We start from the raw sequence: 57,671 nt of genomic DNA on the forward strand, positions 1-57,671 counted from the left end.
GCCGTTGTTGGACAAGGTGTCCTGGCAGATCGCCCGTGGTGAGCGGGTGTGCATCATCGGCCGCAATGGCACTGGCAAGTCCAGCATGATGAAGCTCGTCAAGGGCGACCAGAAGCCCGATGACGGCTCCGTTTGGCGCGCACCCGGCCTCAAGATTGGCGAATTGCCGCAAGAATTGCCGGTAGCCGACGAGCGGACCGTGTTCGACGTGGTGGCCGAAGGCCTGGACGGCGTCGGCGAACTGCTCGCGCAGTATCACCACCTCAGCCAGAACATCGTCACCGACGCCGATCTGGACAAACTGATGCACGTCCAGCACGACCTCGAAGCCCGTGACGGCTGGCGTTTGCAGCAATTGGTCGACAGCACGTTGAGCCGTCTGCAGTTGCCGGCCGACAAGACCCTCGCCGAATTGTCCGGCGGCTGGCGTCGTCGCGTCCTGCTGGCTCAGGCTCTGGTTTCCGAACCCGATCTGCTGCTGCTCGACGAACCGACCAACCACCTGGATATCGGTGCAATTGCCTGGCTCGAAGAAGCGCTGAAGGATTTCCAGGGCGCCGTGCTGTTCATCACGCACGACCGTTCATTCCTGCAGAACCTCGCTACCCGCATTCTCGAACTGGATCGCGGTGGCCTGATCGACTGGAACGGCGACTACGCCAGCTTCCTCGTGCACAAGGAAGCCTCGCTGGCCGCTGAAGACACCGCCAACGCGCTGTTCGACAAAAAACTGGCCCAGGAAGAGGTCTGGATCCGCCAGGGCATCAAGGCTCGCCGCACCCGCAACGAAGGCCGCGTACGCGCCCTCAAAGCCCTGCGCAACGAGCGTAGCGAGCGTCGTGAGCGCACCGGCAAGGCCAACATCCAGCTGGATACCGCCGACAAGTCCGGCAAGCAGGTGATGGTCCTCGAGAACGTCAGCTTCGCTCACCCGGGCGGCCCGTTCCTGATCAAGGATTTCTCGATGGTCCTGCAGCGCGGCGACCGTATCGGTCTGCTGGGCGCCAACGGTACCGGCAAAACCACGCTGCTGAAGCTGATGCTCAGCGGTCTGCAACCCACCAGCGGCACCGTGGAAGAGGGGACGCGCATCGACGTGGCCTACTTCGACCAGTTGCGTCATCAGCTGGACCTGGAAAAGACCGTAATTGACAACGTTGCGGAAGGTCGCGACTTTATCGATATCGATGGTCAGAGCCGCCACGTGCTGAGCTACCTCGGCGATTTCCTGTTCAGCCCGCAGCGTGCCCGCACGCCGGTGAAGGCGCTGTCCGGTGGTGAGCGTGCCCGTCTGCTGCTGGCGAAACTGTTCAGCAAACCGGCGAACCTGCTGGTCCTCGATGAACCGACCAACGACCTCGACGTCGAAACCCTCGAGTTGCTGGAAGAAGTTTTGCTGACCTTCAACGGCACCGTGCTGATGGTCAGTCACGACCGGGCATTCCTCGACAACGTGGTCACCAGCACCCTGGTCTTCGAAGGTGAAGGCAAGGTTCGCGAATACGTCGGTGGTTATCAGGACTGGCTGCGTCAGGGCGGCTCGCCGCGCCTGCTGGGCGTGACCGAGAGCAAGTCCGGCAAAGCCGACCTGACCTCCGCTGTCGTGACGGCCGAAGCTGCGCCAGTTGCTGCTGCAGTCGAAGCGCCGGTGGCGAAGAAGAAGCTCAGCTACAAGTTGCAGCGTGAGCTGGAAATGTTGCCGGGCCAGATCGAAGCCATGGAGCAGCAGATCGCTACCGTCGAGGCGCAAATGGCCGATGCCGGTTTTTATCAGCGTCCTGCGGCCGAGACCGCTGCCGTGATTGCTCAGTTGGAGCAGTTGCAGGCTGAGCACGACATAATGGTCGAGCGTTGGGCCGAGCTGGATGCCTGATTGATCCTGCTATAAAAAAGCCCGGCGTTCAGTGATGAGCGCCGGGCTTTTCGTAAGCGCTGTGGTTTAGCTTTTGATCAGGCGCACCGCGAGCACATCACAGGGCGCACCGTGCAGCACGTCATTGGCAGTCGAGCCCAGCAGCAATGCCAGGCCGTGTCGGCCATGACTGCCCACCACGATCAGGTCGCAGGTCTGTTCCTTGGCCAGGTGATGGATCTCCTGGCGTGGCTGGCCGTAGGTCAGGTGGCTGTATTCCTTGGAGAGTTCCGGATACTTCACGATGAGTCGGTCAAGGCGTTCCTTGGCCTGATCGAACTGCTGTTGTTGCAGTTGTGACAGGTCCATGGGCACGTCGCCGCCAAAGGCCATGGCCATTGGTTCGACAATGTGCACGAGGGACAATTTCGCCCCGTTGCTCACTGACAGTTCGCGAGCTCGGTGGATTACAGGATCGCACTCTTCGGTTAGATCTACAGCGACCAGAATGTGGTTGTAGGGCATGAGGTGCTCCTCCTGAGGGTTGCAATATTGGTAAGTATGGCTGGTTTCAAGCGCATTGTTTCCACAGTGACCCAATGCGCTCATCAAGAATCGGGAGTACAGATATGACGGTCTGGATAGTGGTGTCAATCTTGTTGGTGGTTCTGAGTCCGCTGGCATGGTTGCGTCCGTCGCGTCACCAGAGCGGGCGCATGGCCCTGCGCATGGAGGCGCGACGCATCGGATTGGCGATGCAGCTGGCGCCTCAGGACTGGCCGCACTGGCTGAGCAAGGAGCCGCCGAGCCCTTGCGCCCAATACCATCGACCGCGGCGTGGCAATCGGCCGGCGTGCTGGAGTTACTGGCAAAAAGCGCCGGGTGTCTGGGTCAATCAGTGGCAGGAGGTCTGCGAGGAGCCTGCGTTGCTGATTCATTTCGAAAAATTGCCAGATAACGTTTACAAGGTCGAAGCAGACAAGCAGATGATCACGTTGTATTGGGGTGAGAAGGGCGAAGCGACGGTTTTGCAGGATATTGATGCGGTGCTGAAGGCGCTGGCATAAATCACGGAAATTTCGCGCCGCAATGGCGCGAAACGTCCGGCAGACAGGCAATAAAAAGCCCGACATCATCATCGGGCTGGAGTTGGCCAGGCAGGCCGGTAATTCTGTGTGGCACTGATCTTACGCTGGGCATTCGCCAAAAGCGTTCATGTTTTTTCCACAAGGTCCCGCCAGCGTAGCCTGTTAAACAAAGGCTGCTGCGAATTAGGGCGACTTTTCTAACTATTGATCCTATGAATGGCTTCACATGCAGACGCGTGTTGCAGGGCTTCGCGGTACGGAAATGACCGGAAAGTCGCGTTTCAACCCATATTTTGGGCGATTGACAATTGTCGGAAATTCCGTGAAGGTGACGTACCCAAATCAAACGGGCGTATGAATTGAGCGTTTGTATTACAGACCGCTCCTACAGAATCCCGACTATCGCGTTGGCGGGTGTGCCGGGTGAATGGGCGTAGCATGGACGTTAAACGTCCCTGCCGAACCATTCACTTGCGTCCGACGTGTACTGTTCAGCTTCCATATCGTGGAGATCAGTTGATGATTTACGAAGGTAAAGCCATCACGGTTAAGGCTCTTGAAAGTGGCATCGTCGAATTGAAATTCGACCTCAAGGGTGAGTCCGTCAACAAGTTCAACCGTCTAACCCTGAACGAACTGCGTCAGGCCGTAGACACCATCAAGGCAGATGCTTCGATCAAGGGTGTGATCGTCAGCAGTGGCAAGGACGTGTTCATCGTCGGCGCCGACATCACCGAATTTGTCGAGAACTTCAAGCTGCCTGATGCAGAGCTTGTTGCTGGCAATCTGGAAGCCAACAAGATTTTCAGCGATTTCGAAGACCTCAACGTCCCGACTGTCGCCGCGATCAACGGCATCGCCCTGGGCGGCGGTCTGGAAATGTGCCTGGCGGCGGATTACCGCGTCATGTCCACCAAGGCCAAGATCGGCCTGCCGGAAGTCAAGCTGGGCATCTACCCGGGCTTCGGCGGTACCGTGCGCCTGCCGCGCATCATCGGTGCCGATAACGCCATCGAATGGATTGCCGCCGGCAAGGAAAACCGCCCTGAAGACGCGCTGAAAGTCGGCGCAGTCGACGCAGTGGTTGCCCCTGAGAAACTGCAGGAAGCTGCTCTGGAGCTGATCAAACGCGCCATTTCCGGCGAGTTCGACTACAAGGCCAAGCGTCAGCCGAAGCTCGAAAAGCTCAAGCTCAACGCCATTGAACAGATGATGTCGTTCGAAACCGCCAAGGGTTTCGTGGCCGGTCAGGCGGGCCCGAACTACCCGGCACCGGTCGAAGCGATCAAGACTATCCAGAAAGCCGCTAACTTCGGTCGCGACAAGGCTCTGGAAGTCGAAGCCAATGGTTTCGTCAAACTGGCCAAGACCTCTGCCGCGCAGAGCTTGATCGGGCTGTTCCTGAACGATCAGGAACTGAAGAAAAAGGCCAAGGCCTACGACGAAATCGCCAAGGAAGTGAAGCAGGCTGCCGTATTGGGCGCAGGCATCATGGGCGGCGGTATCGCTTATCAGTCGGCCTCCAAAGGTACGCCGATCCTGATGAAAGACATCAACGAGCACGGCATCGAGCAAGGTCTGGCAGAAGCTGCCAAATTGCTGGTGGGCCGCGTTGATAAAGGTCGCATGACCCCGGCGAAAATGGCCGAAGTGCTCAATGGCATTCGTCCAACCCTGTCCTACGGTGATTTCGGTCACGTCGACCTGGTCGTCGAAGCCGTTGTCGAGAATCCGAAGGTCAAGCAAGCCGTTCTGGCTGAAGTCGAAAGCAAGGTCAAAGAGGACACTATCCTCGCGTCCAACACCTCGACCATTTCCATCAGCTTGCTGGCCAAAGCCCTCAAGCGTCCGGAAAACTTCGTCGGCATGCACTTCTTCAACCCGGTGCACATGATGCCGCTGGTTGAAGTGATCCGTGGCGAGAAGTCCAGCGAAGTGGCCGTTGCCACCACCGTTGCCTACGCCAAGAAAATGGGCAAGAACCCGATCGTCGTCAACGACTGCCCGGGCTTCCTGGTCAACCGTGTGCTGTTCCCGTACTTCGGCGGTTTCGCCAAGCTGGTCAGCGCCGGCGTAGATTTCGTGCGCATCGACAAGGTCATGGAAAAATTCGGCTGGCCAATGGGCCCGGCGTACCTGATGGACGTGGTCGGCATCGACACCGGTCACCACGGTCGCGACGTGATGGCTGAAGGCTTCCCGGACCGCATGAAAGACGACCGTCGTTCGGCCATCGACGTGCTCTACGAAGCCAAGCGGCTGGGTCAGAAAAACGGCAAGGGCTTCTACGCCTACGAGACTGACAAACGCGGCAAGCAGAAGAAAGTCGCCGATCCGTCGGTACTGGAAGTGCTTAAGCCAATCGTGTTCGAACAGCGTGAAGTCACCGACGAAGACATCATCAACTGGATGATGATCCCGCTGTGCCTGGAAACCGTGCGTTGCCTGGAAGACGGCATTGTCGAAACCGCTGCCGAAGCCGACATGGGCCTGGTCTACGGTATCGGTTTCCCTCCATTCCGTGGCGGTGCGCTGCGCTACATCGATTCGATGGGTGTTGCAGAGTTCGTTGCCCTGGCTGACCAGTACGCTGATTTGGGCGCGCTGTACCACCCGACCGCAAAACTGCGCGAAATGGCCAAAACCGGCCAGCGGTTCTTCGGTTAAGCGCCCCCAACTAGAGTGAGAGTGAATATATGAGCTTGAATCCTAGAGACGTCGTGATTGTCGACTTCGGTCGTACTCCGATGGGCCGCTCCAAGGGCGGCATGCACCGCAATACCCGCGCCGAAGACATGTCGGCGCACCTGATCAGCAAGTTGCTGGAACGCAACGTCAAGGTTGATCCGAGCGAAGTCGAAGACGTGATCTGGGGCTGTGTGAACCAGACCCTGGAGCAGGGCTGGAACATCGCCCGCATGGCGTCCCTGATGACTCAGATCCCGCACACCGCTGCCGGCCAGACCGTCAGCCGCCTGTGTGGTTCGTCGATGAGCGCTCTGCACACTGCTGCGCAAGCGATCATGACCGGCAACGGTGACGTGTTCGTGGTTGGCGGCGTCGAGCATATGGGTCACGTGAGCATGATGCACGGTGTCGATCCGAACCCGCACATGTCCCTGTACGCGGCGAAAGCCTCGGGCATGATGGGTTTGACCGCAGAAATGCTCGGCAAAATGCACGGCATCAGTCGCGAACAACAGGACGCTTTCGGCGTGCGCTCCCACCAGCTCGCTCACAAGGCGACACTGGAAGGCAAGTTCAAAGACGAAATCATCCCGATGCAGGGCTACGACGAGAACGGTTTCCTGAAACTGTTCGACTACGACGAAACCATTCGTCCGGAAACCACCCTGGAAAGCCTGGCGGCTCTCAAGCCTGCTTTCAACCCTAAGGGCGGCACCGTGACAGCCGGTACTTCGTCGCAAATCACCGACGGTGCTTCGTGCATGATCGTGATGTCGGCGCAGCGTGCACAGGACCTGGGCATTCAGCCTATGGCGGTGATTCGTTCGATGGCAGTGGCAGGTGTGGACCCGGCGATCATGGGCTATGGTCCAGTACCGGCCACACAAAAAGCACTGAAGCGCGCGGGTCTTGGCATTAACGATATCGACTTCTTCGAGCTCAACGAAGCTTTCGCCGCACAGGCCCTGCCAGTGCTGAAAGATTTGAAAGTACTCGACAAGATGAACGAGAAGGTTAACCTGCACGGCGGTGCGATTGCCCTGGGTCACCCATTCGGTTGCTCCGGTGCGCGTATCTCCGGCACTCTGCTGAACGTGATGAAGCAAAATGGCGGCACCTTCGGGGTAGCTACCATGTGCATTGGTCTCGGCCAAGGCATCTCCACCGTCTTCGAACGCGTTTAAGCGTTTCGTCGAAGGAAGCCGGGGCCAAGTGCCCCGGTTTTTGTTTTTCTGAATTTATTTTTGTTTTTATTTTGAAAAGATTTGAGCGAGGGCCAAACCATGCCGATACAACCTGGGCTCTACCAACATTACAAAGGTCCGCAGTACCGCGTATTCAGTGTTGCGCGGCACTCGGAAACCGAAGAAGAAGTGGTGTTCTACCAAGCCCTGTATGGCGATTACGGCTTTTGGGTGCGCCCCTTGAGCATGTTCCTGGAGTCGGTCGAGGTTGACGGCGAACAGGTGCCACGCTTTGCTTTGGTGCAAGCCGAACCGAGCATATTTCCGCAGCCATAAGGGGAGTGCGCGCAGAACCCTGCGCTTGACCTCACCTTGTAGCCACTATATATAGCGGTGCCGCGTCAGGCGCCAACCGCCTTTCACTTCTAGAATTCAGGAATTTTCTGATCCATGGGCAAATCGCTGGTCATTGTGGAATCCCCGGCTAAGGCCAAGACCATCAACAAGTATCTGGGTAACCAATACGTGGTGAAGTCGAGTATCGGCCATATCCGAGACCTGCCCACCAGCGGTTCGGCTAGCGCCAGCAAAGAGCCAGCCGCCAAGCGCGGCAAGGCCGCCGCGGGTGAAGGTCCGGTGCTCACGCCGAAAGAGAAGGCGCGCAAGCAGCTGGTCTCGCGCATGGGTGTCGATCCCGATCATGGCTGGAAAGCCAAGTACGAGATCCTCCCGGGCAAGGAAAAGGTCATCGAAGAGCTACGCCGGCTCGCCAAGGATGCTGACACCATCTATCTCGCAACCGACTTGGATCGCGAGGGGGAAGCCATTGCTTGGCACCTGCGCGAAGCCATCGGTGGTGATGACAGCCGCTACAAGCGCGTGGTGTTCAACGAAATCACCAAGAAGGCGATTCAGGAAGCCTTCTCCAAGCCGGGCGAGCTGGACATCGACCGTGTAAACGCCCAGCAGGCGCGTCGTTTCCTCGACCGCGTGGTGGGTTACATGGTTTCGCCGCTGCTGTGGGCCAAAGTCGCCCGTGGCCTGTCCGCCGGTCGCGTGCAATCGGTTGCCGTGAAGCTGGTGGTTGAGCGTGAGCGTGAAATTCGCGCGTTCAACCCGGAAGAGTACTGGGAAGTTCATGCCGACCTCGGCACCGCCAAGGGCGCGACCGTGCGTTTTGATGTGGCGCGCGAGAAAGGCGAAGCCTTCAAGCCGCTGAACGAAACCCAGGCCATGGCCGCACTGGAAAAGCTCAAGGCTTCCAGCTACAGCATCGTCAAGCGCGAAGACAAACCGACCAGCAGCAAGCCGTCGGCACCGTTCATCACTTCCACCCTGCAACAGGCCGCGAGTAACCGCCTGGGCTTCGGCGTGAAGAAAACCATGATGATGGCTCAGCGTTTGTACGAAGCCGGCTACATCACTTACATGCGTACCGACTCTACCAACCTCTCGGTTGATGCCGTGACGATGGCGCGTACTTATATTGAAGGTGAGTTCGGCAAGAAATATCTGCCGGAAAACCCGAACGTCTACAGCAGCAAGGAAGGCGCACAAGAGGCTCACGAAGCGATTCGTCCCTCCGATGCCAATACCGAGCCAAGCAAGCTGTCGGGCATGGAACGCGATGCTGAGCGGCTCTATGAGCTGATCTGGCGCCAGTTCCTCGCTTGCCAGATGCTGCCGGCCCAATACCTGTCGACCACTGTCACCGTCGGTGCCGGCGATTTCGAGCTGCGCGCCAAGGGCCGCATCCTGAAGTTCGACGGTTATACCCGCGTCATGCCGCAAATCGCCAAGCCGGGCGATGACGACGTGCTGCCGGACATGGCTCAGGGCGACGCGATGAAGCTGATCAAGCTTGATCCGACCCAGCACTTCACCAAGCCGCCGGCGCGTTACTCGGAAGCGAGCCTGGTTAAAGAAATGGAAAAACGCGGCATCGGTCGTCCTTCGACCTACGCGGCGATCATTTCGACGATCCAGGATCGTGGCTACGTTGCGCTGCACAACCGTCGTTTCTACTCGGAAAAGATGGGCGACATCGTTACCGAACGTCTGGCCGAAAGCTTCTCCAATCTCATGGACTACGGCTTTACTGCCGGCATGGAAGAGAATCTCGATGACGTGGCCCAGGGTGAGCGCGACTGGAAGAACGTACTCGATGAGTTCTATGGCGACTTCAAGAAGAAGCTCGAGGTAGCCGAAAGCGCCGAAGGCGGAATGCGCGCCAATCAGCCGGTAATGACTGATATTCCGTGTGTGTTGTGCGGTCGTCCGATGCAGATTCGTACCGCATCGACCGGCGTGTTCCTCGGCTGCTCGGGCTACAGCCTGCCGCCGAAAGAGCGCTGCAAGGCTACGGTCAACCTGGTGCCGGGCGACGAAATCGCGGCGGACGACGAAGGTGAATCGGAATCGCTGGTGTTGCGTGGCAAGCATCGCTGCCCGATCTGCAGCACGGCGATGGACGCTTACCTGCTGGATGAGAAACGCAAGCTGCACATCTGCGGTAACAACCCGGATTGCTCTGGCTACGAAATCGAAGAGGGCACCTATCGCATCAAGGGCTACGAAGGTCCGAGCCTGGAGTGCGACAAATGCGGCAGCGAGATGCAGCTCAAGACCGGCCGTTTCGGCAAGTTCTTCGGTTGCACCAATGCGACGTGCAAGAACACCCGCAAACTGCTGAAAAGCGGTGATGCAGCGCCGCCGAAGATGGATCCGGTGAAGATGCCTGAGCTGAAATGCGAAAAGGTCAACGACACCTACATCCTGCGCGACGGTGCTTCCGGCCTGTTCCTGGCGGCCAGTCAATTCCCGAAAAACCGCGAGACCCGTGCTCCGCTGGTCATGGAAATTGTGCCGCACAAGGATGAGATCGATCCGAAGTACCACTTCCTCTGCGAAGCGCCGAAGAAAGATCCGGACGGCCTGCCTGCGGTGATCCGTTATAGCCGTAAAACCAAAGAGCAGTACGTGCAGACTGAAGTCGAGGGTAAGCCGACTGGCTGGAAAGCCTACTACGACGGCGGCAAGTGGACAGTTGAAGACAAGCGCCCGGCGAAGACTGCCAAGGCTTAAAAGGCGCTGAACACAAAAGGCCGCATGACAACCCTCGGGTTTTCATGCGGCCTTTTTGTTTTGTGCTTGCGGGAAGCGGAGCTGATCCACGACACTGTCTGACCTGCGTGAAGCAATTATTCGTTGTGGAGGCTGCCGTCATGGCCCACGAACTCTATACCCGTACCAACCAGAAGATTTACTTCGCCGGCCTGTCGCTGGAAGCGCTCGCCAGAGCCGAAGAGGGGCGGGCGATGAACTCCCTGGCGCTGATCCAGGCCGGACGTGAATCGGCGTTGTTTCACCTTTACGGTGCATTGCTTGGGCTCTGCCATGAAATCGCCGGTTTCTATCGTTTGCCTCAAGCCAACGCGCCTCGGGCCGAGTTGCTGCTGACGCGCGAAGTGCTTGAAGCCATTGCGATTCCGGAAATGGCCGAGATGGTCGAGTTGGCCAATAATCCGGAAACCTGGCTGGCCAAACTGCTGGCAGCTCATGCTGCGCTGTTTCAGCCGCCTCGGGCGCCGCACAAGCCTAAGGGGGACGTGACGCAGCCGCTGATCCTGGCCGTTAACCTGGATGAAGAAGAGGCTCCGCAAGAGCTGAGCCGTGAGGAGCTGGAGAGCTGGCGTCAGAATCTCAAGGGACTGGCGATTCGGTTTCGTGAAGGCCTGAACGAGTGCTGAAGGATAGAGCGGAATAATGGATGACCCGGTGGGTTGTCCGTTCAGGTCTGAGAGCTGTCGGACCTTTCTCTTTATGATGGCATCTGGTCAAGATCCCGAGCGAAGCCTGGCCGATGCCTATATAATCCCCGCCTTTCGTGGAGAACAGACCTTTATGCCAACGTCCTTTCTAGAAATTGTCGAGTTACCAGACGGCCGTATTGAGCTGCGCAGGGCTGAGGACGAGGGTTCTCTGGTTACTTTGGATTTCTCCGAGGATGCCAAAGCGTTTCTGCAGGGCCAGCACGTGGAAGTCGCCAAGGCGATGTTGAGCGTCGGCGTTCAGATGGCCGGACGCTTGGTTGAAGGCGATTTCAATACAGACGAGGCGTCTCGGGTTCTTCATTGATCCCGCCCGTCGGTTTTTTGCTGATCTCGCTACAGCTTGGCTTCTCTATCCTTGGAGAAGCCCCGCGTTGTTCAACGCGCGCATTGTTTGTCAGTTAACCCAATCGAATATTCAGGCTTTGTGCGTCCCCGATCCGGGCGGCGCTGATCAGCTGTTGCCGTGAAGTTGTGCTCAAAGGGTTGAGCCAGCTGACCACCGTGTGGCTGCGGCCCAGGCGCAAGGCCTCGCAGGTCAGTTGCTGTGCGCTCTGAGTGCCGCGCGGTTGCAGCAGCAGGATGCGTTCGCGGTTAAGGCCGGCGTCCCGCAACCAGGCCTGGGTCAGGCTGGCGGGTGGCGCGATCAGCGTTAGCCAGCGCGCGTCCTGGTCCTGACTCAGCTCCCTGAGAATCGGCGCCAGAAGGTTCAGGCAGTTCCCGGCGGCACCACGCAGCGACAGCTCACTGAAGACTTCGGGCTCGGTGCTCCAGGGTGATTCGACCACGTCTTTCAGGATCGGCGCCAATGGCTGCACCATGAAAGCCTCGAACAACGGCAGTTGGGCTTGCTGTGATGTATGTGGGAACTGCATAAAGCCTCCTTTAGCGGCGAATGACGCCGACACTCAAGCCTTCGATCACCAGTTCCTGATCTTTCAGGTTCACTTCGATAGGGGCGAATTCAGGGTTTTCGGCGATCAACCAGACCTTGCTGCCATCGCGCTTGAAACGCTTGACGGTCACTTCGTCGCCGATCCGCGCTACTACGATCTGGCCGTTGCGTGCTTCGCGGGTGGTGTGCACTGCCAGCAGGTCACCGTCGAAAATCCCCACATCCTTCATGCTCATACCATGAACCCGAAGTAGATAGTCGGCACGAGGATGGAAGAATGACGGGTTGATGTTGCAAGACTCTTCGATGTGCTGCTGGGCGAGGATCGGAGCACCGGCAGCCACTCGGCCAATGATCGGCAAGGTGGACTCGTCGGCCTTGGCTTCAAAGCCGGGAATGCGAATGCCACGGGAAGCACCGGGCGTCATCTCGATCGCTCCCTTGCGGGCCAGCGCCTTGAGATGTTCTTCTGCCGCATTGGGTGACTTGAAGCCCAGTTCCTGAGCGATTTCCGCGCGGGTGGGAGGGTAGCCATTGTCTTCGAGGCAGCGTTTGATGAAGGCCAGAATCTCTGCTTGGCGTGGCGTCAGCTTTAGCATATTGATCGCTCTGTCTTTTTATACAGTGACTGGGATTATATACAGTGAAACGGTCTTGGCAATGCTCCTTTTTTTGCCGGCCGCCAGACGGTCGATGAGCACGCTGATTCACGCTTGCGAGTTGTATGGTTAAATAGCTGACCGGCCATTCCCAAAACGAACCGTCAGGCTTGACAAGGCCTGGGCTGAAACGTATGTTTCAAACAAGTGTTTGTCAGGCGGAGTAGCCATGGCCCAGTCGGAAACCGTTGAACGCATTCTTGATGCTGCCGAGCAATTGTTCGCGGAAAAAGGTTTTGCAGAAACCTCATTGCGCCTGATCACCAGCAAGGCCGGTGTCAATCTGGCGGCGGTGAACTATCACTTCGGTTCGAAGAAGGCGTTGATCCAGGCAGTTTTCTCGCGCTTTCTCGGGCCGTTCTGCTTAAGCCTCGATAAAGAGCTGGAGCGGCGTCAAGCCAAGCCGGAGAACAAGCCGACGCTTGAGGAGCTGCTGGAAATCCTCGTCGAGCAAGCCCTGGTGGTGCAACCACGCAGCGGCAATGATCTGTCGATATTCATGCGTTTGCTGGGCCTGGCTTTCAGTCAGAGCCAAGGGCACTTGCGGCGTTACCTGGAGGACATGTACGGCAAGGTGTTCCGCCGCTACATGATGTTGGTCAATGAAGCTGCGCCGCGTATTCCGCCTATCGAGCTGTTCTGGCGTGTGCACTTCATGCTCGGCGCCGCCGCGTTCAGCATGTCCGGTATCAAGGCCCTGCGCGCAATTGCCGAGACCGACTTCGGCGTCAACACCTCCATTGAGCAAGTAATGCGTCTGATGGTGCCGTTCCTGGCTGCTGGCATGCGCGCCGAAACCGGGGTCACCGACACAGCCATGGCCACCGCGCAGCTGCGTCCGCGCAGCAAATCAACCCCGGTTGCCGCCAAGGTTTAACCGCACACGGGTGGGCGCGGCAGCTGACATCCGCTAAGCTAGCCGCCCATGCCGACTCTCGTTCTGAACCCGCTCCCCATTTGTATAGCCGACCTGCCGGGCATTGCCCATGGCGGCGATTTCGTGCGATCCGGGTTTATCGTTATCAAGGAATCTCTATGACTGCTGGCCTGCAAGGCTCGTTGATGGTGGACGTCGCCGGTACCTGGCTGACGGCTGAAGATCGCCAATTGTTGCGCCAACCCGAAGTGGGTGGCCTGATCATTTTCGCCCGCAATATCGAACACCCGCGTCAGGTGCGCGAGTTGAGCGCCTCAATCCGCGCCATTCGTCCCGATCTGCTGTTGGCAGTCGACCAGGAGGGCGGCCGGGTTCAGCGTTTGCGTCAGGGCTTCGTGCGACTGCCGGCCATGCGCGCCATCGCTGACAACCCGAATGCCGAGTACCTCGCCGAGCAGTGCGGCTGGATCATGGCGACTGAAGTGCTGGCTGTCGGCCTCGATCTGAGTTTCGCACCAGTGCTGGACCTCGACTTCCAGCGCAGCGCCGTGGTTGGCACCCGTTCATTCGAAGGTGATCCCGAGCGTGCAGCGTTGCTGGCGGGAGCCTTCATTCGAGGCATGAACAGCGCTGGGATGGCCGCCACCGGCAAGCACTTTCCCGGTCACGGCTGGGCCGAGGCCGATTCCCACGTTGCAATCCCTGTTGATGAACGCAGTCTCGACGAAATCCGCGCCAATGACCTGGTGCCGTTCGCCCGACTGAGCAAGCAATTGGCTGCAGTCATGCCGGCCCACGTGATCTATCCGCAAGTCGATTCGCAGCCTGCCGGCTTCTCCCGCCGCTGGTTGCAGGACATCCTGCGTGGCGAACTGCAATTTGACGGCGTGATCTTCAGCGATGACCTGTCCATGGCCGGTGCCCACGTAGTCGGCGATGCTGCCAGCCGTATCGAAGCGGCGCTGACGGCCGGTTGCGACATGGGCCTGGTGTGCAACGATCGCGCGGCCGCTGAATTGGCCCTGAGCGCCGCCCAGCGCCTGAAGGTAAAGCCGTCCGAGCGCATTGCGCGGATGCGCGGCCAGTCGTACGCCAGCACTGAATACCGTCAGGATCCTCGCTGGCTGACAGCCGTGGGCGCGCTCAAAGATGCTCAACTGATCGATTGAGACCTTTCGGCTTACATGCTGAGTTTTGATACCTGCGAACTGCGATCACTTTCAGAAGTGTAAATATGATGCTGGCAATTATTGAGCAACTTCATGAACTGTCATGGGCGGAGGAGTTCAGTCATCGTGCTCTGGATAAGGCTCGCAGATACGCTGTAGAAAGCCGGGTGCAAATCTGCGAAATCGAGGACGCTCTCGTTCTCGCCATCTGCAAAGGTTCCCAAGGGAAAATTTACGAACAAGCCATTGAACTCATCGAAGACCCTAATGGTGATTTTGAGCTGGTTTGTTCTTGTTCGTGTCCGGTGGTGATCAATTGCAAGCACTGCGCAACCGTGCTTTACAACTTGCAAGAACTGCCGATGGACTCGTTCAAAAGCACTGCCTCGGTTCAACTGAATCGTGAGTTGGAGCGTTGGCTCAATGATATTCCCCACGACGTTCCAGATCGCGAGGGGGCTGCGCAGAGCGCTGGCACTTGCTGGGTATACAAACTCAAAGCAACGTCCACCACAGGCAAGTGGTTGCTGGAAATCTACAAGGCTCGTCAGCTCAAGGATGGCCGCTTGCAGGACATCAAATCGGTGTACTCGCCGTCAGATGCACTGATGCGCGAGCCCGGCTATCTGTCGGAGCTTGACTTGCGAATCGCAAGATTGCTGGTCGCCGTCCACTCCCAACATTCGTTTTACAGCGGCTATCCCCTGCAGGGCAGCAGTGGCGCCGAAGTTCTTCAATTGGCATTAAAAACCTCACGCCTGTATCTCGATTTCGAACAATTGCAGCCGCTGGTAGCTGGAAAGAGCAGGTCTGGGCAGTTTGCCTGGACCGAGCAACTCAGCGGCAGCTTCCGTCCTCAGTGGCGTAGTGAGGAAGCGTCTGAAGAAACGGTTCTGGCGCTGGAACCTTTGTACTACCTGGATCGCGAACGGCTGGAAGTTGGGCCGCTGCTTAGCGAGCTAGACGGAAAGCTGGCCTGCCATCTGTCATTGGTCCCTGACATTCCCGCACCTCAGGCCATGCAGTTCAGCCATCGGATGAGTGCTGTAACTCGAGTCGTGCCTCCACCGCATGCATTGACCGAGCGGATCGTCGATGACGTCGAACCCCAAGCCTTCCTGACGCTTGCAAGCACTAACCGTTACAGGAACTGGAAGCATGAAGTTGAACATCGCGCGGCTTTGGCGTTTACCTATAACGGGCACGTGGCGGCGGACAAAAAATCCTCAGAAGTACTGATACTGTCCGGCACCGAAACCCAGCGCATCCAACGCAAAACCGTGGCTGAAAAAGCCTTGCGCCAAGCTTTGCAAAAACAGGGCTTCAAAAAGGCCACCCGTAAAAGTGATGCGCTACCCGACAGTGCGGGCGAAATGTTCGATTTGCCGGACGACTCGGCTTGGCTGACTTTTGTGCAGTCCGTAGTCCCGGCGCTCAGAGAGGCAAATTGGCAGATCCGTATCGATGAGAGCTTTCATTTCAATGTGCAGCCCGTAGATGAATGGTATGCCGATGTCGAGGAATCTCCGGGGCGCGAGTGGTTCGATCTGCAGTTGGGTGTCGTAGTCAATGGCGAGCGCCACAGTTTGCTGCCCATCCTGCTGCAATTGTTGCGCAGACAGCCGCAGCTGCTGAACCCGACAGAGCTGGCCATGCGTGACGATGACGATCAAGTGCTGATCGATCTCAACAGTGGGCAGTTGGGTGCCAAGCCAGGTATAAAAATTGCGCTGTCCCTGGGACGAATCAAGCCATTGATGGCAACGCTCGGTGAGTTGTATTTGGGGGGAGCAGCAGCGCCTCGTTACGCTTGAGCGCTCCTGATGCGGCGCGACTGAGCGAGCTGGAGGGGTTGCCGCTGGTCTGGCAGGGCGGTGAGCGCTTGCGCAGTTTCGCCAAACGCTTGCGTGAATCGACTCAGGCGAACGTTGCTGTTCCGGAAGGCCTCAACGCCACATTGCGGCCTTATCAGCTTGAAGGTCTGAACTGGATGCAGACTCTTCGTGAGCTTGAGGTTGGCGGTATTCTTGGCGACGACATGGGCCTGGGCAAGACCCTGCAAACACTGGCTCATTTACTCGTCGAGAAGCAGGCAGGGCGACTCGATGTTCCGGCACTTGCGGTGATGCCGACCAGCCTCATTCCCAACTGGCTCGACGAAGCGGCACGCTTCACCCCGCAGCTGAAAGTCCTGGCGCTGCATGGCGCTACTCGGCAAAAGGATTTCATCAACCTTGCCGAATACGATCTGGTGCTGACCACGTATGCGTTATTGCCGCGCGATCTTGAGGTTTTGCAACCACAGGTCTGGAGCGTACTGATTCTCGATGAAGCACAGAACATCAAAAATCCGCTCAGCAAAGCTGCCCAGGCTGCCCGTGATCTGGAGGCCCGGCAGCGTTTGTGCCTGTCCGGCACGCCATTGGAAAATCACCTCGGCGAGCTATGGTCACTGTTTCACTTCCTGTTGCCCGGGTGGCTGGGCGACAGTAAAACCTTCAATCGTGACTACCGCACCCCGATCGAGAAGCACGGCAATAGCGAACGGATGCAGCACCTGACTGCCCGTATAAAGCCCTTTCTGTTGCGCCGCAAGAAAGAACAGGTCGCCACCGAGTTGCCGCCAAAAACCGAAATCGTGCATTGGATCGAACTCAGCGATGGGCAGCGGGATGTTTATGAAACCGTGCGCGTGGCGATGGACAAAAAGGTGCGTGATGAAATTGCCCGCAGCGGCGTTGCGCGTAGCCAGATCATCATCCTCGACGCTTTGCTGAAGTTGCGTCAGGTGTGCTGCGATCTGCGGCTGGTCAAAATGTCCCTGACGGCGAAAGCACTTCGTGCGGGCAGCGGCAAGTTGATCGGTTTGATGGAGATGCTGGAGGAGTTACTCAGTGAAGGACGCAAGATTTTGCTGTTTTCGCAGTTCACTTCGATGCTTGCATTGATTGAGGAGGAATTGCTGCAGCGTGGCGTCGGCTATGCGTTGTTGACTGGCGAAACGACTGATCGGCGCACGCCAGTCAAAGACTTCCAGAGCGGCAAGGTGCCGTTGTTCCTGATCAGTCTGAAAGCGGGTGGTACGGGACTTAATCTGACAGCGGCCGACACGGTGATTCACTTCGATCCGTGGTGGAACCCTGCTGTTGAAAACCAGGCCACCGATCGTGCTTACAGGATCGGTCAGGACAAACCGGTGTTCGTCTACAAGATGATTGCCAAGGGCACGGTGGAAGAGAAAATACAGGCACTGCAACAGGAGAAGGCGGCGCTGGCCGGGGCTGTGCTTGAAGGCGGCACGACCGGAGGGTGGAAGCTTGAGCAGAGTGACATTGAAGCGCTGTTTGCGCCGTTGCCTGACCCCAGGTCCTGATAGCTGATTTCTTCAGTCAATACGAGGTGACCCCATCGCGGGCAAGCCACGCTCCCACAGGGTTGAGGTTAACCCTGTGGGAGAGGCGGTGAGGCGATCGACTTGCTCGCGAAAGCGACCTACCAGGCGGCGACTATCTCAGCGCTTTTCCAGCTTGTCCGGCAGTGGCGCAAACAACGCTTCAATATCATCACTCTGCAACTTCCAGTCCCCGGTCTGGCGTCCGTCCAGCACGCCAGCTGCCAGGTCGGATTTTTCCTTCTGCAGATGCTGAATCTTCTCTTCGACCGTACCCCTGGCAATCATCTTGTAGACGAACACCGGTTTCTCCTGGCCAATGCGATACGCTCGGTCAGTGGCCTGGTTTTCCGTCGCCGGGTTCCACCATGGATCGTAGTGAATCACCGTGTCGGCTTCGGTCAGGTTCAGACCGACGCCACCCGCCTTCAGGCTGATCAGAAAAATCTGACGCTTGCCGCTCTGGAAGTCTTTGACCTGTGCGCGCCGGTCGCGGGTCTGGCCGGTCAGCAGCGCATAATCGACTCCGCGTTTTTTCAGCTCATCTTCAATCAACGACAGCATTGAAGTGAACTGCGAGAACAGCAGGATCCGCCGACCTTCATCGAACAATTCCTCAAGCATTTCCATCAGGCTGTCGAGCTTGCCCGACGTGCTCCCGCGAGTGGGCAGGGTGGCATCGTTGACCAGACGCAAATCGCAGCAAACCTGACGCAGCTTCAGCAGCGCCTCAAGAATGATGATCTGGCTGCGCGCCACGCCCTTGCGGGTGATCTCGTCGCGGACTTTCTTGTCCATCGCCAGGCGCATGGTTTCGTACACGTCGCGCTGGGCTTCGTTGAGTTCGACCCAATGGATGATTTCGGTTTTCGGCGGCAACTCGGTTGCCACTTGCTCTTTGGTTCGACGCAGCAGGAACGGTTTTATCCGACCGTTGAGGTGCTGAAGTCGTACTTCGCTGGCGCGCTTTTCGATGGGCACGCGGTAATCGCGGTTGAAGCTTTTCACGTCACCCAGCCAGCCGGGCAGCAGGAAGTGAAACAGCGACCACAGCTCACCCAGGTGGTTTTCCAGTGGTGTGCCGCTCAGACACAGACGCTGGCGGGCATTCAATTCGCGGGCAGCATGGGCGGCCTTGCTGTTGGGGTTCTTGATGTATTGCGCCTCGTCCAGAACCAGTACGTGCAAAGGTTGCGCGGCGAGACGTTCGACGTCCTTGGGCAGCAGCGCATAGGTGGTCAGGATCAGGTCGTAATCGGCCAGCGTGTCGAAATGCTTTTTGCGACTGGCACCGTACAGCGCCAGCACTTTGAGTTGCGGCGTGAAGTGCGCCGCCTCATCCAGCCAGTTGGGGATCAGGCTGGTCGGCATCACCACCATGCACGGCCGATCAAGGCGTCCGGCGTTCTTCTCACTGAGAATGTGCGCCAAGGTCTGTAGGGTTTTGCCCAGCCCCATGTCGTCCGCGAGAATCCCGCCGACTTCCAGTTGGCGCAACGACTGCATCCAGCTCAAGCCTTCCAGCTGATAGGGGCGCAAGGTCGCGTTCAGGCCTTCCGGTGCAGTCGAGGTAAAGTCCTTGATGTCCCGCAGCCGCTGGGCAAAGGTGCGAATTTGCTCGCCGCCCTCCCAAAGCAGCGGCAGGTCTTCCAGCGGATTCAGGCGCGTGGCATCGGCCTTGCTCAGGCGCAGCGTCGTTTCGCCAGGCCCTTGCAGGTAGAACTCGCCGAGGGTCGCCAGCACCGGTTTCAATCGGCCGAAGGGCAGGGCGACTTGCAATGGTCCGTGCTCGGAGTTCGGGCGATTGGGGATGTTCACCAGGATCAACTCGTCGTCGCGCCGCCGTGCAAGGCGTTCCGGGTTGAGGATCTCGGTGTGAGAACGCATCAGGTTCAGCAGTATCGGCAGCAGGCTCAGCCGTTCGCCGTTGACGATGATTCCCAGCTCCAGATCGAACCAGTCACGCTCCGGTGCCTGTTCGACGGTGGCGTACCAATCGTCCACGGCGGTCAGGTCGAAGCCGAAGTCTTCGTCGATCTGCAACTCCCAACCCTGGGTACGCAGCTTCGGCAGTTCATTGAGGGTGAAGGTCAGCCAGGCGCTGTCGTTGACCATCTCGAAAAGTTCGCCGGCACTTTCCGGCAAGGCTTTGCTTTGCCGGGTGGCGACCTTGAAGCCAAGAATTCGTAGCTGTTCCCTGTAGGTCTGTTCGACTTCCGGGTGGCGTTTAACCCGCAGCGTTTGCGTCTCCTGGCGAATCAGGATGTCGGCGTTCTTCTGTCCGGAAACGTATTCATCCAGATAGCCGAATGACAACGCCGCGCGATGCTGAATGTAACGTTGCATCTTGCCGTTACGCGGTTCGAAGGCGCTGAACTCGATGCTCGCCAGCCACAAGCGCGGCACCGGCTGCACGTTATCCACCAGTACTTGCGGGGGCTTCGGGCTACGGTTTTCCAGTACTGCTTGAAGTTTCTCGAGTAGCTCGGCGTCTTGCGCGGCGGCGGGGTAGGCCAGGGTTTCCTGCACTTTCAGTAGCACCGCTGCGCAGTGTTTGCAGTTGTTGTGGACCGGGCAGGTGCAGGTGGCGTCGATCATCAGCAACGTGGCTTTGGCTGACTCGCGCAGGCGAATGGTCTGACGGTAAACATTGCCGCCAGAGCCCTCGCAGACGGCAATGATGGTGGCGTCACCGGCCTCGATGATCCTGACGCGGTTCTCCAAAGCGTAGCGACGGCCACGCTCCAGGCTCTGTTCCTTGAATCGGCTGACCCAGGAAGGTGCCAGGGGTTTGCTCAGGGTCGCTGACATAAGGACTCAATCAGTCCGGAATTTCTTCGGGGGCTGGCCGAGGCGCAGGGGAGGTGAGCGAGGTGATCTTGATCAACAGGCCCAAGTGGCCATTGTCGAGGAAGTTCAACTGGCCGTTCTTGGTGTGGCTTTCCTGTTTCATGCGTTCGCTGGCGGTGACCATGCCGTTGGCGTCGATCTGGTTAACCCAGAAGTCGGCGTCGACGTCGGTGAAACGCCCCAGTTTCATGCTCAGCGTGCCCTCGATCGGGTACTGGCCGAACTGTTCCTTGCCCTCGCTGATCGCAACTTTGCTGGCCTCTTCGCCAAGGTTCTGTTGCCAGGCCTTGTGCAGCAACACCGTGTATTCATTACTGGCGGTGAGTTTTTCCACTTCAGCATTGAGGCTTGGTGTGCGCAGGCTGTCGGGGCTGATGGGCTGAGCTCCAGCCGCCCAGTCTTCCGGCGCGGCGCGGCTGACGATAGCGGGCACGGCGTTTTGGCGGACCAGAATCATTTCAATCTGATACAAGTCATCGGCAAATGCCGTAGGGGTGACCAGCGCTGTTAATAACATGGTCAACGAGGTCAGTGAGCGGAACAGGCGCATGCGGCGTCCTTCAAGCAGTTTTCGGAATGAGGTGCTCAAACAGCGCCTCTACAGTATTAAAGCGCTCTTCCGGGCGCTCCATCGGCACCTGGAATTTAAACATCGTGGCGCCTTCGAATTTGTAGCGTTTTGGCTGGCTCTGGATCAACTTGATCAGCGTCAGCGGGTCGACCGGTGTTTGCGCCGCGAACTCGATTCGGCCACCTTGCGGGCCGCCGTCGACTTTCTTGATGCCCAGTAGCTCGGCCTGCAATTTCAGCGCGGTAATGCGCATCAGGTTCTTGGTCGGCTCCGGCAGCAGACCGAAACGATCGATCATCTCCACCTGCAAGTCCTTGAGGCCTTCCTCGTCGGTGGCCGAGGCGATGCGTTTGTAGAGAATCAGTCGGGCGTGTACGTCTGGCAGATAGTCCTCGGGAATCAACGCCGGTACCCGCAGATTGACTTCCGGACCACCGCCGAGCGGCTGGTCGAGGTTCGGTTGTTCGCCCTTGCGGATCGACTTCACCGCGCGCTCGAGCATTTCCATGTACAGGGTGAAACCGACAGCCTGGATCTGTCCGCTCTGCCCATCGCCGAGCAATTCGCCGGCACCACGGATTTCCAGGTCGTTGGTGGCGAGCACGAAGCCCGCGCCGAGGTCCTGGGTATTGGCGATCGCTTCCAGACGTTTTTCGGCGTCAGGCGTGATTTGCTGGCGCGGCGGCGTCAGCAAATAAGCGTAAGCCTGGTGGTGACTGCGACCGACCCGGCCGCGCAACTGGTGCAGCTGCGCCAGGCCGAACTTGTCGGCGCGCTCGATGATGATGGTGTTGGCGCTCGGCACGTCAATGCCGGTCTCGATGATGGTCGAGGCGATCAGCACGTTGAAGCGCTTGTGGTAGAAGTCGCTCATTACTTGTTCGAGATCGCGTTCGCGCATCTGCCCGTGGCCGATGCCGATCCGTGCTTCCGGCACCAGTTCGGCGAGGTCGGCGGCGCATTTCTCAATGGTTTTCACATCATTGTGCAGGTAGTAGACCTGACCGCCACGCAACAGCTCACGGAGCAAGGCCTCTTTGACCGTGCTCTTGTTCTGCTCCATGACGAACGTGCGTACCGACAGGCGACGGGCCGGCGGCGTGGCGATGATCGACAGATCGCGCATGCCCGACACGGCCATGTTCAGCGTGCGCGGAATCGGCGTGGCAGTCAGGGTCAGGATATCGACTTCACTGCGCAGGGCCTTGAGCTGTTCCTTCTGGCGGACCCCAAATCGGTGCTCTTCGTCGATGATCACCAGCCCCAGGTTTTTGATTTTCACGTCATCCTGCAGCAGCTTGTGTGTGCCGATGACGATGTCGATCTTGCCTTCGGCCAGGTCCGCGACCGCCGCATTCACTTCTTTGGTCGATTTGAAGCGGCTCATCACTTCCACGCTCACCGGCCAATCGGCGAAGCGGTCGCGGAAGCTGTTGTAGTGTTGCTGGGCGAGCAGGGTGGTCGGTACCAGAATCGCCACCTGACGACCGCCGTGTACCGCGATGAACGCGGCGCGCATCGCCACTTCGGTCTTGCCGAAGCCAACGTCGCCGCAGACCAGGCGGTCCATCGGTTTCGGCGCGAGCATGTCGGCGCGCACGGCGTCGATGGTGGTTTGCTGGTCCGGGGTTTCTTCGAACGGGAAGCCGGCGCTGAAGGTCGCGTAATCGGCTTTCGGGTCGGCGAAGGCATAACCTTCGCGAGCGGCGCGGCGGGCATAGATGTCGAGCAACTCGGCGGCCACGTCGCGCACCTGTTCGGCGGCTTTGCGTTTGGCTTTCTGCCAGGTCTCGGAGCCGAGGCGGTGCAGCGGGGCCAGGGCATCGTCGCTGCCGGTGTATCGGGCGATCAGATGCAGATTGGCCACCGGCACGTACAGCTTGGCGTTTTCGGCGTATTCGAGGGTCAGGAACTCAGCGGCCTGACTGTCGATTTCCAGGATTGTCAGCCCGAGATAGCGACCGACGCCGTGATCGATATGCACCACCGGCGCGCCTTCGCGCAGCTCGGTGAGGTTTTTGATTACGGCATCATTGTTGGCGTCGGCGCGTTTCTCGCGGCGACGGCGTTGCATCACGCGCTGACCGAACAACGGGCTTTCGGCGACCAGGGCCAGCGCCGGGTCATCGAGCACCAGACCTTCGTCGAGCGGCGCGATGGTGATCGCCAGGCGTTCTTTGCTCGCGACGAAATCCGGCCAGCTGTCGACGGTTTTCGGCCGCAGCTTCAGGCGTTCGAGCAATTCCAGCAGCACTTCACGACGGCCCGCGGATTCGGCGGTAAACAGCACGCGACCGGGAAATTCGTCGAGGAAACCCGCCAGCGCCGCCAACGGTTGGGTGGCCTTGGCTTCGATGGCCAGGTTCGGCAGCTCTCGAGCGGGGAACCGCTCGCGGCCGACGCCGGTTTCCACGTCCTGTTGACTGGCAACCACGCGCGGCCAGTTTTTCAGGCGCGCGAAGCAATCTTCCACCGGCAGGAACAACTCGGCGGGCGGCAATAAAGGACGGGCCGGATCGACGCGACGCTCTTCATAGCGATTGCGCACGTCGTTCCAGAAGTTTTCCGCCGCCTGCTCGATACCCGGCAAGGAAAACACTTGCGTGTCTTGGGGCAGGTAATCGAACAGCGTGGAAGTGTCGTCGAAGAACAGCGGCAGGTAGTACTCGATACCGGCCGGTGTAATCCCGCTGCTCAAGTCCTGGAAGATCGGGCAGCGGCGGAAATCGACATCGAAACGCTCACGGAAGCGCGCCTTGAAGCGGGTGACCGCATCCTTTTGCAGCGGAAATTCTCTCGCTGGCAGGAGGCGAACCGTTTCAACCTTGTCGATGGAGCGCTGGTTTTCCGGATCGAAGGTTCGAAGGGTCTCGATTTCGTCGTCGAACAGGTCGATGCGGAAAGGCAGTTTGCTGCCCATCGGGAACAGATCGATCAACGAGCCGCGCACGGTAAATTCGCCATGCTCGTAGACGGTATCGACGTATCGATAGCCGCTGGCCTCAAGCCGGGTGCGCATCTGCTCGACATCGAGTTTCTGACCGATGTCGAGCACCAGGCTGCTGCCGAGCAGGAATTTGGTCGGCGCCAGGCGATGCAGGGCCGTGGTGATCGGTACGACCAGAACGCCATGACTCAGCTCCGGCAACCGATACAACGCGGAGATGCGCTGGGAAATAATGTCCTGGTGCGGCGAAAACAGATCGTAGGGCAGGGTTTCCCAGTCCGGGAAATGCAGCACCGGCAAATCCGGGGCGAAGAAACTCAGCTCCTGTTCCAGCCGTTCGGCACTTTGGCTGTCGGCGGTCAGCAGCAGGGTGAAGCGCTTGGCAGCGCTGGCGGCCTCGGCAATGGCGAGGCTCAGGGCGGCACCGGGCAGGTTGCCCCAGTGCTGTTTACCTGCCGCGGCAGGGAGAAGCGGTAGACGCAGAACGGGCACGGAAGGTTGAGCTCCAAGCGTTGCGACAAAGTCGGTAATTGTAGCGGTCCCGGGTGCCGCCTGTCAGTTGCAGATGTGTCTATTACGCAGGTTGGGCGAAATGTAGTGGTAAAGACAAAATCGGCCCGTTTTTTAGTAAAAAAGACCGAATATGTAGTGGCAAAACGATTGGGTGTTACGGAGGGTTACAGACAAGACAGCGATGTCTCCGAAAAAATGACTGCGTTGCAGGCCCCGGTTTTATTGGGCTTGAGCCGTGCGTCATTTTTTTGAAGTGGATTTTGTTACTGGTCGCGCGACAAGCGCGCATTGCTACGGGAGGCACTCGGCGGCATAATGTAGCCCCTTTTTTCTGCCCCTACATAGTGGAAGGTTCCCGTGACTCAGAAGCCCGACCAGTGTCTTGGTGAATGGATCGACCGTGAAGCACTCGCAGAAGCGATGATTCCGCTTATCGGTCAGCTCTACCGCAATAACAACGTGGTGAGCTCGATCTATGGCCGCAGTCTGATCAACCAGTCTGTCATCGCGATTCTCAAAGCTCACCGCTTTGCTCGCCATCGCCAGTCCGATGACAGCGAATTGTCCGTCCACGAAACATTCCCGCTGCTCAAGGCAATGAGCGAGCTCAAGCTCGGCGCTGCCTCGGTAGACCTGGGCAAGCTTGCAGTCAAATTCAAGGCTGAAGGCAATGGCCGTACTGCCGAGCAGTTCGTCCGTGAAGAACTGGCTGACGTCGTTGGTCAGCAAAATGTTTCCGCGCGCAAAGGCACCGACGTTGTTCTGTACGGCTTCGGTCGTATCGGCCGTCTGCTGGCGCGCATCCTGATCGAGAAAACCGGTGGTGGCGACGGCCTGCGTCTGCGCGCCATCGTTGTCCGCAAGGGCGCCGAAAACGATCTGATCAAACGCGCCAGCCTGCTGCGCCGCGACTCGGTACACGGTTCGTTCAATGGCACCATCACCATTGATGAAGCCAACAACACCATCACCGCCAACGGCAACCTGATCCAGGTTATCTACGCGAAAAACCCTACTGAAGTGGACTACACCCAGTACGGCATCAAAGACGCGCTGCTGGTGGACAACACCGGTGTATGGCGTGACGCCGACGGTCTGGGCCAGCACCTGGCTTGCCCGGGTATCGATCGCGTTGTTCTGACCGCGCCGGGCAAAGGCAAGCTGAAGAACATCGTTCACGGTATCAACCACGGTGAAATCACCGCTGATGACAAGATCGTTTCCGCGGCTTCCTGCACCACCAACGCCATCGTGCCGGTGCTCAAGGCTGTCAACGACAAGTTCGGCATCATCAACGGTCACGTTGAAACGGTTCACTCGTACACCAACGACCAGAACCTGATCGACAACTTCCACAAAGGCGATCGTCGTGGCCGTAGCGCCGCGTTGAACATGGTAATCACCGAGACCGGTGCTGCCACCGCTGCTGCCAAGGCACTGCCTGAGCTGGCCGGCAAGCTGACCGGTAACGCGATCCGCGTTCCGACGCCTAACGTGTCGATGGCCATTCTCAACCTGAACCTTGAGAAAGCCGCCACCCGTGAAGAAATGAACGAGTACCTGCGCTACATGGCGCTGCACTCCGACCTGCATAAGCAAATCGACTACGTCAATTCGCAGGAAGTGGTTTCCACCGACTTCGTTGGCTCGCGCCACGCAGGCGTGGTGGACGCTGAAGCAACCATCAGTCAAGACAACCGCGTTGTTCTGTACGTTTGGTACGACAACGAATTCGGTTACAGCTGCCAGGTGGTTCGCGTGATGGAAGACATGGCTGGTGTAAACCCGCCAGCATTCCCGCGCTAAGCGTTAGCTGCACATGAAAACGCCCCGACTTTGGTCGGGGCGTTTTTGTTTGTGCGGTGATCGTTCCCACGCTCCGCGTGGGAATGCAGCCCGGGACGCTCCGCGTCCCTGCCGAAGCGGACGCGGAGCGTCCATTGAGGCATTCCCACGCAGAGCGTGGGAACGATCTTGTCGACGAGAGTGATCGATCAGGCGCCGCCAACCACAGCGGCCTACGCTGTCCGCAACTCAGCTCCCACAGGTTTTGCGTTTGACTGATGGGCGCTGGCAGACCTCGCTCTCGTGTGCTCTGAAGCTCATAATGGCGGGCGCGGTTTTGAGGGGGGATGAAGATTTGTTAACTGGACGGTGGACTGGGGTTGTGATGCTGGCCGGTGTTTTGTCCGGTTGTGGCAACGGCGACAGCCTGGAACGCTTCGACGGCCCGACCATGGGCAGTCGTTATTCCATTCAATACGTAAGGCATTCCTCCACGCCCGGGCTGAAAGCGGTGCAGGCTGAAGTAGAAAATATCCTCGCTGAAGTGGATCGACAATTCTCGACCTATCGCAGCGACTCGGTTATCGAACGCTTCAACGCACTGCCGGCCGGCCGCTGTCAGGTCATGCCTGGCCCGGTGCTCGAATTGATCCGTGTGGGCGAGCAACTGTCTTCGCAAAGCGAAGGCTCCTACGACCTGACCGTGGAACCGCTGCTCAATCTCTGGGGCTTTGGCCCGCAGGGCCGTGAAGAAAAAGTCCCGACTGCCGAAGCGCTCGCCGAAGTCAGGCAGCGAGTCGGTTACCAGCACCTGCGTATCGACGGCGATCGGTTGTGCAAAGACGCCGCGGTAGAGGTCGACTTCAACAGCGTCGCCGCCGGTTACGCGGTCGATACAATTGCCGCAAAACTCGAAGCAATGGGCATCCACAACTACCTCGCCGAAGCCACTGGTGAGCTCAAGGCAGCGGGCAAAAAATTCGACGGCTCGCCGTGGCGCGTCGCCCTGGAAGAACCCCGCGACGACCAGCGAGTGGCCGAGCGCATCATCGCCGTAGACGGCTACGGCGTTTCCACTTCCGGCGATTACCGCAACTATTTCGAGCGGGACGGTCGGCGTTACTCCCACACCTTCGATGCCCGCACCGGGGCGCCGGTCCTACACACCCTGGCGTCAGTCACGGTGATTCATCCTTCAGCGTTGATGGCCGATGGCTTATCGACGCTGTTGCTGATTCTGGGGCCCGAAAGGGGTTGGGACTATGCCCAAGCGCATGACATCGGTGCATTCTTTGTGATTCGTGCCGATACAGGATTCGTCACACGAACCACGCAGGCTTTTGAACGCCTGAGTGGCGCAAAAGCCAAGTGATCAGGGCGATTCAAGCAGCAAAGACTGGCGGTGTAGTGCAGGCAAAACTAGCCTACGACGCGACCAAGGGTTAATGTGCGCGGCGTTGACGCTTATATAGACTGTGTCCGGGTTCTGCACTGGCCCCAAATTGTTCCTTCACGCCGCAGATCGGCGTGATTTAGCCGCAGGTGCCGAGGGCGCCGCGGCCTGTTCTGAGGAGTATGCATGGCTGTCTACAACTACGACGTGGTGGTGCTGGGTTCCGGCCCGGCGGGAGAAGGCGCGGCAATGAACGCCGCCAAAGCAGGGCGCAAGGTGGCGATGGTCGATAGCCGTCGCCAGGTCGGCGGCAACTGCACCCACCTGGGCACCATCCCGTCCAAGGCACTGCGTCACTCGGTCCGGCAGATCATGCAGTTCAACACCAACCCGATGTTCCGGGCCATTGGTGAGCCACGCTGGTTCTCGTTCCCGGACGTGTTGAAAAGCGCTGAAAAAGTCATCTCCAAACAAGTCGCATCGCGCACCGGCTACTACGCCCGTAACCGTGTCGACGTGTTCTTCGGCACCGGCAGCTTCGCCGACGAGCAAACCATCGAAGTGGTCTGCGCCAACGGCGTGGTCGAAAAACTGGTGGCCAAGCACATCATCATCGCCACCGGCTCGCGCCCTTATCGTCCGGCGGACATCGATTTCCATCACCCGCGTATCTACGATAGCGACACCATCCTCAGCCTCGGCCACACCCCGCGCAAACTCATTGTTTACGGCGCCGGCGTGATCGGTTGCGAGTACGCGTCGATCTTCAGCGGTCTGGGTGTATTGGTTGAACTGGTGGACAACCGCGGTCAGTTGCTGAGCTTCCTCGACTCGGAAATTTCCCAGGCCCTGAGCTATCACTTCAGCAACAACAACATCACGGTTCGCCACAACGAAGACTACGACCGCGTCGAGGGCGTGGACAACGGCGTGATCCTGCACCTCAAGTCCGGCAAGAAAATCAAGGCCGACGCCTTGCTCTGGTGCAACGGCCGTACCGGCAACACTGATCAGTTGGGTCTGGAAAACATCGGCGTGAAGGTCAATAGCCGTGGCCAGATCGAAGTAGACGAGGCCTACCGTACCTGCAAGCCGAACATCTACGGCGCCGGCGACGTGATTGGTTGGCCGAGCCTGGCCAGTGCTGCTCACGACCAGGGTCGTTCGGCCGCTGGCAGCATCGTTGACAACCAAAGCTGGCGCTTCGTCAACGACGTGCCGACCGGCATCTACACCATTCCGGAGATCAGCTCGATCGGCAAGAACGAGCAGGAGCTGACTCAGGCCAAGGTGCCATATGAAGTGGGCAAGGCGTTCTTCAAGGGCATGGCGCGTGCGCAAATTGCCGGCGAACCGCAAGGCATGCTGAAGATCCTGTTCCACCGCGATACCCTGGAAGTGCTGGGCGTTCACTGCTTCGGTTATCAGGCGTCGGAGATCGTTCACATCGGTCAGGCGATCATGAACCAGCCGGGCGAACAGAACACGCTGAAGTACTTCGTCAACACGACGTTCAACTACCCGACCATGGCCGAAGCCTATCGGGTAGCGGCGTACGATGGCCTCAACCGGCTTTTTTGAGCGGCTCCGGCCGGTGGCCTGAGCCGGCCGGGGAGACCGATTTCAGCAATTCTCGAGCGTGGCGATGGCCAAACCGGGAAAGTCTGTAATCAGGCTGTCAACGCCGAAGTCGGCGAGTCTGCGCATTAGCGCGGGCTCGTTGACTGTCCATACCGACACATGCAGCCCCTGGCGCTGCGCCTTCTGCAGGCGTTCCGGCGTACACAGGGTCCAGTTCAGCGCCAGAATCTCGCAGCCATAGCTTTGCGCGACCTTCAACGGATCGAGCCAGGCGTACTCGGCAACCAATCCGCGGGACACGTCCGGCACGAAGTCCAGCGCAGCTTTCAATACTTCCCGCGAACTCGAGGTGATCGTGACCTTGTCGAGCAAGCCGAAACGCTGAGCCATTTCGCGAATCGCCAGTACGGTTGTCGCAGCGCGGGTGCGTGAAGCGCTTTTGACTTCCAGTTGCCAGTGCTCGAAATCGCATTTCTCGAACAGTTCTTCCAGTGTTGGAATCGGGCACGGTTTGATCCAGCCCGGGCCGCCAGTGCGCGCGTCGTAGGTCACCAACTCGGCCGCTGTGTGTTCGACGACTTTGCCGCGACGGTCGGTGGTGCGCTTGAGTGTCGGGTCGTGGATGACCATCAACTCGCCGTCCATGGACAGGTGCAGGTCCAGTTCGCAACGGCGCACGCCGTGCTTGAGGCATTGCTGAAAACTGGTCAGCGTATTTTCCGGTGCTTCGCCCTTGGCGCCGCGATGGCCGTAGATGAGGGTCACGGTTCTTCCTTAAATTAAATGCCTGATTCGTTTTGTTCGCGGGCCAGGCGTCGTTCCTGGGCCTGCTTCTGCAAAATGTAGCGGGCCAGCAATTGGCGCTGGGCATCGGTCGGGTATTCGAACTCGGTGCCGACGTCGTAGCTGTCGCCTTTGCGATCGCAATGGGTGACGCGAGCCCGCAACAAGAGCCCGAGGGCTTGCGGCATCAGCACCAGTTTGATCGACAGGTGCGCGCCCTCGGCAATGGGGGTCGGATGTTGAAAGTCGATCCCGCCTTCGGAAATGATCACCGGCTGCGGTTCGCCGATCTGCCCGAGCACGGTGATGGCGATCACCTGGCTCAGCAAATCGATGCGTTTATTCTGGGATTTCAGGAACGCCGCGAGATTCCGGTCGCGCTCACTGATCTGACGCAACAGGTGCTGTGACTCGAATTCGCTCAGGTGCAGTTCGCTGAGCAAGTTGAACAGAGGGGAAGCATCCTGCAACACTTCCTGGCCTGCGGCTTCGGGAGCGGACAGGGGCCGAATTTCCAGTGCGATCGTGTCCTCGATACGGTAGTATTCGCGGCGATCTTCTTCATCTAATGTCGACATGGCGAACCCATGGTAGCGGCGGTGGTCTGAGTGTAAAGCTGGTTATCGACCCCCGCCACAAGGACGTTCCTTTTCCCTCCGAACAAGCCCCGACATGTTCAGACCTCTCTTCGTATTTATTGGCACGCGTTATACCCGTGCAAAGCGTCGCAATCATTTTGTGTCATTCATTTCCCTGACCTCGATGATCGGACTCGCCCTCGGCGTGGTCGTGATGATCGTGGTGCTGTCGGTCATGAACGGCTTCGATCATGAGATGCGCACCCGCGTGCTGGGCATGGTGCCCCACGCGACCATCGAGTCCGGTGAGCCGATCAGTGACTGGCAAAGCCTGGCCGCCAAGGTCAAGCAGAACCCGCAGGTGACGGCCGTGGCGCCGTTTACCCAGATGCAGGGGTTGCTGACCAATAACGGCAAGGTGTCCAAAGTCCTGCTCAATGCCATCGACCCTGCGCTGGAGCGACAGGTCTCGATCATTGATAACTTCATGCAGCAGGGCAAGCTCGATGACCTGGCGCCGGGCAGTTTCGGCATCGTTATCGGTGACAAGGCCGCGGCCAAGCTGGGTGCGGCGATCGGCGACAAGCTGACGTTCGTGGCGCCGGAAGTCACCGTGACCCCGGCCGGGATGTTCCCGCGCATGAAACGCTTTACCGTGGTCGGCATCTTCCATGTCGGCGCCGGTGAACTGGACGGTTACCTGGGCATCACCAATCTGCAGGATCTGGCCAAATTGCATCGCTGGAAACCGGATCAGGTCCAGGGCATCCGCCTGAAATTCGACGACCTGTTCCAGGCGCCACGCGTGGCGTGGACCATCGCCCAGCAACTTGGCGAAGACCATTTCTATGCCCGCGACTGGACGCGCACCCACGGCAATCTGTATCAGGCGATCCGCATGGAAAAAGCCATGATCGGTTTGCTGTTGCTGCTGATCGTTGCGGTCGCGGCCTTCAATATCATTTCCACGCTGGTGATGGTGGTGAACGACAAGAAGGGCGACATCGCGATTCTGCGCACCCTGGGTTCCACGCCGGGGCAGATCATGGCGATCTTCATGGTCCAGGGCACGGTCATTGGCGTGATCGGTACGCTGATCGGCGCTGTGGTCGGGATCTTCGCCGCGCTGAACGTCAGCGCCGCCATCTCGGCCCTCGAAGGGCTGATCGGGCACAAATTCCTCAACGCCGACGTGTACTTCATCGATTACCTGCCGTCGCAAGTGCAGAGCCAGGATGTGTTGATGGTCTGCGCCGCCGCGTTGGTCCTGAGTTTCCTCGCCACCCTGTATCCAGCCTGGCGTGCCGCGCGCACCCAGCCTGCGGAGGCGCTACGTTATGAGTGAGTCGGGCATGAGTGATAAAGCAATCTTGAGCTGCCGCAACCTGGGCAAATCCTACGAGGAAGGCCCTGAGTCGGTAGAGGTTCTGGCCGGTCTGCAACTGGAGCTGCATCCGGGTGAGCGCGTGGCGATTGTCGGTACGTCGGGGTCGGGCAAAAGTACCTTGCTCAACTTGCTCGGCGGCCTCGATACTCCGACCAAGGGCAGCGTCTGGCTGGCCGGTGAAGAGCTGTCGGCGCTGAACGAAAAGTCTCGTGGTTTGCTGCGCAATCGGTCACTGGGTTTCGTTTACCAGTTCCACCACTTGCTGCCTGAGTTCACCGCGCTGGAAAACGTCTGCATGCCGCTGCTGATCGGCAAGACGGCTATTCCTGAAGCGCGTCAGCGTGCGACGGCATTGCTGGAGCGGGTAGGGCTGGGCCATCGCCTGGAACACAAACCGGCCGAATTGTCCGGTGGTGAACGTCAGCGTGTGGCCATCGCCCGCGCCCTGGTGAACAAGCCAGGCCTGGTGATGCTCGACGAGCCGACCGGCAACCTCGATTCCCACACCGCCCAGGGCATTCAGGATTTGATGCTGGAACTCAGCACCTCGATGCGCACGGCGTTCCTGGTGGTGACTCACGACATGAACCTGGCTCGCCAGATGGATCGCGTCCTGCATCTGCAGGAAGGTTACCTGACGCCCATCTGATTGGCCGAAACCCGGCGTGACTGAAAAGTACGCCGGGTCTCTTATTTTTATACGGTGCCCCAGCGAATGTTCAGACCGTTATCGATCTTTATCGGCGCGCGCTATACCCGCGCCAAGCGCCGCAATCGCTTTGTTTCCTTCATCTCGATGACCTCGATGATCGGTCTCGCCCTGGGCGTGCTGGCGATGATCGTGGTGCTGTCGGTGATGAACGGCTTCCAGCGCGAAATGAGCTCGCGCATCCTCGGCATGGTGCCTCATGCGACGATCGTTGGCGTCAATCCGATCGACGATTGGCAACCCGTCGCTGCGGCGGCCATGAAGAACCCGGAAGTGACGGCCGCCGTGCCGTTCACTGAGATGGAAGGCATGCTGTCCTATAAGGGGACGATGCAGCCGATCCAGGTCAGCGGCGTTGATCCGGCGCTCGAAGGCAAGGTGTCGATCGTTGCCCAGCACATTGTCCAGGGGCGTCTCGATGCCTTGAAGCCGGGTGAGTTCGGCGTGGTGATCGGCGAGATCACGGCGCGCCGCTTCCGCTTGAACGTTGGCGACAAGATCACCCTGATCGTGCCGGAAATCAGCACTGCACCAGGTGGCATCACCCCGCGCATGCAGCGGTTGAACGTGGTCGGCGTGTTCAAGGTGGGCGCCGAGCTGGACGGTTCCATGGCGCTGATCCACGTGGCCGATGCCGCGCAGATGCAGCACTGGGCGCCGAATCAGGTACAGAGCGTGCGCCTGGCGGTAAAGGATTTGTACGCTGCGCCGAAGGTTTCCAGCGATATTGCTGGCGGGCTGGGCAGCGCTTACAAGGCTGATGACTGGACTCACACCCAGGGCAGTCTGTTCAGTGCGATGAAGATGGAAAAAACCATGATCGGTTTGCTATTGCTGATGATCGTCGCCGTGGCGGCGTTCAACATCATCGCAACCCTGATCATGGTGGTGAACGACAAGGGCGCGGACATCGCGATCCTGCGGACCATCGGCGCCACGCCCCGACAGATCATGGCGATCTTCATGGTGCAGGGCACCGTGATCGGGGTTGTCGGTACGTTGATTGGTGGCGTGCTTGGCGTGATTGCGGCGCTGAACGTCAGTGAACTGGTGGGCTGGATGGAGCGGGTCAGCGGTCAGCACATCTTCAGTTCAGACGTGTACTTCGTCAGTAACCTGCCTTCCGAACTGCAGGGTGCGGATGTGCTGTTGATCTGCTCCGCGGGGTTCATTCTGAGCTTCCTCGCCACCGTTTACCCGGCATGGCGTGCGGCGAAAGTCGAGCCGGCTACTGCGTTGCGGTATTCGTAAGCCACCCATGATCGTTCCCACGCTCTGTGTGGGAATGCCTCAGCGGACGCTCTGCGTTCGGCTTTGGATGGGACGCAGAGCGTCCCGGGCTGCATTCCCACGCAGAGCGTGGGAACGATCAGGTCCGCGGCAACTCAATCACAAACCTGGTCCACCCGTTATCCGATTCGCAATGAATCTGCCCGCCATGGGCGCGGATGATCGACTGAGTGATCGCCAGCCCCAATCCCGCATGCTCACTACTGCCTTCCTGGCGCGCCGGATCAGCCCGGTAGAACCGATCAAACACTCGCGGCAGCAACGCCCGATCAATTCCGTCGCCGCTGTTCTCGACCGTCAGTCGCAATCCCTTTGGCTGATCAACAATCCGCACCCGAACCTCGCCTTCGACCGGCGTAAACCGCAACGCATTGTCCAGCAAATTGGAGAGCGCCCGCCGCAACATGCTGCGATCACCTTCCATGCGCGCATTGCCTTCACGACTCAACCTGACTTGAGCGTCCTCCGCCAACGGTGCAAAAAACTCCAGCAACAGATCCGCTTCTTCCGCCAGCTCCAGCGGTTCACGCTTGGGCATCAACAACCCGTGGTCAGCCTTGGCCAGGTACAACATGTCGTTGACCAGTTGCGCCATCCATTGCAGTTCTTCGAGATTGCTGTGCAGTGCTTCGCGGTAATCTTCAATGGGGCGTGGGCGGGTGAGGGTGACCTGGGTGTGGGTCAACAGATTCGACAACGGTGTGCGCAATTCATGGGCGATATCGGCGGAGAAAGCCGAGAGCCGCTGAAAAGAGTCGTCGAGGCGTCCGAACATGGCGTTGAAGTTGTGGGCCATTTCCGCGAGTTCTGGCGGCATGTTTTCTTCAGGCAGGCGTGCATTGAGCGACTGCGCTGAAACGCCGCTGGCAACCGCACTCATGCGCCGCAACGGCCGCAACCCACTGCGCGCAGCCCAGGCCCCGAGCAGGGCGGTGGCCAGTGCCGACAAGCCGACTGTCAACCAGATCAGGTGTTGCATGCGCTGCAGAAAGTGCTGGTGATGAGTGATGTCCAGCAGCAAGGTCAACTGCGGTGAGTCAGGTTTATCGAGGTACAACGGCGCGTTGAGGACGCGGTAGTCGGTGCCTTCGCTGCTCACCGTGGACAAGCCCGCCTGGGTCGGTAGTTCCTGGGGTAGGTGCGTCGAACTGTCATACCAGCGCTTGCCGTCGCTGCCGGTGATCCGCAGCGACAGATCAGCCTGTCGGCTCAATTCATCGGCCAGTTTGACTTCGCTTTCACTCGACTGAATGTCATGAAGTGCCCGACGCAGACCAATCAACTTGCCGTCCAGCAACTGCTGATCGAGTTCAACGAAATGCGCTTCGCTGGCCTGGCTGAACAACACCCCGGCGAACAGCGACACCACGGCGGTGCACGCCGCAAATAGCAGCGCCAGGCGACTGCTTAACGAAAGTCGACGCATCAGGCGGGGCGCTCTTCAAGGACGTAACCCATGCCGCGTACGGTGTGAATCAACTTGTTGGGGAATTCATCGTCGATCTTCAGGCGCAAGCGACGGATCGCCACTTCGATGACGTTGGTGTCACTGTCGAAGTTCATGTCCCAGACCTGGGAAGCGATCAACGACTTGGGCAGGACTTCGCCTTGCCTGCGCAGGAGCATTTCCAGCAGGGCGAACTCCTTGGCCGTCAGGTCGATGCGCTGACCGTTGCGTTCGACCCGACGGCGGATCAGGTCAAGGCGCAAGTCCGCCAGTTGCAGGGTGGTTTCCTGAGGTGTGGCGTTGCCACGCCGCAACAGGCTGCGGACCCGGGCCAGCAGTTCGGAGAAGGCGAACGGTTTGACCAGGTAGTCGTCGGCGCCCAATTCGAGGCCATGGACCCTGTCCTCCACCGCGTCACGCGCTGTCAGAAACAGTACCGGCGTGTCGAGGCCGGCACCGCGCACCGCTTGCAGGATCTGCCAGCCATCGCGACCGGGCAGCATCACATCGAGAATCAGCAGCGCGTAATCGCCGGTCAGCGCCAGTTGCTGGCCGGTGCTGCCGTCCGCCACCAGTTCAGTGTTGAAACCGGCCTCGGTCAGGCCTTGGCGCAAGTAGTGGCCAGTTTTCGGTTGGTCTTCGACGATCAGCAGTTTCATGGGCGACTCGAGGCAAATGGAACGAACGCTTTATACCGTGGACGGCGTTAATGCAGGTCAACCTGACAAAGTTGTAATTTGCCTGTCAGGTTGCGGGCAGTCGCAGCAGTTTAGAGTTTTCCACAGGCTGAACCTTATCTTGTTGGAGTACGACTATGTTTTTGCGCAAATCACTGCTGTGCGTCGCGTGTCTGCTGGCGCTGAGCTCGCCGGCGTGGGCTGCCCCGGCGCATACCTACGACTTCGGCCATCCGGCCTCGGCGGCCAAGGCGACTCGTAGCGTTGAGTTCATCATGGGCGACATGTCGTTCACACCCAAGGCGATTGATATCAAGGCCGGTGAGACGGTTCGTTTTGTGTTGGTTAATAAAGGTCAGTTGTTGCACGAATTCAACCTCGGTGACGCGGCAATGCACGCCAAGCATCAGCAGGAAATGATGAAGATGCAGCAGAGCGGCATGCTGATGCCTACAGGTATGAAGGAAATGGACCACGGCGCCATGGCCGGTATGGGGCATGGAATGAAGCACGACGACCCCAACAGTGTGCTCGTCGAACCCGGCAAAACCGCCGAGCTGACCTGGACCTTCACCAAGGCCACCAACCTGGAATTCGCCTGCAACATCCCCGGTCATTACCAGGCCGGCATGGTCGGCAAGTTGACTGTCAGTCAGTAAGCACTCAAAGGCGGAAGCAAAGGCTGGTAGAATCCGCTGATTCTTCAGTCAGGTTTCCGCCATGCATCCCGCAGCCGAACATTCGCCGCTGGGCAAATCCAGCGAATACATCGCCACCTACACGCCGTCCTTGCTGTTCCCGATCCCGCGCACCGCGAAATGGGCCGAGTTGGGCCTGACGGCTGAAACCCTGCCGTACAAGGGCGTGGATTTCTGGAACTGCTTCGAACTGTCGTGGCTGTTGCCGTCCGGCAAGCCAGTGGTGGCGATAGGCGAATTCAGTATCCCGGCGGATTCGCCGAATATCATCGAATCGAAGTCGTTCAAGCTGTACCTCAACTCCTTGAACCAGACACCGTTTGCCGACACCGCGAGCCTTGAAGCGACATTGATCAAAGACCTGTCGGCTGCTGCCGGTAAACCGGTGGGCGTGCGGATTCGCAGCCTGAAGGACGTCGAGGCCGAAGGCGTCGTGGCGTTGCCGGGCGTGTGCATTGATGATCTGGATATCAGCGTCAGCAACTATGAGCATCCGCGTCCGGAACTGCTGCGTTGCGATGAATCGCGTATCGTGGAGGAGAGCGTGCACAGCCATTTGCTCAAATCCAACTGCCCGGTCACCAGCCAGCCGGACTGGGGCAGCGTGGCGGTGGAATACCGTGGCGCGGCGCTGGATCACGCAAGTTTGCTGGAGTACATCGTGAGCTTCCGTCAGCACTCGGACTTTCATGAGCAGTGCGTGGAGCGGATCTTTCTCGACCTGCAGCGGTTGTTGAAACCAGAGAAATTGACGGTGTATGCGCGGTATGTACGACGCGGAGGGTTGGACATCAACCCGTATCGCAGCACTGAAACCGTTCAACTGCCGAACCACCGGCTGGTCCGCCAATAAAGATCTACGGTGGGAGCGGGCTTGCTCGCGAAGGGGCCGTCACATTCAACATCAATGGTGACTGACACTCCGCTTTCGCGAGCAAGCCCGCTCCCACAAGGGATTGCATTACAAATTCCGGATATGAAAAAGCCCCGTTATCACTAGCGGGGCTTTTTGTATTCGGAGGGTTCAGATCCCCATGTTAGCCAGGGCTTGCACGATATTGCGCAAGGTGCCAGCAAGGGTCGGGTGTTCGATTTCAAAGCGCTCGACGGCCAGGTTCACATTGTCGGCAAGGCTGGAGTCCTGGGTTTTGGTTTCAAGCTCCAGTTCCAGTTCGATCTGTTGCATCAGCGCGTGCAGGTCGTCGCGCTCGGCTTCGGTCAACGGTGGATTCTGTTCCAATTGCTCGCGCAGAGTATTGAGCTGTTGTTGCAGTTCGCGGGCAGGCATGGCGTTCTTCCTTTTATCGATAGGCACTGGCATAGACCGCAGCAGCGCGCCAAAGGTCTATGGCTTGACCTTTAGATTAATCCACTCGCGCGCAACCTGCATGATCTCGATCAGGGCTTTTCGCCCTTGAGCCGGCGCAGGCTGATATCGGCCAGGCAAGTGTCGAGTTCACCAAGGTGATCGATCACCGAATGCACGCCCAGACCGAACAGTTGCACTGTTGCCTTGCCGCGTTTGAATTCACGTTCCTGCTGCGTCAGCGCCTGCCATTCGTTGGGCGCCAGGCCGCAGAGTGAGCCGCAGGACGCCAGCCCAATCGTCCACAATCCGGCATTGAGCCCCGCTTGCAGCAATCGTGGTTCGCCGCTGACCAGCACGCAACCTTCCAGTCGTTCAACATTCAACGTCATCAGGGCTTGCCAGCAGGCGTGCGGTGCCGGCCATGGATTGTTTGTTTCGGGGTGTTGCGAGGGTTTGATCCATGAAGGCAAGGCAGAGGCCAGGGAGTGGCTGAGGGCAGGGGGGAGTTCATCGAGCCAGGCACAGGGAATCTGCTGATGCTGCAAGCTGCGCAAGCTATCCAGGGCACCGGGCGTGGCCTCGGCGTGTATGGAAGAGGGGATGCCCTGTGCGCGTGTGCGAGCACCGAAATCCACCAGGCAACCACTGAGACCGAACAGGACGGCGGTCAGGCTGGGCGCGATGTGGGGCAAGGTTTCGGCATGCGGCATATCAACGTCCCTGAAATAGCCTCAAGGCTAGGGGGCGACGGTGACAGTTGAGTGACACTGATGTGAATCGCTCACAATCATCACGAATGATCCGCAGGCGGACTCGCACTGTGCTGCCTTAAGCGGCTTTTCCGTCTTATACTAGCCAGCTTTACGCTTGGGCCAAGCCCACGCGTCAGTACAATCCAAGGAGTTTTTCTATGCGCTGGAGCAATCATCTAGCTCAGCTTTGTGTGTTTGCCAGCGTATTGCTGGTTCCGTTCGTTGCCCAGGCAGCCTCGGAAGACGACCCTTGGGAAAGCGTCAACCGCCCGATCTACAAGTTCAACGATGTGCTCGACACTTATGCGCTGAAGCCTTTGGCCCAAGGCTATCAGTTCGTGACGCCGCAGTTCCTTGAGGACGGCATCCACAACATGTTCCGCAACGTCGGCGATGTCACCAACCTTGCCAACGATATCTTGCAGGCCAAACCGGCCGCCGCTGGCGTCGATACCGCGCGCTTGATCTTCAACACTACGTTTGGCCTGTTGGGCTTTATCGACGTCGGCACCAAGATGGGCCTTCAACGCAATGACGAAGACTTCGGTCAGACCCTCGGCTACTGGGGCGTAGGCAGCGGCCCGTACGTGATGCTGCCGTTTCTGGGCCCTAGCACCTTGCGTGACGCGCCATCCAAGTATGTCGACGGCTACACCGGCCCGTACCGTTACATCCACGACGTGCCTGTGCGTAACTCGATCTTCGGCCTGAACATCGTCGACACCCGCGCCAGCCTGCTGTCGAGCGAGAAGCTGATCAGCGGCGACAAGTACATATTCATCCGTAATGCGTACTTGCAGAACCGCGAATTCAAAGTCAAGGACGGCCAGGTTGAAGACGATTTTTGATCTCGACCGGTAAAACGTGAAGAAGGCGGCCAGTAGGCCGCCTTCTTTCGTTTGGCTTTTTGGCCGGTTTTAGCGATGGTTTGAACCTTCCATTACGTTACGGTTTTGCCGGTTCTTATAACTCCCGGTGATTTGAAATTGAAAGACGTCAAGCGACCATCGGCGTGAGCTTGAAACGACCCGCGGATGGGAGTACCGTCTGCGCCTTAGAAGGGCACCTCTGGTGTACCTGTGTGTAGGGCAAATGCTCGAAAACAGTGCGCTAGAGAGGCTAGAAAGCGAATCCAGTAGTATGAGCCGGGACAAAGCCCCTGCCTGCTACGCCAACCTAATTCTGGCGCCGTTTGCCCACATGCCAAAAACCAGTGCCACGCTGCTGATAATCGATGATGACGAAGTAGTGCGCGCGAGCCTCGCCGCCTATTTGGAAGACAGTGGTTTCAGCGTCTTGCAGGCCAGCAATGGCCAGCAGGGTCTTCAGGTATTCGAGCAAGACAAGCCCGACTTGGTCATCTGCGATTTGCGCATGCCACAGATGGGCGGGCTCGAACTCATTCGCCAGGTCACCGAGCTGTCACCACAAACCCCGGTGATCGTGGTTTCGGGCGCCGGCGTGATGAACGACGCGGTCGAGGCCCTGCGCCTGGGCGCGGCGGATTACCTGATCAAGCCTCTCGAAGATCTGGCTGTGCTCGAGCACTCTGTGCGCCGGGCCCTGGATCGTGCGCGCCTGCTGCTGGAAAACCAGCGCTACCGCGAGAAGCTGGAAAAGGCCAACCGCGAACTTGCCGCCAGCCTGAACCTGCTCCAGGAAGACCAGAACGCCGGTCGCCAGGTGCAGATGAACATGCTGCCGGTCAGTCCCTGGACCATCGACGAGTTCCAGTTTGCTCACCAGATCATCCCGTCGCTGTACCTGTCGGGTGATTTCGTCGACTACTTTCGGGTCGACGAGCGTCGGGTAGCGTTCTACCTGGCGGACGTTTCCGGTCATGGCGCCTCTTCAGCCTTTGTCACCGTGCTGCTGAAGTTCATGACCACGCGCTTGCTGTTCGAATCCAAGCGCAGCGGTACATTGCCGGAATTCAAGCCTTCAGAGGTCCTTGGTCATATCAACCGAGGCCTGATCAGTTGTAAGCTGGGTAAACACGTCACAATGGTCGGTGGAGTCATCGACGAGGAGACAGGTTTGTTGACCTATAGCATCGGTGGTCATTTGCCGTTGCCTGTGTTGTACACGCCAGACAGTGTTCGTTACCTGGAAGGGCGTGGTCTGCCGGTGGGCCTCTTCAATGAAGCCACCTACGAAGATCACGTACTGGAACTGCCACCGACGTTCAGCCTGACGCTGATGTCCGATGGCATTCTGGACCTTTTGCCAGAACCTACACTCAAAGAAAAAGAAGCGGCTTTGCCTCAACGGGTCAAGGCAGCGGGCGGCAGCCTGGATGGTCTGCGGCAGGTTTTTGGATTGGCCACGCTAGGGGAGATGCCGGATGATATCGCCCTGTTGGTGTTGAGCAGGAATCTTTAATGAGTACCGGTAGAATCCAGTTCGCCGAGCAGGATGGCACCTTCGTCCTGAAGTTCGTCGGTGAAGTTCGCCTGACCCTGTGTTCGGCGTTGGATGCGACTATCGAGCGGATCTTCACGGCGTTGAACTTCAACACAATCGTGATCGACCTGACCGAAACCCGCAGCATCGACAGCACCACCCTTGGTCTTTTGGCCAAACTGTCGATCCTGTCGCGGCAAAAGGTCGGCTTGCTGCCGACCGTCGTCACCACCCACGAAGACATCACCCGTCTGCTGCAGTCCATGGGCTTCGAGCAAGTGTTCAACATCGTTGACCGCCCGATCCCGTGCCCTGAGTGCCTGACCGACCTGCCAGACCAGGATCAGTCCGAAGAAGTGGTGCGGATCAAAGTGCTCGAAGCACACAAGATCCTCATGGGCCTGAACGACTCCAATCGTGAAGCGTTCCATGATCTGGTGAATGCCCTCGAGCGTCATTGATTCCCCGCATACTTGTGGCGAGGGAGCTTGCTCCCGCTGGGTTGCGAAGCAGCCGCAAAATCGACATATAAAAAAGGGCGAACCCGTAAAGGTTCGCCCTTTTGCGTTTTCTTACTGGATCACAGCTTGGCTTGCAGCAACGCCTCAAGCTTTTCCTGATCCCGAGCGAACTGACGAATACCTTCCGCCAGTTTCTCGGTCGCCATCGCGTCCTCGTTGGACAACCAACGGAACTGCGCTTCATTCAAGCTCAAACGCGCTTCACCAGCATGACCCGGCGCCAATTTGCGTTCCAGCTTGCCAGTGTCCGCCGCCAGCTTATCAATCAGATCCGGGCTGATAGTCAGTCGGTCGCAACCGGCCAACTGCTCGATCTGATTCAGGTTACGGAAGCTGGCACCCATGACCACAGTCTTGTAGTCATTGGCCTTGTAGTAGTTGTAGATGCGCGTCACCGACTGCACGCCCGGATCGTCCGCGCCGGTGTAGTCGTTGCCGTTGGCCTTCTTGTACCAGTCGTAGATGCGACCCACGAAAGGCGAAATCAGGAAAACCCCTGCATCAGCACACGCCGCAGCCTGAGCAAACGAAAACAGCAACGTCAGGTTGGTCTGGATGCCTTCCTTTTCCAGAATTTCGGCAGCGCGGATGCCTTCCCAGGTGGAAGCGATCTTGATCAGCACGCGGTCACGGCCAATGCCGGCCTTGTCGTACAGGTCGATCAGACGGTGCGCACGCTTCAATACGGCGTCAGTGTCGAACGACAGACGTGCATCCACTTCGGTGGAAATACGGCCAGGGATCACTTTCAGAATCTCTTGCCCTACCGCGACGCCAAAACGGTCGCTGGCCAGGCCCACATCGCCCTTGCAGTCGTGAATGCAGGCATTCAGCAACTCGGCATAACCGGGAATGGCAGCCGCCTTGAGCAGCAGGGAAGGGTTGGTGGTAGCGTCCACGGGTTTAACGCGAGCGATAGCTTCGAAGTCGCCGGTGTCGGCAACCACGGTGGTCATTTGTTTGAGTTGTTCCAGCTTGGAAGTCATGGGCGTGCTCTGTCCTATGGGTCTAATGACATTACCCGAGCGCTGACAGCCACTCAAGGGTGCATGTACGTATCGAAGGCCCCAGCGGCAACAACCTGAAAACGGCTGTTTGAATGGCGGGGCGCGGTATCGGTAAATACGATGCCAAATCTGACCACAGGTTCAACCCAAGCGACCGTTAACGCCCCTCAAGCAACTCCGCCGCCTGATCCAGCAACGCCAAAGGCTCTTTAGCCTTATGAATATCCACCGACAACAACTGCCGAAACTTCCGCGCCCCGGGAAACCCGGTGCCCAGCCCCAGCACATGCCGAGTGATGTGGTGCATCGAGCCGCCCGCATCAATATGCGCCGCTATATAAGGCCGCAACTGCGCCAGCGCCTCAGCCCGGCTGATCACCGGCGCCGTGCTGCCGAACAGTTGCTGATCCACCTCAGCCATCACGTAAGGGTTGTGATAGGCCTCACGGCCCAACATCACACCGTCAAACGTCTGCAAATGCTCGTGACAGGCTTCGAGCGTCTTGATCCCGCCGTTGAGAATAATCTCCAGCTCCGGAAAATCCGTCTTCAACCGCGCCGCCACGTCATAACGCAGAGGCGGAATGTCGCGGTTCTCCTTCGGCGACAACCCCTCCAGAATCGCAATCCGCGCATGCACCGTAAAACTCGTGCACCCGGCATCCCGAACCGTACCGACGAAATCACACAACTCCTCGTAACTGTCCCGCCCATTAATCCCGATGCGATGCTTCACCGTCACAGGAATCGACACCGCATCACGCATTGCCTTCACACAATCCGCCACCAACTGCGGATGCCCCATCAGGCACGCACCAATCATATTGTTCTGCACCCGATCACTCGGGCAGCCGACATTCAGATTCACCTCGTCGTAACCGTGCTCCTGCGCCATGCGCGCGCACATCGCCAGGTCCAGCGGGACACTGCCGCCGAGCTGCAGGGCGAGCGGGTGTTCGGCTTCGTTGTGACGCAGGAAGCGGTCGTGATCGCCGTTTAGGAGCGCGCCGGTGGTGACCATTTCGGTGTAGAGGAGGGCGTGCTTGGAGAGGAGGCGCAGGAAAAAACGGCAATGCCTATCAGTCCAATCCATCATGGGCGCAACGCTGAAGCGGCGGGAGAGCGGGGCGGGTGTTGCGTTGGTTATGGACATTAGGAATCTGGATCGGTGAGGCTGGAAGGTGGGGAGTTTATCAGGATTGGGCTGGCGGAGCGTTGGTGAGTCTTGCTACTGCTGATCTGCGGCCGTCATCCTTGGCACCGCCAATGGCTGACCTGACAGCGAACAGCACAGCGCCTGCTGTAGGAGGCCACAGTCCATACCTGTGCGTTATAGCGCTGTTCGTAATGGGTATATCCGCGCTTCAACATTCGGCTACCGTCATCGTATATGACTTGATTGCGCAGGCTCTGCTCCTGTGCGTTGAAGCCATATTTATTTGCCTCTGCTGCGATACACCCACAGCTCCCAAACACGAGGAAACCATGATGAACTCCCACAAAGCTGTCGCTGTTTCGCTGGCCTTGCTCAGCGCAGCCTTCTTCACATCTGCCGCTCTGGCCGAGGGAGCGGGTTTGATTACCTCCACCCCATCCGAACTCAAGTGGACAGCCGCGCCGTCGGTGGGGCCCGGTGCGATGATTGCAGTGATTGAAGGTGACTTGAAAGCCGCCGAGCCCTTCACCCTGCGCTTGAAGCTGCCGGCAAATACGAAAATCGGCGTGCATACCCATCCCGTGACCGAACGCGTAACCGTTATCTCAGGCATTTTCTACTTCGCCACCGGAGACACATTCGATTCGGCACGGGCCAAGGCCTATCAACCGGGTGATACCCTGATCATTCCCGTCGGCATGCCGATGTACGGCGCCAGTAGAGAGCAGGAAACCGTGCTCCAACTCCACGGCACGGGGCCTTGGGGGATCACCTACCTCAACCCGGCGGACGACCCTAGAAACAGCAAAATGTAGCGAGCGACAATCAGGTAAAAAGAATCAATCGTACCTGACTCCCGTTGGCTCTGTTTTCACCTACAGAATTTCCTTAGGGGTCAGGCCGCACCTCATAAATGCAGCGGCCTTGCACCTATTTGTTCTCAACCTCAGTTGGGCGGTGAGTTGCTGGGGACTTAGATCTTTCTTCTAGAGTTCTATTTCGCGGATCGCTGCAGCCGCTTCCAGATCATCTCCTGAAACATCCGTACGGCCGGCCCTTCCTTCTCTTCGTGATCTGCACCTGCAATCACTGCCTCGACCCCAACATGTTGAACTTAGGCGGGAGCGTGATCGGTAGCAGCTTCATTGAGTACAGTGGGGGTGCTGCACGACTAAGGGCCGACGCAACGGCCGAAGTGTTTTTGCCGTTGTGTGGTTTGCCTGAGACATGGTGAGTGCTGAGTTGGCGACTGCTGCGCAGTCGGACGCAGGCTTCGCCAGCTGCTACATGCATCGGGTAGGTGGCGGCTATTTGGGCTCGGGCGTGGCTATCCACTGACCCAAAACCTTTTGGTAGTTGCCCGTGACTTTGGCCAGGTGTAGCCACTGATCGACGTACAACTTCCAGGTCATGTCATCACGCGGTAGCAAGTAAGCCTTTTCGCCGTACTGCATGAATTGCTTCGGGTTCACCGCGCACAAACCAGGTTTGAGTTTCTGCTGATACAGCGCTTCCGAAGCATCGGTGATCATCACGTCAGCCTTCTTGTCCAGCAGCTCCTGGAAGATGGTCACGTTGTCGTGAAGGCGCAATTGCGCCTTGGGCAGGAAGGCGTGAACAAAGGCTTCGTTGGTGCCGCCGGCCGGTTCGACCAGGCGAACCGAAGGCTGGTTGATTTGCTCGACGGTCTGATACAGCGCCTGATCTTCGCAACGCACCAGCGGGATTTTGCCGTCGACGTCCAGCGTGGTGCTGAAGAAGGCTTTTTTCTGGCGTTCCAGCGTGACCGAGATGCCACCGACGCCGATGTCGCATTTGCCCGCGAGCATGTCGGGCATCAGGGTTTTCCAGGTGGTCTGCACCCACTCGACCTTGACGCCCAGGCTGTCGGCCAGCGAGCGGGCCATGGCGATGTCGATGCCCGAGTATTCGCCGTCTTCGGTTTTGACGGTATAGGGTTTGTAGTCGCCTGTTGTGCACACGCGCAGTTGGCCCTGTTGGATGACGCTGTCCAGATGCGATGGCTCTGCCTGGGCGGTAAACGATAGAGCGAGCAGGCCACCGAGCATCATTGTGCTTTTCAGGTTGTTCATTGTTATCCGGCTTCCATGATGGAGTGGGTGCTGAGAGTACTGACTTTCTGCTGCACTGCTCAACATCATCCTCGCCGGGCCGGATTTAGTGACAGCAGCAACTTGAACCGCCGCAGCCAGATTTTTTCTTTAGGCCTTCATGTTTGTCTTCTGCCAGTACGCTTGCTGGATACCCGGCCTCTTTCAGTGCCGATAACAGAACATCGCTCTGGGTATCTCCAGTCACCTTGACCCGACCGGACGTCAGATCGACTGTTACTTCACCCACCCCTGCGAGCGGTTGCAATGCGGCGTTGATGTGTTTGACGCAACTCCCGCAACTCATGCCTTCGACTTGCAGTTCAGTGCTGTTCATTACGTAAACCTCTTTTACCGTGTGTGGCGGGGGGGATGGATGAGATCGATGGTTGACCTTGCCGCGATGGCAAGGTCAAGCGCTACTTAAAGGGCGTTAGTTGCTCATCGGCTTTTTCATCATGTTCGACTGCTGATCCATCATTTTCATCATCATGTCCATCATCTGGTCTGAATGAGCCATGCCGCCGGACATGCCTTTGCCCATGCCCATGCCTTGGCAATGGTTGTGCATCATGCCCATGCTGTCCTTCATCGTGGCCATGCCTTCTTGCATGGCGGCCTGGCGTTCGGCCGGGGTTTTGGCGGCGATCATTTTTTCGTGAGCGGCCTGCATTTTTTCCATCTGCTCGCTCATGGCTTTGTCTTGCGCGGTAGCGGGGGCGGTAGCTGCGGTGGTCGGTGCGGTTGGCGCTGTGTCGGGGTGATGTTCCTCGACAGCCAGGGCAACCAATGGGCTACTGATGAGCAGTGCGGCGACGAGTGCTTTGAAGTGCATTTGCATGGCAATCTCCAGTGAGTCAGGGACGTACAGGAATGGAGCAGCGCTAAAGAGGTGAAGCCAAAGGGCGTCCGGAGTTCCAGACGCTCGGAGGACTGTTTTAATTGTTGAAGCGAACGAAGCGCAGGCGTGCTGGCAGCCACAGTGCGAGCACTTGGCGGATCAGCAGCGGTAGGTGCGTGCGGAACCAGAGCATAGTGTGTACCCGATCCGAGGGGTTACCTTGAGCTTAGTCCCGGGCAAGAGGCCGTGATTGATCCATATCAAGTGGTGCCTCTTTGCGTTACTCCGCGCCCATTTCCATCCCTGGACTCAACGTCCCCAACCACGCCACCAGCCCCACAATCAGCACCGCCGCCGCCAATTCAACCACCACGCTGCGGCGCAACGCATTCGCTGCCACCCGATACTGACCGTCACGCAACGACCGCTCCAAAAACGGCCCCAGGTGAAACCGGTTCAACGCGGCGAGCACCAGCATTCCGGCAAACAGCGCGATTTTGATCGACAGTAAAATCCCGTAGGTGCTGAGCAATAGATCGTCGAGCGTCGGGCCCACGATGAACAGGTAATTCACGACGCCTGTGACCGTGATAACGGCCACGATCACCGCGCCCACCCATTCAAATCGGCGGACAGCCCGAGCCAGCAATCTGATGCGTTCCTCGGTTTGCAGCGCGTTGATCTTTGCCATCAAGGCAAGCGCGACCAGCGCACCGAACCAGGCCCCCGAAGCCAGCAGATGCCAGATGTCAGTGATGAAATGCCAAAAACGAAGGTCACCTTCATCCATCGCCCCATGACCGTTCCAGGCCAGGCTGGCGAGGGCGATAGCGCCGGCAATAGACGCGATCAGCAGGCTGAGCCCTGGCGCTCGCTGGTTGAATATGACCACCAGACCGCCGACTACCAGCGCGATGAGGCGCACGACCCAGGCCAATCCCACATCCGTCTCAAGCACCATCATTTCGATATGCGGGCGCAACTCGGCAAAGTCAGTCTCACCGCTCATGGCGCTCGCCATCATCACCATGCTGGCGATGGAAAACAGCACACCCAGCACCGCTGTTCCCATCAACATCGACCGAAACGGCAATACCGCGCCCGAAATCCGTTCCTGTCCTTTAAGGCTATAGAGCCCAAACAGCGCCAGGCCAAACAGCAGCATCAAATCCACATACAACCCAAAGCGCAATGCAATGCTGACCGAGTCGCTCATCAATCACTTCACTTTGAACGTGACGTTGCCGGTGATCGGGTGGGTGTCCGATGACACCGCGCGCCATTCGACTTTGTAGGTGCCGACGGGTAATGGCGAAAGCGGGGTGATGACCATGGTTTTCGGATCGCTGCCGCCGGAGACCTTGGCTTTCATCGGCATGGGGGAGTGCGCCATGCCGGGCATTTCGGTCATGACCAGTTTTGCGCCGGAGAACTGGGTCATGAGATTTTCCGAGAAGTGCAGTTCGATCTTGCTCGGTGTCGCACCGTCTGCACCTTCGGCCGGGGTGGAGGACAGCAGTTTCGGGTGCGCTTGAGCGAGCGCGCTCATGAGCAGTCCAATGGCAACAGCGGTCGTTTTAATCATGCGCATGCAAGGCCTCTTACCGCTTTAAGCGGTTGTTTTTTTGGTTGTTGAGTTAATGCGTTTAGAACCACAGGCGAACACCGAGGACCAGGCGCGCTTCGCTGCGATCCTCACCTTCATCGTTGGCGTAGTCGGCGGTTTTGCCGTAGGTGCGGTTCCAGGTCACGCCGATATAGGGCGCGATTTCCCGGCGGATTTCATAGCGCAGGCGTAGGCCGGCTTCGGTGTTGGATAGCCCGGAACCGATCCCCCGTTGCGGGTCGTTTTTGCCGTAGAAATTGAGTTCGGCGGTCGGCTGCAGGATCAATCGGTTGGTCAGCAGGATGTCGTAGTCGCCTTCCAGTCGTGCAGCGGTTTGGCCGCCTTCGCCGATGAAGGCGGTGGCCTCGGCTTCGAAGTTGTACAGCGCCATGCCTTGCACGCCGAACGCGGCCCAGGTTTGCGGGTCGCCGGGTTTGAAGTCTTGGCGAACGCCGGTCACCACGTCCCACCACGGGGAGATTGCGTGGCCCCACAGGGCCTGGATTTCGGCGTCTTCGGTTTTGCCGTTGGTGCGTTCGCCTTCGGAGCGCAGCCACAGGCGATCGATGTCGCCGCCGATCCAGCCGGACATGTCCCAGGCCAGGGTGCTGCCGTCGTCAGCGTCCTGCCATTCGAGTTTGTCGGCGAGGAAGTAATAGTTGAGCGCGGTGTCATGCACCATGTGGCCGGACTGACTGGCATACACGGCGGCGCGGTCGGCATCGGTCAGCGCCGGGATCGGCGTGCGGCTTTCGGTCGGTGCGGCGGGCTGCATCTGGCCGTCGTCCATGCTTTGCATTTGGCTGTGGTCCATGCCCGGCATCTGGCTGTGATCCATGTTCTGCATGTCGTCGGTGGCGGCCATCGCCGAAGAGAGGGTCAGGCTCGCGGTCACGAGTGCCAAAGAGAGGGAAGTGAGTCTGGTCATCGATAGGCGCCTCATTCTTCCACCCGAACTTCACGGAACATGCCCATTTCCATGTGGTACAGGAGATGGCAGTGATAGGCCCAGCGGCCGAGCGCATCGGCGGTGACCCGATAACTGCGTCGGGAACCGGGTGGCATGTCGATGGTGTGTTTGCGCACCATGAATTCGCCGTTCTCGTCTTCGAGGTCGCTCCACATGCCATGCAGGTGAATGGGGTGGGTCATCATCGTGTCGTTGACCAGTACCACCCGAACCCGCTCGCCGTATTTGAGGCGTACAGGTTCGGCGTCGGAGAACTTCACGCCGTTGAACGACCAGGCGAATTTTTCCATGTGGCCGGTGAGGTGCAGTTCAATGGTACGGCTCGGGTCGCGACCGTCCGGGTCTTCGAAGGTGCTGCGCAGGTCGGAATAGGTCAGGACGCGGCGGCCGTTGTTGCGCAGGCCGAGGCCGGGATCGTCGAGTTTGGGGGCGGTGGTCATGGCTTGCATGTCCACCAGCGGGTTGTCTTTTTCCGTCTCGGGATGGGACTGCATGCCGGGCATGGCCATGGCGCTGTGATCCATGCCCGCCATGCTGCCGTGATCCATGCCGCCCATGCCCATGTCATCCATGGTCACCAGCGGCCGAGGGTCCAGCGGCGGTACCGGCGCGGATAAACCCGCCTTCGCTGCGAGCGTGCCGCGTGCAAATCCCGTCCGATCCATCGACTGGGCGAACAAGGTGTAAGCCGCTTCGGTCGGCTCGACAATCACATCGAAGGTCTCCGCCACCGCAATGCGAAACTCATCGACACTCACCGGTTTGACGTGCAGGCCATCCGCAGCGACCACCGTCATCTTCAGCCCGGGAATGCGCACGTCGAAGTAGGTCATGGCGGAGCCATTGATGAAGCGCAAGCGCAGTTTCTCGCCCGGCCGGAACACGCCCGTCCAGTTCGAGTTCGGCGCCTGGCCGTTCATCAAGTAGGTGTAAGTTGCGCCGCTGACGTCGGCCAGGTCGGTGGGGTTCATCTTCATTTCGGCCCACATCTTTCGGTCGGCGACCGTGGAACCCCAACCTTTCTCGCTGACGTCGTGGATGAAATCACCCACGGTGGGCTTGTTGTAGTTGTAGTAATCGGACTGCTTTTTCAGCGTCTTCATCAGGCCGACCGGATCTTCATCGGTCCAGTCGGTCAGCATCACCACGTAATCGCGGTCGTACTGGAACGGCTCCGGCTCCTTGGCGTCAATCACCAATGGCCCGTAAACGCCGGACTGTTCCTGAAAACCCGAATGGCTGTGGTACCAGTAAGTGCCGTTCTGCCGGACCTTGAACTGGTAGACGTACATGCCATCCGGCTCGATGCCGTGAAAGCTCAGCCCCGGCACGCCGTCCATGTTGGCCGGCAGCAAGATGCCGTGCCAGTGAATGGAGGTGTTGGTGTTGAGTTTGTTCTTCACCCGCAGCGTCACCGTGTCACCTTCGCGCCAGCGCAGCAGGGGGCCGGGAATACCGCCGTTGATGGTCATCGCGGTGCGCGGGTTGCCGGTGATGTTGACCGGGGTTTCGCCGATGAACAGGTCGAAATCGGTGCCTGCCAGCACTTGAGGCTCGCCAGGACTGGTGACCGCCCAGACAGGTGTGCGCCATAACCCGAGGCCGCCAAGGAGCCCGCCCGCGGCGAGCCCCTTCACGAAGGTGCGTCTTGTTGTGTTGGAATGCATGCCGTTTTCCTGGTCCGTCAGCGTGGAGAGTGCTTGGTGACAAGGCTAATGGGCGGCGCCTTTCAGCAGGCTGAGGCGCAGATTACATTTTTGACAGTTTCATGCCGTGTTTATTGGCGTGTACCGGGCGTTGATGTTGTGGCCACGGTGCCGCCCCCGCAATTGATATACGAAGACGACTTCAACCAGCGCTGATCCGGATAGTAAGAAAACAACAACTGCCCATCTTTCATTGAATCAATCAACTTATGCGCAATTGCTGGCCGCACCGCCGGACACCCCAGGCTTCTACCAATCCGGCCATTGGTTCGGGCAAGAACCGGACTGACATAGGGCGCCCCGTGAATAACGATCGCCCGCTCGAACGCTTTGTCATTGAACCCCGGCTCCAGGCCTTCCATGCGCAAGGAATAACCGTTCTGGCCGACGTAGCTCGATTGGGTGCGATATAAACCCAGACTGGTGGCAAAGCTTTCATTCTGGTTGGAAAACTTGACCGCCATGTTCTCGCCACTGTTGCGACCGTGGGCGACCCATTCGTGGAACAGTAATTTACGTTTCTTCAGGTCGAACACCCATAACCGTTGTTCGGTCGAAGGCAGTGAATAGTCGATGACAGCAAGTCTTTGGACAGGCGCTTTACCTTGGGCCAAGCTGCATTGAGTCGCGCGTACGGCCAGCCCGATGACTTTGGCGTTGGCGCCAGGTGCTGCTTTGAGCAGCGCGGCTTCAAGCGAATCGGCGTAGGCTGCCGGTACTGAAACTGACGTCAGCAGCAGGGCCGAGAACAGGAAACAAAAGCGGTCTAGCGCCATATGTAAATCTCACATTAATGTTTCGAGTCTAGCAGTGTGCAGGATGCTAGCCGTTGAATACGGGGCGATTAAGGATTATCCATGGGGCAGTTAACAAGGTTATTCGTCATAAGCCGCATGTTTTTTATGGGCTTTCTGATCAGCGGCGCAGCGATTGCAGAAACCTCGCCGATTGAGGGGGTATCTGCTGCCATCAGCAGAAACGGCGCAGCACCTGACGATTACGTCGCTCAAACGATTCAGGCGGCACTTGAGCCATTGAGCTCATCGTTTCCTCCCTTGCTCACTTCCCGTGGTCATCAACGGATGGACCCGAGTCGTGTGGTCATGGATTTTTACATGCATCGGGGTTATCGCTCGGCCTGGGCCAACGACAGCGATGTCACCCAGTTATTGAAAAGCCTGAGCGAGACCCAGGCCGATGGGTTGGACCCTGCCGACTTTCATATTGATGAGTTGGCGAATGCCCGGGCGTCGATGCAGGCAGCAGCGCCAACAGTGGCGCAACGGGCGGCGTTCGATATCGCGGCCACCCGGACCTTTGTCACGGCGCTGCTGCAATTGCGGCGCGGCAAGGTTGACCCTTCGCGTCTGGACATTCATTGGAATTTCGACCCTGTGGGCGCCGATCCCCGTGGAGACATGCATAAATTGTTCGCCGCGCTCGATGCGCATGACGTGGCGCGCGCTTTCGCCGAAGCACCGCCACAAGAGGCGGTTTACCGCAGCCTGCGCGTCGGACTGGCGCAACTGCGCAAGGTTCGGGACGCGGGTGGCTGGCCGAAGATTGCCGAAGGCCAATCGCTCAAGCCAGGCATGGATGACGTCGCTGTCGCGCAGTTGCGCGCACGCTTGGTGGCGGGTGGTTATCTGGCCCCATCGAAGAGCCCACGCACTGACTACGACGACAGCGTCATCGCAGCAGTGAAAAAGTATCAGGCCGAGCAATACCTGGGGGCGGACGGCGTGGCGGGCGCCGCGACACTGGCGGCGTTGAATGTGCCCGTAGAAGCACGGATAGACCAGGTCCGGGTGAACATGGAGCGTGCGCGCTGGTTGCTGTACAAACTTCAGGGCACTTTTGTCATCGTTGATATTGCGGGTTACAAGGTGGCGCTTTATCGCGACGGGAAGGCGATATGGCGTTCCCGGGTTCAGGTCGGTAAGCCGTTTCGCAGTACGCCGGTGTTTCAATCCGAGATCACTTACGTAACGTTCAACCCCACCTGGACCGTACCACCGACCATCCTCGTCAAAGACATGCTGCCGAAGATTCAAAGAGATCCCGGCTACCTGGCCGCCAACCGAATAAGAGCCCTTGATCGAGAGGGGAATGTGCTCGATCCGTCGACCGTCGACTGGGATAACGCACGCGGTATCACGCTGCGACAGGATGCGGGGCCGGATAACTCACTGGGGCAAGTGGTCATTCGGTTTCCCAATGAATATTCGATTTATCTCCACGACACGCCGCATCGCGAGTTGTTTGCGCAATCGCGCCGAGCCACCAGTTCAGGCTGCATACGAGTGGAGAACCCACTGCAGTTGGTAGAACTACTGTTCAATGACCCGGTTCGTTGGAACAGCGCCGCAATACGGGCCCAGTTGGCTAACGGCAAGACCGAAAATATCAGGCTTCCCGTCAAAGTGCCGGTGCTGTTGGCTTACTGGACGGTGGATCTGAGTAGTGATGGTCGAGTGATGTTTAAACCTGATGTATACGGCTATGACTCCGCGGTACTGCGGGGGCTCAATCAGCCTTCGGAACTGCCCGTCCTGGATGTGCGACGAGCAGGAACTTCCGCGGTCGCGACGGGGCAAAACCGGTAATGATCCTGAAACAGGCGAGGTGTGCTATCCGTAGGTAACCGGCAGGTCATCGATGCACTGACGTTGCAAGCGCTCTGCATCAACCTTTGCGCTCCGTCGCAGATTCAGGGAATGGGGAAGCCAAAAGGTTGGCTCGCCCGTTGAAAACTATCACAATGCAAAAAAAGTCCGCCGAACATTGATGTGAAGGGATAGGGAATTGAAGATGGATGTTGCGCAAAACAAACCGTCACTCAATACAGGCATGCTTAATGGGCATGACCTCGATGAGTGCCGCAACATCCAGAAAGGTGCCGTGTTTATCATTGCTTCGGGGGCGTCCGCCAAGGATTTTCCGCTGGAAAAGTTTGCGAACGTTCCAATGATCACAATGAACGGCGCCATTTCCATGTTCTCCGGGACAGGTATCAAGCCTTTCTTTTATGCCTGTACGGATCAAGGCTTTTCCAGGCAACAACCCGAACTGTTTTCAGAGGCCATGCGCATCAGCCAGCGGGTGGCGCTGTGGCAAGAGCACATCTGGCATACGACGGTCCCGCCTGAAGGCGAACTGTATTTACTCGGCCGAGCCCCCAAGCTTTCCTGGACGGACCTGGTTTTCAGGGCCGATAAAGAACTGGTCAGAAGTCGCAAACTCGGAAATGGCCGTAACAGAACCCTTGGTTTCAGCAAGAACCTTAAACGCGGTTTTTTTGATGCTCGTACGGTGGCTTATCTGGCGTTACAGATTGCCTATCACGTGGGGTTTACCAAGGTGTTTCTGGTAGGCGTCGATTTGAATCAGTCTGTAAGCCGGTTTTATGAAGGGGCCGACACGGTCGCCTCGCCATGCCTGCTCGATCAGCATTTTTATACGCGGATCCTGCCGTCGTTCGAGATCTTGTCGAAGTACGTCGTGAGTGAAGATTTTCGGGTCTACAACCTGTCCAGTTCCTCGCGGATTCCCGGCGAACTCATTCCCCGAGTGACGCTGGATGAGATCGACAAGTTGATCTGAAGGTTATTCGTACTTTAATGGGCGCCCGCGAGGCGCCTGTTTTTTTGTTGGGTGATTATGTCTGGGAGGTGGCCCCGCGGGCATACCGGCAAATGCGCCAGCTCGGGCGCATTTGCACAGTGCGATGCGACGGCTAGCCAAACGGCATTTGCCCGCCACCCCCTCGTAGACTAAGCTCACAAAAAATAAGGGTTTTGGGGTGATACCCATGCCTTACCCTTACAGGACGAGCTTTTGTCTATCCCTCTTCACGATCCGCACAACGCCACCGGCGTCACGTTGAAACGGTTACCTTTGCGCAAAGCAGCGGTACTGTTCATCGCAGTCGTGTGCCTGAGCCTGTGCGGTTTGCTGTACCTGCAACTGGAGCAGTCGCGCCGGCATGACCTGGCCTTGGCGCAAGTGGCGTCTACAAACCTGACGCGGGCCATGGCGCAACAAGCTGAAGACACCTTCATGCAAGCCGACCTGGTGCTGACCAGTCTGTCCGACTGGATTCAGGTTGACGGTTTCGGTGCACCGCAAAAGGCACGCTTGCAGAAAACATTCGCCCGGCGAGTGCAGGCACTGCATCAATTGCACGGGATATTTCTGTTCGACCAAAAGGGACAGTGGATCGTTACCTCTTTCGACGAACTGCCACGCGGAGCCGGTGTAGGGGATCGCGATTATTTCAAGTTCCACCAGCAGAACGTCTCCTCCCTGGCGCACATCGGGCCGGCGATTCGCAGTCGAGGAAACGGCGAATGGATCATTCCGGTATCCAAACGGGTGAACGACAGGAATGGCAATTTCCAGGGCGTCTTGTTGGCTGGCATCAAGATGGCGTACTTCGATCAGTCCTTCAAAAGCTTCAGCATTGATGACAACGGTTCCATGTTTTTGGCATTGACCGACGGAACACTGCTGGCGCGCCGCCCGTTTGTGGAGTCGCTGATTGGCACATCGCTGGCCAAGGGCGAGATCTTCGAGAAATTGCTGCCCAACGCGCCTGCCGGGAACGCGATGTTCAGCTCGCTGCTCGATGGTGTTGTGCGGTTGCATGGCTACCGTCAGCTCGACGCTTATCCGTTGGTCGTGTCTGCCGCCTCGTCCAGGGAGGCGATTCTCAAGGATTGGTACGACACGGCATTTCGCTCCACAGTCATCGTTGCCCTGGTGGTGGTGGGCGTAGGGCTGTTCGGTTGGATGTTCCTTTATCAGGTGCGTGTCGGCGAACAGGTCGAGGCGGATTTGCGCAAGGCAAAGGAAGCCCTGAAGCTGATCGCGACCCACGACAGCCTGACCGGCCTGGGCAATCGACGGCTGTTCGAGGGCGCGCTGGACATCGAATTCAGCCGAGGCGCCCGGCAGTCGAGTTCGCTAAGCCTGATCATGCTCGATATCGATTACTTCAAGCGCTACAACGACACTTATGGCCACGTGGCGGGGGACCATTGCCTGGCTGAAGTGGCGCGGGCGGTGAAAAGCTGCTGCCATCGAAAGGCCGATTTGGCCGTGCGCTATGGCGGTGAAGAGTTTGCGGTATTGCTGCCCGACACCGACATTCACGGCGCGATGGTGATTGCCGAGCAGATCCGCCGCAGCGTCATGGACAAGAACATCCTCCACAGCGGTTCGCCCTCGGGCTTCGTGACGGTCAGCCTGGGTTGTTACTCGTTTGTGCCGACGGGGCGGGACAGCATGGAAGTGTTTATCGAACGCGCGGACGCAGCGCTGTATCAAGCCAAGCATTCGGGGCGAAACCGCTCGGCGGTGCTGTCGATGGAGGGCGGTGTCGAGGCACTGCTGCGTTCGGATCGTTGAGCTGTCTATCGAGGGTGTTTCACCCGCGCAACACCGCGGCCAGCCGGCTGTCTGCCTGTCAGATCCCCTTCGATTGATCGTCTAGAGTTGCGGTAACCCTGTCGATCCCGGCAGGTCTTCCCACCGCACGGATGATCTCAGAATGTTGATTACTCAAGCATTGACAGCCGTTGCTCTAACCGTAGCAGCCAGCGTCATCTTTCCGCTCGCCAGCCAGGCTCAATCGAAAGTCACAGCCGAAGAAGCACACGCCATCGGCGTGGATGCCTACCTTTATTTGTACCCGCTGTTGACCATGGACATTACCCGCAAGCAATTCACCAACATCGAACCTGGCAAGGAATTCGGTAAAGGTCCGATGAATATGTTTGTCAGCGTTCCGCAGTATCCACCTGCCGATTTCAAAGGGGTGGTGCGTTCGAACTTCGACACCTTGTATTCCATTGCCTGGCTGGATTTGACCGAAGAACCGCTGGTGATCGCAGCGCCCGATACGGCCGGGCGTTTTTACTTGCTGCCGATGCTCGACATGTGGACCGATGTGTTCGCCTCACCGGGCTGGCGCACCACGGGCACCCAGGCGGGGCAGTTTCTGGTGACACCGCCGGGCTGGACCGGGACGGTGCCAGCCGGTCTGAACCATCTGCCGGCGCCCACGCCCTTTGTCTGGGTCATTGGCCGCACCAAGACCGACGGCGCCGCGGACTACGCGGCGGTACACAAAATTCAGGCTGGCTATACGGTGACACCGTTGTCCCGACTGGGTAAAAGCGCCGAGCCGGTCAGCGTGAACATTGACCCGGCCGTGGATATGAAGACCCCGCCCAAGATCCAGGTCGACTCAATGTCGGCGGCCGATTACTTCGCCTACGCCGCCGAATTGCTCAAGGTGCATCCTGCGCACATCAGCGATCAACCGATCCTGGCGCAGATGAAGCGTATCGGTATCGAGCCCGGAAAATCCTTCGACATGAAGGCGCTGGACCCTGAAATCCAAGCAGCGTTGCAGACCGTGCCCAAGGACGCGCAGGCGCTGAT

The 57,671-nt window shown here is 58.5% G+C and carries 48 protein-coding genes and 1 pseudogene (2 of these 49 cut by a window edge); 27 read left to right on the top strand and 22 right to left on the bottom strand.

The window, feature by feature from the left end; all coding sequences use genetic code 11:
- On the top strand, window positions 1–1,873 hold the 3' portion of the coding sequence (locus PFAS1_RS20970; protein ID WP_076030376.1) for an ATP-binding cassette domain-containing protein. Its footprint begins 47 nt before the window's first position; the window shows 1,873 of its 1,920 coding nt (coding positions 48–1,920); its start codon lies off the left edge, out of view; its stop codon occupies window positions 1,871–1,873.
- Between the two features lie 66 nt (window positions 1,874–1,939).
- Here the strand turns inward: PFAS1_RS20970 and PFAS1_RS20975 are convergent, their stop codons facing one another.
- Entirely contained in the window at window positions 1,940–2,377 is a 438-nt protein-coding gene (locus PFAS1_RS20975; RefSeq protein WP_008151425.1) for a universal stress protein, read from the bottom strand.
- Window positions 2,378–2,481: 104 nt separating this feature from the next.
- On the opposite strand from PFAS1_RS20975, the gene PFAS1_RS20980 reads away from it, so the two are divergent.
- From PFAS1_RS20980 to PFAS1_RS21010, 7 genes are all read left to right on the top strand, one after another.
- Entirely contained in the window at window positions 2,482–2,919 is a 438-nt protein-coding gene (locus tag PFAS1_RS20980; RefSeq protein ID WP_074875120.1) for a hypothetical protein, read from the top strand.
- 540 nt (window positions 2,920–3,459) lie between these two features.
- On the top strand, window positions 3,460–5,607 hold the full coding sequence (gene fadB / locus PFAS1_RS20985; RefSeq protein WP_076030377.1) for a fatty acid oxidation complex subunit alpha FadB: 2,148 nt from the start codon (window positions 3,460–3,462) through the stop codon (window positions 5,605–5,607).
- 29 nt (window positions 5,608–5,636) lie between these two features.
- Complete coding sequence (fadA, locus tag PFAS1_RS20990) at window positions 5,637–6,812, top strand: acetyl-CoA C-acyltransferase FadA (protein ID WP_076030378.1); 1,176 nt, start codon at window positions 5,637–5,639, stop codon at window positions 6,810–6,812.
- A gap of 99 nt (window positions 6,813–6,911) precedes the next feature.
- Complete coding sequence (locus tag PFAS1_RS20995) at window positions 6,912–7,148, top strand: DUF1653 domain-containing protein (protein ID WP_007933188.1); 237 nt, start codon at window positions 6,912–6,914, stop codon at window positions 7,146–7,148.
- A gap of 114 nt (window positions 7,149–7,262) precedes the next feature.
- Window positions 7,263–9,896, top strand: a complete 2,634-nt coding sequence (gene topA / locus PFAS1_RS21000) for a type I DNA topoisomerase (protein ID WP_074875124.1) — start codon at window positions 7,263–7,265, stop codon at window positions 9,894–9,896.
- Window positions 9,897–10,036: 140 nt separating this feature from the next.
- Window positions 10,037–10,561 (top strand): DUF6586 family protein, encoded by a 525-nt coding sequence (locus PFAS1_RS21005; protein WP_074875126.1) that lies wholly within the window; start codon window positions 10,037–10,039, stop codon window positions 10,559–10,561.
- A gap of 154 nt (window positions 10,562–10,715) precedes the next feature.
- Window positions 10,716–10,949 (top strand): hypothetical protein, encoded by a 234-nt coding sequence (locus PFAS1_RS21010; protein ID WP_008151412.1) that lies wholly within the window; start codon window positions 10,716–10,718, stop codon window positions 10,947–10,949.
- Between the two features lie 94 nt (window positions 10,950–11,043).
- On the opposite strand, the gene sulA is transcribed toward PFAS1_RS21010, so the two are convergent.
- Both sulA and lexA read right to left on the bottom strand, forming a co-directional pair.
- Entirely contained in the window at window positions 11,044–11,517 is a 474-nt protein-coding gene (sulA, locus tag PFAS1_RS21015) for an SOS-induced cell division inhibitor SulA (protein WP_076030379.1), read from the bottom strand.
- Between the two features lie 10 nt (window positions 11,518–11,527).
- Window positions 11,528–12,136 (bottom strand): transcriptional repressor LexA, encoded by a 609-nt coding sequence (lexA, locus tag PFAS1_RS21020; protein WP_007933171.1) that lies wholly within the window; start codon window positions 12,134–12,136, stop codon window positions 11,528–11,530.
- A 229-nt stretch (window positions 12,137–12,365) separates the two neighbouring features.
- Here lexA and PFAS1_RS21025 point away from each other — a divergent pair, with 229 nt between their 5' ends.
- The 3 genes and pseudogenes from PFAS1_RS21025 to PFAS1_RS21035 all read left to right on the top strand — a co-directional run bounded on the left by PFAS1_RS21025 (window position 12,366) and on the right by PFAS1_RS21035 (window position 17,615).
- On the top strand, window positions 12,366–13,073 hold the full coding sequence (locus tag PFAS1_RS21025; protein ID WP_007933170.1) for a TetR/AcrR family transcriptional regulator: 708 nt from the start codon (window positions 12,366–12,368) through the stop codon (window positions 13,071–13,073).
- A 170-nt stretch (window positions 13,074–13,243) separates the two neighbouring features.
- Window positions 13,244–14,242 (top strand): beta-N-acetylhexosaminidase, encoded by a 999-nt coding sequence (gene nagZ, locus PFAS1_RS21030; RefSeq protein ID WP_173860483.1) that lies wholly within the window; start codon window positions 13,244–13,246, stop codon window positions 14,240–14,242.
- Window positions 14,243–14,310: 68 nt separating this feature from the next.
- Window positions 14,311–17,615, top strand: a pseudogene (locus PFAS1_RS21035) (DEAD/DEAH box helicase).
- A gap of 138 nt (window positions 17,616–17,753) precedes the next feature.
- Here the strand turns inward: PFAS1_RS21035 and PFAS1_RS21040 are convergent.
- Genes PFAS1_RS21040 through mfd form a run of 3 tightly spaced genes read right to left on the bottom strand, consistent with a single transcriptional unit; the run spans window position 17,754 to window position 24,493 of the window.
- A complete protein-coding gene (locus tag PFAS1_RS21040; RefSeq protein ID WP_076030380.1) occupies window positions 17,754–20,444 on the bottom strand; it encodes a DEAD/DEAH box helicase in 2,691 nt (896 codons plus the stop codon).
- A gap of 10 nt (window positions 20,445–20,454) precedes the next feature.
- Complete coding sequence (locus PFAS1_RS21045; RefSeq protein ID WP_076030381.1) at window positions 20,455–21,033, bottom strand: CsiV family protein; 579 nt, start codon at window positions 21,031–21,033, stop codon at window positions 20,455–20,457.
- 10 nt (window positions 21,034–21,043) lie between these two features.
- Window positions 21,044–24,493 (bottom strand): transcription-repair coupling factor, encoded by a 3,450-nt coding sequence (gene mfd, locus PFAS1_RS21050; RefSeq protein ID WP_074875134.1) that lies wholly within the window; start codon window positions 24,491–24,493, stop codon window positions 21,044–21,046.
- A gap of 378 nt (window positions 24,494–24,871) precedes the next feature.
- Between mfd and PFAS1_RS21055 the strand changes: the two genes are divergently transcribed.
- The 3 genes from PFAS1_RS21055 (at window position 24,872) to sthA (ending at window position 29,273) form a co-directional block, all read left to right on the top strand.
- Window positions 24,872–26,320, top strand: coding sequence for a glyceraldehyde-3-phosphate dehydrogenase (locus PFAS1_RS21055; protein WP_076030382.1), 1,449 nt, complete (start codon window positions 24,872–24,874; stop codon window positions 26,318–26,320).
- Window positions 26,321–26,684: 364 nt separating this feature from the next.
- Window positions 26,685–27,671, top strand: coding sequence for an FAD:protein FMN transferase (locus PFAS1_RS21065; protein WP_076030384.1), 987 nt, complete (start codon window positions 26,685–26,687; stop codon window positions 27,669–27,671).
- 207 nt (window positions 27,672–27,878) lie between these two features.
- Entirely contained in the window at window positions 27,879–29,273 is a 1,395-nt protein-coding gene (gene sthA / locus PFAS1_RS21070; RefSeq protein ID WP_074875140.1) for a Si-specific NAD(P)(+) transhydrogenase, read from the top strand.
- Between the two features lie 42 nt (window positions 29,274–29,315).
- Here sthA and PFAS1_RS21075 read toward each other — a convergent pair whose 3' ends face one another.
- Window positions 29,316–30,038, bottom strand: coding sequence for a glycerophosphodiester phosphodiesterase (locus tag PFAS1_RS21075; protein ID WP_076030385.1), 723 nt, complete (start codon window positions 30,036–30,038; stop codon window positions 29,316–29,318).
- Between the two features lie 14 nt (window positions 30,039–30,052).
- Window positions 30,053–30,634 carry a PilZ domain-containing protein gene (locus PFAS1_RS21080; RefSeq protein ID WP_076030386.1) on the bottom strand — a complete coding sequence of 194 codons (582 nt, stop codon included), beginning with the start codon at window positions 30,632–30,634 and terminating at the stop codon, window positions 30,053–30,055.
- Window positions 30,635–30,728: 94 nt separating this feature from the next.
- Between PFAS1_RS21080 and PFAS1_RS21085 the strand changes: the two genes are divergently transcribed.
- From PFAS1_RS21085 to PFAS1_RS21095, 3 genes are all read left to right on the top strand, one after another.
- Entirely contained in the window at window positions 30,729–31,979 is a 1,251-nt protein-coding gene (locus tag PFAS1_RS21085; RefSeq protein WP_074875146.1) for a lipoprotein-releasing ABC transporter permease subunit, read from the top strand.
- A gap of 7 nt (window positions 31,980–31,986) precedes the next feature.
- A complete protein-coding gene (lolD, locus tag PFAS1_RS21090; RefSeq protein ID WP_162842853.1) occupies window positions 31,987–32,670 on the top strand; it encodes a lipoprotein-releasing ABC transporter ATP-binding protein LolD in 684 nt (227 codons plus the stop codon).
- A gap of 66 nt (window positions 32,671–32,736) precedes the next feature.
- Window positions 32,737–33,981, top strand: a complete 1,245-nt coding sequence (locus tag PFAS1_RS21095) for a lipoprotein-releasing ABC transporter permease subunit (protein ID WP_076030387.1) — start codon at window positions 32,737–32,739, stop codon at window positions 33,979–33,981.
- Window positions 33,982–34,099: 118 nt separating this feature from the next.
- Here PFAS1_RS21095 and PFAS1_RS21100 read toward each other — a convergent pair whose 3' ends face one another.
- Window positions 34,100–35,446 (bottom strand): heavy metal sensor histidine kinase, encoded by a 1,347-nt coding sequence (locus PFAS1_RS21100; RefSeq protein WP_076030388.1) that lies wholly within the window; start codon window positions 35,444–35,446, stop codon window positions 34,100–34,102.
- Window positions 35,446–36,126, bottom strand: coding sequence for a heavy metal response regulator transcription factor (locus PFAS1_RS21105; protein WP_076030389.1), 681 nt, complete (start codon window positions 36,124–36,126; stop codon window positions 35,446–35,448). Before PFAS1_RS21105 ends, PFAS1_RS21100 begins: the two co-directional genes overlap by 1 nt.
- 155 nt (window positions 36,127–36,281) lie before the next feature.
- Between PFAS1_RS21105 and copI the strand changes: the two genes are divergently transcribed.
- Together copI and queF are read left to right on the top strand one after the other, a co-directional pair.
- Window positions 36,282–36,803: a copper-resistant cuproprotein CopI gene (gene copI / locus PFAS1_RS21110; RefSeq protein ID WP_076030390.1), complete on the top strand. Its 522-nt coding sequence runs from the start codon at window positions 36,282–36,284 to the stop codon at window positions 36,801–36,803.
- Between the two features lie 61 nt (window positions 36,804–36,864).
- On the top strand, window positions 36,865–37,695 hold the full coding sequence (queF, locus tag PFAS1_RS21115; RefSeq protein WP_076030391.1) for an NADPH-dependent 7-cyano-7-deazaguanine reductase QueF: 831 nt from the start codon (window positions 36,865–36,867) through the stop codon (window positions 37,693–37,695).
- 171 nt (window positions 37,696–37,866) lie between these two features.
- On the opposite strand, the gene PFAS1_RS21120 is transcribed toward queF, so the two are convergent.
- Window positions 37,867–38,130, bottom strand: a complete 264-nt coding sequence (locus PFAS1_RS21120) for a DUF4404 family protein (protein WP_074875161.1) — start codon at window positions 38,128–38,130, stop codon at window positions 37,867–37,869.
- A gap of 110 nt (window positions 38,131–38,240) precedes the next feature.
- Window positions 38,241–38,861 (bottom strand): phosphatase, encoded by a 621-nt coding sequence (locus PFAS1_RS21125; protein WP_076030392.1) that lies wholly within the window; start codon window positions 38,859–38,861, stop codon window positions 38,241–38,243.
- Window positions 38,862–39,061: 200 nt separating this feature from the next.
- On the opposite strand from PFAS1_RS21125, the gene PFAS1_RS21130 reads away from it, so the two are divergent.
- From PFAS1_RS21130 to rssC, 3 genes are all read left to right on the top strand, one after another.
- On the top strand, window positions 39,062–39,751 hold the full coding sequence (locus PFAS1_RS21130; protein WP_076030393.1) for an MlaA family lipoprotein: 690 nt from the start codon (window positions 39,062–39,064) through the stop codon (window positions 39,749–39,751).
- A 352-nt stretch (window positions 39,752–40,103) separates the two neighbouring features.
- Window positions 40,104–41,285 (top strand): two-component system response regulator RssB, encoded by a 1,182-nt coding sequence (gene rssB, locus PFAS1_RS21135; protein ID WP_010456296.1) that lies wholly within the window; start codon window positions 40,104–40,106, stop codon window positions 41,283–41,285.
- Window positions 41,285–41,767 (top strand): anti-sigma factor antagonist RssC, encoded by a 483-nt coding sequence (rssC, locus tag PFAS1_RS21140; RefSeq protein ID WP_074875167.1) that lies wholly within the window; start codon window positions 41,285–41,287, stop codon window positions 41,765–41,767. Before rssB ends, rssC begins: the two co-directional genes overlap by 1 nt.
- Before the next feature lie 119 nt (window positions 41,768–41,886).
- Here rssC and tal read toward each other — a convergent pair whose 3' ends face one another.
- Together tal and dusA are read right to left on the bottom strand one after the other, a co-directional pair.
- Entirely contained in the window at window positions 41,887–42,813 is a 927-nt protein-coding gene (tal, locus tag PFAS1_RS21145) for a transaldolase (protein WP_076030394.1), read from the bottom strand.
- Window positions 42,814–42,991: 178 nt separating this feature from the next.
- Window positions 42,992–43,987 carry a tRNA dihydrouridine(20/20a) synthase DusA gene (dusA, locus tag PFAS1_RS21150; RefSeq protein WP_076030395.1) on the bottom strand — a complete coding sequence of 332 codons (996 nt, stop codon included), beginning with the start codon at window positions 43,985–43,987 and terminating at the stop codon, window positions 42,992–42,994.
- A 335-nt stretch (window positions 43,988–44,322) separates the two neighbouring features.
- On the opposite strand from dusA, the gene PFAS1_RS21155 reads away from it, so the two are divergent.
- Window positions 44,323–44,805 carry a cupin domain-containing protein gene (locus PFAS1_RS21155; RefSeq protein ID WP_076031563.1) on the top strand — a complete coding sequence of 161 codons (483 nt, stop codon included), beginning with the start codon at window positions 44,323–44,325 and terminating at the stop codon, window positions 44,803–44,805.
- A gap of 492 nt (window positions 44,806–45,297) precedes the next feature.
- Here the strand turns inward: PFAS1_RS21155 and PFAS1_RS21160 are convergent, their stop codons facing one another.
- The 8 genes from PFAS1_RS21160 to PFAS1_RS21195 all read right to left on the bottom strand — a co-directional run bounded on the left by PFAS1_RS21160 (window position 45,298) and on the right by PFAS1_RS21195 (window position 52,000).
- The gene (locus tag PFAS1_RS21160) at window positions 45,298–46,083 is read right to left on the bottom strand and encodes a transporter substrate-binding domain-containing protein (protein WP_076030396.1); all 786 of its coding nucleotides are present in this window, start codon (window positions 46,081–46,083) and stop codon (window positions 45,298–45,300) included.
- 85 nt (window positions 46,084–46,168) lie between these two features.
- Window positions 46,169–46,438 (bottom strand): heavy-metal-associated domain-containing protein, encoded by a 270-nt coding sequence (locus PFAS1_RS21165; RefSeq protein WP_076030397.1) that lies wholly within the window; start codon window positions 46,436–46,438, stop codon window positions 46,169–46,171.
- Between the two features lie 96 nt (window positions 46,439–46,534).
- The gene (locus PFAS1_RS21170) at window positions 46,535–46,942 is read right to left on the bottom strand and encodes a hypothetical protein (RefSeq protein WP_076030398.1); all 408 of its coding nucleotides are present in this window, start codon (window positions 46,940–46,942) and stop codon (window positions 46,535–46,537) included.
- A gap of 280 nt (window positions 46,943–47,222) precedes the next feature.
- Entirely contained in the window at window positions 47,223–48,158 is a 936-nt protein-coding gene (gene copD, locus PFAS1_RS21175; protein WP_076030399.1) for a copper homeostasis membrane protein CopD, read from the bottom strand.
- 3 nt (window positions 48,159–48,161) lie between these two features.
- Window positions 48,162–48,533 carry a copper homeostasis periplasmic binding protein CopC gene (gene copC, locus PFAS1_RS21180; protein ID WP_076030400.1) on the bottom strand — a complete coding sequence of 124 codons (372 nt, stop codon included), beginning with the start codon at window positions 48,531–48,533 and terminating at the stop codon, window positions 48,162–48,164.
- 55 nt (window positions 48,534–48,588) lie between these two features.
- The gene (locus PFAS1_RS21185; RefSeq protein WP_076030401.1) at window positions 48,589–49,476 is read right to left on the bottom strand and encodes a copper resistance protein B; all 888 of its coding nucleotides are present in this window, start codon (window positions 49,474–49,476) and stop codon (window positions 48,589–48,591) included.
- An 11-nt stretch (window positions 49,477–49,487) separates the two neighbouring features.
- On the bottom strand, window positions 49,488–51,185 hold the full coding sequence (locus PFAS1_RS21190; protein ID WP_076030402.1) for a copper resistance system multicopper oxidase: 1,698 nt from the start codon (window positions 51,183–51,185) through the stop codon (window positions 49,488–49,490).
- 110 nt (window positions 51,186–51,295) lie between these two features.
- The gene (locus PFAS1_RS21195) at window positions 51,296–52,000 is read right to left on the bottom strand and encodes a murein L,D-transpeptidase catalytic domain family protein (protein ID WP_076030403.1); all 705 of its coding nucleotides are present in this window, start codon (window positions 51,998–52,000) and stop codon (window positions 51,296–51,298) included.
- Window positions 52,001–52,081: 81 nt separating this feature from the next.
- On the opposite strand from PFAS1_RS21195, the gene PFAS1_RS21200 reads away from it, so the two are divergent.
- The 4 genes from PFAS1_RS21200 to PFAS1_RS21215 all read left to right on the top strand — a co-directional run.
- Window positions 52,082–53,830 (top strand): L,D-transpeptidase family protein, encoded by a 1,749-nt coding sequence (locus PFAS1_RS21200; protein ID WP_076030404.1) that lies wholly within the window; start codon window positions 52,082–52,084, stop codon window positions 53,828–53,830.
- A gap of 205 nt (window positions 53,831–54,035) precedes the next feature.
- Window positions 54,036–54,827: a lipopolysaccharide biosynthesis protein gene (locus tag PFAS1_RS21205; protein ID WP_076030405.1), complete on the top strand. Its 792-nt coding sequence runs from the start codon at window positions 54,036–54,038 to the stop codon at window positions 54,825–54,827.
- A gap of 234 nt (window positions 54,828–55,061) precedes the next feature.
- A complete protein-coding gene (locus tag PFAS1_RS21210) occupies window positions 55,062–56,633 on the top strand; it encodes a sensor domain-containing diguanylate cyclase (RefSeq protein ID WP_076030406.1) in 1,572 nt (523 codons plus the stop codon).
- Window positions 56,634–56,775: 142 nt separating this feature from the next.
- A protein-coding gene (locus tag PFAS1_RS21215) for a DUF1254 domain-containing protein (protein ID WP_076030407.1) crosses the window boundary here: on the top strand, window positions 56,776–57,671 show its 5' portion. Its footprint extends 511 nt past the window's final position; only the first 896 of its 1,407 coding nucleotides appear in the window; it begins with the start codon at window positions 56,776–56,778; the stop codon falls past the right edge of the window.

Origin of the sequence: Pseudomonas frederiksbergensis (assembly GCF_001952935.1) — a bacterium.
Classification (GTDB): domain Bacteria; phylum Pseudomonadota; class Gammaproteobacteria; order Pseudomonadales; family Pseudomonadaceae; genus Aquipseudomonas; species Aquipseudomonas frederiksbergensis.

Excerpts from the sequence above, each read along its gene's own strand:
- PFAS1_RS20975 (WP_008151425.1), bottom strand. The coding sequence starts at position 2,377 with ATGCCCTACAACCACATTCTGGTCGCTGTAGATCTAACCGAAGAGTGC.
- PFAS1_RS20980 (WP_074875120.1), top strand. The coding sequence starts at position 2,482 with ATGACGGTCTGGATAGTGGTGTCAATCTTGTTGGTGGTTCTGAGTCCG.
- fadB (WP_076030377.1), top strand. The coding sequence starts at position 3,460 with ATGATTTACGAAGGTAAAGCCATCACGGTTAAGGCTCTTGAAAGTGGC.
- fadA (WP_076030378.1), top strand. The coding sequence starts at position 5,637 with ATGAGCTTGAATCCTAGAGACGTCGTGATTGTCGACTTCGGTCGTACT.
- PFAS1_RS20995 (WP_007933188.1), top strand. The coding sequence starts at position 6,912 with ATGCCGATACAACCTGGGCTCTACCAACATTACAAAGGTCCGCAGTAC.
- topA (WP_074875124.1), top strand. The coding sequence starts at position 7,263 with ATGGGCAAATCGCTGGTCATTGTGGAATCCCCGGCTAAGGCCAAGACC.
- PFAS1_RS21005 (WP_074875126.1), top strand. The coding sequence starts at position 10,037 with ATGGCCCACGAACTCTATACCCGTACCAACCAGAAGATTTACTTCGCC.
- PFAS1_RS21010 (WP_008151412.1), top strand. The coding sequence starts at position 10,716 with ATGCCAACGTCCTTTCTAGAAATTGTCGAGTTACCAGACGGCCGTATT.
- sulA (WP_076030379.1), bottom strand. The coding sequence starts at position 11,517 with ATGCAGTTCCCACATACATCACAGCAAGCCCAACTGCCGTTGTTCGAG.
- lexA (WP_007933171.1), bottom strand. The coding sequence starts at position 12,136 with ATGCTAAAGCTGACGCCACGCCAAGCAGAGATTCTGGCCTTCATCAAA.
- PFAS1_RS21025 (WP_007933170.1), top strand. The coding sequence starts at position 12,366 with ATGGCCCAGTCGGAAACCGTTGAACGCATTCTTGATGCTGCCGAGCAA.
- PFAS1_RS21040 (WP_076030380.1), bottom strand. The coding sequence starts at position 20,444 with ATGTCAGCGACCCTGAGCAAACCCCTGGCACCTTCCTGGGTCAGCCGA.
- PFAS1_RS21045 (WP_076030381.1), bottom strand. The coding sequence starts at position 21,033 with ATGCGCCTGTTCCGCTCACTGACCTCGTTGACCATGTTATTAACAGCG.
- PFAS1_RS21065 (WP_076030384.1), top strand. The coding sequence starts at position 26,685 with ATGCTGGCCGGTGTTTTGTCCGGTTGTGGCAACGGCGACAGCCTGGAA.
- sthA (WP_074875140.1), top strand. The coding sequence starts at position 27,879 with ATGGCTGTCTACAACTACGACGTGGTGGTGCTGGGTTCCGGCCCGGCG.
- PFAS1_RS21080 (WP_076030386.1), bottom strand. The coding sequence starts at position 30,634 with ATGTCGACATTAGATGAAGAAGATCGCCGCGAATACTACCGTATCGAG.
- PFAS1_RS21085 (WP_074875146.1), top strand. The coding sequence starts at position 30,729 with ATGTTCAGACCTCTCTTCGTATTTATTGGCACGCGTTATACCCGTGCA.
- lolD (WP_162842853.1), top strand. The coding sequence starts at position 31,987 with ATGAGTGATAAAGCAATCTTGAGCTGCCGCAACCTGGGCAAATCCTAC.
- PFAS1_RS21095 (WP_076030387.1), top strand. The coding sequence starts at position 32,737 with ATGTTCAGACCGTTATCGATCTTTATCGGCGCGCGCTATACCCGCGCC.
- PFAS1_RS21100 (WP_076030388.1), bottom strand. The coding sequence starts at position 35,446 with ATGCGTCGACTTTCGTTAAGCAGTCGCCTGGCGCTGCTATTTGCGGCG.
- PFAS1_RS21105 (WP_076030389.1), bottom strand. The coding sequence starts at position 36,126 with ATGAAACTGCTGATCGTCGAAGACCAACCGAAAACTGGCCACTACTTG.
- copI (WP_076030390.1), top strand. The coding sequence starts at position 36,282 with ATGTTTTTGCGCAAATCACTGCTGTGCGTCGCGTGTCTGCTGGCGCTG.
- queF (WP_076030391.1), top strand. The coding sequence starts at position 36,865 with ATGCATCCCGCAGCCGAACATTCGCCGCTGGGCAAATCCAGCGAATAC.
- PFAS1_RS21120 (WP_074875161.1), bottom strand. The coding sequence starts at position 38,130 with ATGCCTGCCCGCGAACTGCAACAACAGCTCAATACTCTGCGCGAGCAA.
- PFAS1_RS21125 (WP_076030392.1), bottom strand. The coding sequence starts at position 38,861 with ATGCCGCATGCCGAAACCTTGCCCCACATCGCGCCCAGCCTGACCGCC.
- PFAS1_RS21130 (WP_076030393.1), top strand. The coding sequence starts at position 39,062 with ATGCGCTGGAGCAATCATCTAGCTCAGCTTTGTGTGTTTGCCAGCGTA.
- rssB (WP_010456296.1), top strand. The coding sequence starts at position 40,104 with ATGCCAAAAACCAGTGCCACGCTGCTGATAATCGATGATGACGAAGTA.
- rssC (WP_074875167.1), top strand. The coding sequence starts at position 41,285 with ATGAGTACCGGTAGAATCCAGTTCGCCGAGCAGGATGGCACCTTCGTC.
- tal (WP_076030394.1), bottom strand. The coding sequence starts at position 42,813 with ATGACTTCCAAGCTGGAACAACTCAAACAAATGACCACCGTGGTTGCC.
- dusA (WP_076030395.1), bottom strand. The coding sequence starts at position 43,987 with ATGTCCATAACCAACGCAACACCCGCCCCGCTCTCCCGCCGCTTCAGC.
- PFAS1_RS21155 (WP_076031563.1), top strand. The coding sequence starts at position 44,323 with ATGAACTCCCACAAAGCTGTCGCTGTTTCGCTGGCCTTGCTCAGCGCA.
- PFAS1_RS21160 (WP_076030396.1), bottom strand. The coding sequence starts at position 46,083 with ATGAACAACCTGAAAAGCACAATGATGCTCGGTGGCCTGCTCGCTCTA.
- PFAS1_RS21165 (WP_076030397.1), bottom strand. The coding sequence starts at position 46,438 with ATGAACAGCACTGAACTGCAAGTCGAAGGCATGAGTTGCGGGAGTTGC.
- PFAS1_RS21170 (WP_076030398.1), bottom strand. The coding sequence starts at position 46,942 with ATGCAAATGCACTTCAAAGCACTCGTCGCCGCACTGCTCATCAGTAGC.
- copD (WP_076030399.1), bottom strand. The coding sequence starts at position 48,158 with ATGAGCGACTCGGTCAGCATTGCATTGCGCTTTGGGTTGTATGTGGAT.
- copC (WP_076030400.1), bottom strand. The coding sequence starts at position 48,533 with ATGCGCATGATTAAAACGACCGCTGTTGCCATTGGACTGCTCATGAGC.
- PFAS1_RS21185 (WP_076030401.1), bottom strand. The coding sequence starts at position 49,476 with ATGACCAGACTCACTTCCCTCTCTTTGGCACTCGTGACCGCGAGCCTG.
- PFAS1_RS21190 (WP_076030402.1), bottom strand. The coding sequence starts at position 51,185 with ATGCATTCCAACACAACAAGACGCACCTTCGTGAAGGGGCTCGCCGCG.
- PFAS1_RS21195 (WP_076030403.1), bottom strand. The coding sequence starts at position 52,000 with ATGGCGCTAGACCGCTTTTGTTTCCTGTTCTCGGCCCTGCTGCTGACG.
- PFAS1_RS21200 (WP_076030404.1), top strand. The coding sequence starts at position 52,082 with ATGGGGCAGTTAACAAGGTTATTCGTCATAAGCCGCATGTTTTTTATG.
- PFAS1_RS21205 (WP_076030405.1), top strand. The coding sequence starts at position 54,036 with ATGGATGTTGCGCAAAACAAACCGTCACTCAATACAGGCATGCTTAAT.